This is a genomic window from Clostridium saudiense (genome assembly GCF_000577815.1).
Lineage (GTDB): Bacteria > Bacillota > Clostridia > Clostridiales > Clostridiaceae > Clostridium > Clostridium saudiense.
The window spans coordinates 173,015-217,818 of record NZ_CBYM010000002.1 but is presented as its reverse complement, the minus strand read 5'-3'; the positions used below and the strand labels follow the sequence as shown (position 1 = coordinate 217,818).

The 44,804-nt window shown below is 28.3% G+C and carries 35 protein-coding genes; 33 read left to right on the top strand and 2 right to left on the bottom strand.

Annotated features, from left to right (window positions below; genetic code table 11):
- Positions 1 to 45: 45 nt before the first annotated feature.
- From TY07_RS02305 to TY07_RS02235, 15 genes are all read left to right on the top strand, one after another.
- Positions 46 to 621 carry a TetR/AcrR family transcriptional regulator gene (locus TY07_RS02305; RefSeq protein ID WP_042394681.1) on the top strand — a complete coding sequence of 192 codons (576 nt, stop codon included), beginning with the start codon at positions 46 to 48 and terminating at the stop codon, positions 619 to 621.
- Between the two features lie 188 nt (positions 622 to 809).
- Positions 810 to 2,579: an oleate hydratase gene (locus tag TY07_RS02300; RefSeq protein ID WP_042394677.1), complete on the top strand. Its 1,770-nt coding sequence runs from the start codon at positions 810 to 812 to the stop codon at positions 2,577 to 2,579.
- 221 nt (positions 2,580 to 2,800) lie between these two features.
- Positions 2,801 to 5,272 (top strand): DUF7948 domain-containing protein, encoded by a 2,472-nt coding sequence (locus TY07_RS02295; RefSeq protein WP_042394675.1) that lies wholly within the window; start codon positions 2,801 to 2,803, stop codon positions 5,270 to 5,272.
- 212 nt (positions 5,273 to 5,484) lie between these two features.
- Positions 5,485 to 6,201 carry a YczE/YyaS/YitT family protein gene (locus TY07_RS02290; protein ID WP_042394671.1) on the top strand — a complete coding sequence of 239 codons (717 nt, stop codon included), beginning with the start codon at positions 5,485 to 5,487 and terminating at the stop codon, positions 6,199 to 6,201.
- Between the two features lie 158 nt (positions 6,202 to 6,359).
- Positions 6,360 to 7,004 carry a YczE/YyaS/YitT family protein gene (locus tag TY07_RS02285; protein ID WP_042394668.1) on the top strand — a complete coding sequence of 215 codons (645 nt, stop codon included), beginning with the start codon at positions 6,360 to 6,362 and terminating at the stop codon, positions 7,002 to 7,004.
- Positions 7,005 to 7,255: 251 nt separating this feature from the next.
- Entirely contained in the window at positions 7,256 to 8,092 is an 837-nt protein-coding gene (gene licT / locus TY07_RS02280; protein ID WP_042394664.1) for a BglG family transcription antiterminator LicT, read from the top strand.
- A gap of 370 nt (positions 8,093 to 8,462) precedes the next feature.
- Positions 8,463 to 10,325 (top strand): beta-glucoside-specific PTS transporter subunit IIABC, encoded by a 1,863-nt coding sequence (locus TY07_RS02275; protein WP_042394661.1) that lies wholly within the window; start codon positions 8,463 to 8,465, stop codon positions 10,323 to 10,325.
- A gap of 22 nt (positions 10,326 to 10,347) precedes the next feature.
- Positions 10,348 to 11,787, top strand: coding sequence for a 6-phospho-beta-glucosidase (locus TY07_RS02270; RefSeq protein WP_042394658.1), 1,440 nt, complete (start codon positions 10,348 to 10,350; stop codon positions 11,785 to 11,787).
- 155 nt (positions 11,788 to 11,942) lie between these two features.
- Positions 11,943 to 12,803, top strand: coding sequence for a Cof-type HAD-IIB family hydrolase (locus TY07_RS02265; RefSeq protein ID WP_042394657.1), 861 nt, complete (start codon positions 11,943 to 11,945; stop codon positions 12,801 to 12,803).
- Positions 12,804 to 13,612: 809 nt separating this feature from the next.
- The gene (gene glmS / locus TY07_RS02260; RefSeq protein WP_042394654.1) at positions 13,613 to 15,439 is read left to right on the top strand and encodes a glutamine--fructose-6-phosphate transaminase (isomerizing); all 1,827 of its coding nucleotides are present in this window, start codon (positions 13,613 to 13,615) and stop codon (positions 15,437 to 15,439) included.
- A 107-nt stretch (positions 15,440 to 15,546) separates the two neighbouring features.
- The gene (locus tag TY07_RS02255) at positions 15,547 to 16,896 is read left to right on the top strand and encodes a glucose-6-phosphate isomerase (RefSeq protein ID WP_042394651.1); all 1,350 of its coding nucleotides are present in this window, start codon (positions 15,547 to 15,549) and stop codon (positions 16,894 to 16,896) included.
- 122 nt (positions 16,897 to 17,018) lie between these two features.
- Entirely contained in the window at positions 17,019 to 17,180 is a 162-nt protein-coding gene (locus tag TY07_RS18800) for a DUF4176 domain-containing protein (protein ID WP_078061270.1), read from the top strand.
- On the top strand, positions 17,135 to 17,695 hold the full coding sequence (locus TY07_RS02245) for a mannitol dehydrogenase family protein (RefSeq protein ID WP_078061269.1): 561 nt from the start codon (positions 17,135 to 17,137) through the stop codon (positions 17,693 to 17,695). Before TY07_RS18800 ends, TY07_RS02245 begins: the two co-directional genes overlap by 46 nt.
- A 214-nt stretch (positions 17,696 to 17,909) precedes the next feature.
- A complete protein-coding gene (locus TY07_RS02240; protein ID WP_311776462.1) occupies positions 17,910 to 19,727 on the top strand; it encodes a PTS mannitol transporter subunit IICBA in 1,818 nt (605 codons plus the stop codon).
- A gap of 103 nt (positions 19,728 to 19,830) precedes the next feature.
- Positions 19,831 to 21,270, top strand: coding sequence for a glycoside hydrolase family 1 protein (locus TY07_RS02235; protein WP_042394645.1), 1,440 nt, complete (start codon positions 19,831 to 19,833; stop codon positions 21,268 to 21,270).
- Between the two features lie 241 nt (positions 21,271 to 21,511).
- Here TY07_RS02235 and zupT read toward each other — a convergent pair whose 3' ends face one another.
- Entirely contained in the window at positions 21,512 to 22,291 is a 780-nt protein-coding gene (zupT, locus tag TY07_RS02230; RefSeq protein ID WP_042394642.1) for a zinc transporter ZupT, read from the bottom strand.
- 119 nt (positions 22,292 to 22,410) lie between these two features.
- Here zupT and TY07_RS02225 point away from each other — a divergent pair, with 119 nt between their 5' ends.
- The 12 genes from TY07_RS02225 to TY07_RS02170 all read left to right on the top strand — a co-directional run bounded on the left by TY07_RS02225 (position 22,411) and on the right by TY07_RS02170 (position 36,196).
- Complete coding sequence (locus TY07_RS02225; protein WP_042394638.1) at positions 22,411 to 23,094, top strand: DUF554 domain-containing protein; 684 nt, start codon at positions 22,411 to 22,413, stop codon at positions 23,092 to 23,094.
- Positions 23,095 to 23,151: 57 nt separating this feature from the next.
- Entirely contained in the window at positions 23,152 to 23,859 is a 708-nt protein-coding gene (locus tag TY07_RS02220; RefSeq protein ID WP_042394635.1) for a LiaF transmembrane domain-containing protein, read from the top strand.
- A gap of 190 nt (positions 23,860 to 24,049) precedes the next feature.
- Positions 24,050 to 25,384, top strand: a complete 1,335-nt coding sequence (locus tag TY07_RS02215) for a CoA-disulfide reductase (RefSeq protein ID WP_042394632.1) — start codon at positions 24,050 to 24,052, stop codon at positions 25,382 to 25,384.
- Positions 25,385 to 25,686: 302 nt separating this feature from the next.
- Entirely contained in the window at positions 25,687 to 27,189 is a 1,503-nt protein-coding gene (locus TY07_RS02210) for a DUF1846 domain-containing protein (protein WP_042394629.1), read from the top strand.
- A gap of 191 nt (positions 27,190 to 27,380) precedes the next feature.
- Positions 27,381 to 28,535 (top strand): LysM peptidoglycan-binding domain-containing protein, encoded by a 1,155-nt coding sequence (locus tag TY07_RS02205; RefSeq protein WP_042394626.1) that lies wholly within the window; start codon positions 27,381 to 27,383, stop codon positions 28,533 to 28,535.
- A gap of 301 nt (positions 28,536 to 28,836) precedes the next feature.
- A complete protein-coding gene (locus tag TY07_RS02200; RefSeq protein ID WP_042394749.1) occupies positions 28,837 to 30,498 on the top strand; it encodes a ribonuclease J in 1,662 nt (553 codons plus the stop codon).
- A gap of 96 nt (positions 30,499 to 30,594) precedes the next feature.
- Positions 30,595 to 31,416: a hypothetical protein gene (locus TY07_RS02195; protein WP_042394624.1), complete on the top strand. Its 822-nt coding sequence runs from the start codon at positions 30,595 to 30,597 to the stop codon at positions 31,414 to 31,416.
- A 235-nt stretch (positions 31,417 to 31,651) separates the two neighbouring features.
- Positions 31,652 to 32,329 (top strand): nitrite/sulfite reductase domain-containing protein, encoded by a 678-nt coding sequence (locus TY07_RS02190; protein WP_042394622.1) that lies wholly within the window; start codon positions 31,652 to 31,654, stop codon positions 32,327 to 32,329.
- A gap of 252 nt (positions 32,330 to 32,581) precedes the next feature.
- Positions 32,582 to 34,021, top strand: a complete 1,440-nt coding sequence (locus tag TY07_RS02185) for a DEAD/DEAH box helicase (protein WP_042394619.1) — start codon at positions 32,582 to 32,584, stop codon at positions 34,019 to 34,021.
- Positions 34,022 to 34,237: 216 nt separating this feature from the next.
- Positions 34,238 to 34,627, top strand: a complete 390-nt coding sequence (locus TY07_RS02180; RefSeq protein ID WP_042394616.1) for a GH36 C-terminal domain-containing protein — start codon at positions 34,238 to 34,240, stop codon at positions 34,625 to 34,627.
- Between the two features lie 122 nt (positions 34,628 to 34,749).
- Positions 34,750 to 35,436 carry a YjjG family noncanonical pyrimidine nucleotidase gene (locus tag TY07_RS02175; RefSeq protein ID WP_042394613.1) on the top strand — a complete coding sequence of 229 codons (687 nt, stop codon included), beginning with the start codon at positions 34,750 to 34,752 and terminating at the stop codon, positions 35,434 to 35,436.
- Between the two features lie 22 nt (positions 35,437 to 35,458).
- Positions 35,459 to 36,196 carry a GNAT family N-acetyltransferase gene (locus TY07_RS02170; protein ID WP_042394610.1) on the top strand — a complete coding sequence of 246 codons (738 nt, stop codon included), beginning with the start codon at positions 35,459 to 35,461 and terminating at the stop codon, positions 36,194 to 36,196.
- 101 nt (positions 36,197 to 36,297) lie between these two features.
- On the opposite strand, the gene TY07_RS02165 is transcribed toward TY07_RS02170, so the two are convergent.
- Positions 36,298 to 36,969, bottom strand: coding sequence for a helix-turn-helix transcriptional regulator (locus TY07_RS02165; RefSeq protein ID WP_042394607.1), 672 nt, complete (start codon positions 36,967 to 36,969; stop codon positions 36,298 to 36,300).
- A gap of 129 nt (positions 36,970 to 37,098) precedes the next feature.
- Between TY07_RS02165 and TY07_RS02160 the strand changes: the two genes are divergently transcribed.
- From TY07_RS02160 to TY07_RS02135, 6 genes are all read left to right on the top strand, one after another.
- Complete coding sequence (locus tag TY07_RS02160; protein ID WP_042394604.1) at positions 37,099 to 38,823, top strand: glycoside hydrolase family 13 protein; 1,725 nt, start codon at positions 37,099 to 37,101, stop codon at positions 38,821 to 38,823.
- A 196-nt stretch (positions 38,824 to 39,019) separates the two neighbouring features.
- Positions 39,020 to 40,240, top strand: a complete 1,221-nt coding sequence (locus TY07_RS02155) for an ROK family transcriptional regulator (protein ID WP_042394601.1) — start codon at positions 39,020 to 39,022, stop codon at positions 40,238 to 40,240.
- Between the two features lie 72 nt (positions 40,241 to 40,312).
- Positions 40,313 to 41,836, top strand: coding sequence for a UDP-glucose--hexose-1-phosphate uridylyltransferase (galT, locus tag TY07_RS02150; RefSeq protein WP_042394599.1), 1,524 nt, complete (start codon positions 40,313 to 40,315; stop codon positions 41,834 to 41,836).
- A gap of 62 nt (positions 41,837 to 41,898) precedes the next feature.
- Complete coding sequence (locus TY07_RS02145) at positions 41,899 to 43,065, top strand: galactokinase (protein WP_074431743.1); 1,167 nt, start codon at positions 41,899 to 41,901, stop codon at positions 43,063 to 43,065.
- A 250-nt stretch (positions 43,066 to 43,315) separates the two neighbouring features.
- On the top strand, positions 43,316 to 44,173 hold the full coding sequence (locus TY07_RS02140; RefSeq protein WP_172676129.1) for an SAM hydrolase/SAM-dependent halogenase family protein: 858 nt from the start codon (positions 43,316 to 43,318) through the stop codon (positions 44,171 to 44,173).
- 42 nt (positions 44,174 to 44,215) lie between these two features.
- Positions 44,216 to 44,767, top strand: coding sequence for an ECF-type riboflavin transporter substrate-binding protein (locus TY07_RS02135; protein ID WP_042394595.1), 552 nt, complete (start codon positions 44,216 to 44,218; stop codon positions 44,765 to 44,767).
- Positions 44,768 to 44,804 lie beyond the last annotated feature (37 nt).

Genomic DNA, 44,804 nt, shown 5'->3' with positions numbered 1-44,804 from the left:
TAAATAAAAGAGTGTACAAGAGAGATATATAAGGGGTGAAGTTATATGGCACAAACAACTAAAAAGGCATTTGCTACATCTTTAAAAAAATTATTATCACAAAAGCCATTAGATAAGATTAAAATTACGGATATAACAGAGGATTGTGAAGTAAATCGTCAAACGTTTTATTATCACTTTAAGGATATATATGATTTATTAGAATGGGTTTATACAAATGAAGCAACAAGGGCTTTAGGAGATAAAAAGACATATGATACATGGCAAGAAGGGTTTTATGAAATATTTGAATATATTTTAGAAAATAAAACTTTTGTTTTAAATACTTATAATTCTGTAAGTAGAGAATATTTAGAAAGATATTTATATAATGAAACATATTATTTGCTTTTGGGTGTAGTTGAAGAAAAATCAAAGGACATGTCTGTTAGAGAGAAAGATAAGTCATTTATTGCAGATTTCTATAAATTTGCTTTTGTTGGATTAGTAATTGATTGGATAAGAAAAGGCATGATGGAAGAACCAAAAGATATTATTAAGAGATTAAATACATTAATTTCAGGAAATATTGAAACCGCATTACAAAGATATAGAAATGATAAACATAATAAATTAGAATAATAAAATTTGGACAAACTTAAAGGTTTGTCTTATTTTTTTACAATTTTAAAGGTTTGTTTAAAAATAGGACATAGGCATAATTTTGTCTATAGAAGATGTTATTAGAAAGTAATACTATAAGCATATAAGATAAATCTACGAAATTTAATAAAAAATAAATTGTTTTTATATAAGAGGGAGGAATTTATATGTATTATAGTAATGGTAATTATGAGGCATTTGCTCGCCCAGAAAAACCAGCAAATGTAGATAGAAAATCAGCTTATTTAGTAGGGGCAGGACTTGCATCTTTAGCAGCAGCATGTTTTTTAGTTCGTGATGGACAAATGAGGGGTGAGCATATTCACATATTAGAAGAAATGAATATTGCAGGTGGAGCTTGTGATGGAATTAATGATCCAACAAAAGGTTTTGTAATTCGTGGTGGACGTGAAATGGAAAACCATTTTGAATGTTTATGGGATTTATTTAGATCAATTCCATCATTAGAAACAGAAGGTGTATCTGTATTAGATGAATATTATTGGTTAAATAAAAAAGATCCTAATTATTCTTTAATGAGAGCTACAGTAAATAGAGGTGAAGATGCACATACAGATGGTAAATTTGGTTTATCAGATAAAGCATCTATGGAAATAATAAAATTATTCTTTACTAAGGATGAAGATTTATATGATAAAACAATAGATGATGTATTTACAGAAGAGTTTTATAAATCAAACTTTTGGTTATATTGGAGGACTATGTTTGCATTTGAAGAATGGCATAGTGCATTAGAAATGAAACTTTATATTCAAAGATTTATCCATCATATTGGTGGCCTTCCAGATTTCTCAGCATTAAAGTTTACTAAGTATAATCAATATGAATCTTTAATATTACCAATGGTTAAATATTTAGAGTCACATGGGGTTAACTTCCAATACAATACACAAGTTACTAATGTAATATTTGAAAAAGAAGGTAAGAAAAAAGTAGCAAAACAAATTATTTGTATTCATGATGGAAAAGAAGAAAAAATAGACTTAGTAGAAGATGACTTAGTATTTGTTACAAATGGTAGTTGTACAGAAAATGCTACATTAGGTGATCATGATACTGCACCGGTTTTAAATACTGAAGAAGGTGGTTGCTGGAGATTATGGAGAAACATCGCAGCTCAAGATCAGGACTTTGGACATCCAGATAAGTTTTGTACAAATATTAAAGCTACAAACTGGGAATCAGCTACAGTTACAACTTTAGATGATAGAATACCACCATATATTGAAAAAGTATGTAAGCGTGATCCATTTAGCGGAAAGGTAGTTACAGGAGGAATAATAACAGCAAAAGATTCTTCATGGTTAATGAGCTATACATTAAATCGTCAGCCACATTTTAAAACACAACCTGGAGATCAATTAGTTGTGTGGGTTTATGGATTATTTACAGATGTTCCTGGTGACTTTATTAAAAAGCCTATGAAGGAATGTACAGGATATGAAATTACTCAAGAATGGTTATATCATTTAGGTGTTCCAGTAGATGAAATTCCAGAAATGGCTAGAAATTCTGCAAGAGCTATACCTTGTATGATGCCATATATAACAGCTTTCTTTATGCCAAGAACAGCTGGTGATAGACCCAAAGTTGTACCAGAGGGATGTGTTAACTTTGCATTTTTAGGTCAATTTGCAGATACAGTTCGTGATACAGTATTTACAACTGAATATTCTGTAAGAACAGCTATGGAAGCAGTATATACATTATTAAATATTGATCGTGGAGTTCCAGAAGTATTTAATTCTTGTTATGATATTAGAGTATTACTAGATTCAACTTCTAAAATGATGGATGGTAAGAAGATTACAGATATAAAACTTCCATTAAAAGCTAAGATGGTTGAAAAGAAAGTATTTAAAGAAATTCAAGGAACTGTAATTGAAGAGTTGCTAGAAAGGTATAAATTAATATAAAAAAATATTAATTATTATTAAGTAAATATATAGGTTTAACTTACTATAGAAAATTGTAATTAGAGTTATTTATTGATAAAGAAAAGAGATTATCATAATTGATAGTCTCTTTTTATGCATTTAAATCAAGTTATATATAAATAGAAATGTAGTGATAATTAAAAATTAAGGTACATAAGTTAATATATAGTAGAAATAATGTTATAAAAGGAGGAGAGATTATGAGCAATGTTAAGATAGCAAATGTATTAAATAATTTACCGTTGATATTTGAAAGAAATATAGGTCAATATGATAATAAGGTACAATTTGTATTAAACAAAAAAGAATGTACAACCTTTTTTACTGATAAGGAGATAGTATTAGCATTTAGAAGTAATGAAAAAATACAAGAGTTGAAAGAGTTAGATAGTAGTAACTTATATAATACATCACTAAGAAAAATGGAAGAGTATCAAATTAATGTTTTGAGAGTTTGTTTTAAAAGTTCAAATAAGATTCCTCAAATAATAGGTAAAAATGAATTTAATTGTACATTAAATTATTTTAAGGGAGAAGATATTTCAAATTGGAAATGTTCTATACCATTATATGAAAAGCTATTATACAAAGAAATATATAATGGAATAGATATATTATATTATGAACGTGAAGGGGTTATTAAATGGGACTTTATAGTTGAACCTAATAAAAATATAAACAACATATTATTAAATTTAAATGGAGCAAATAACATAGAGTTAGATGATAATGGAGATATAAATGTTAATATAAAAGAAAGAATATTAAAAATATCAAAACCTGAAGCTTATCAAAATAATAATGATGAAAAAATAGAAAGTAGCTTTGGAATAGATGAGGACGGTAATATAAAATTTAATATAAGTAATTATAATGAAGAAGATAGTTTAACAATTACCATGTCAGTATCATTTGATAATTTTAATTCTACTTGTGTAGTTGATAGAGCAAATTCAATAGCTGTAGATGAAAAGAACTGTGTATATATTACAGGAGAAGTAGGCTTTCAAAACTTTCCAGACAAGAAGATTTATAAAAATGTTTTAAGTGGAAAGGATTATGGTGCTTTTTTGGTAAAGATAGATACTACTAAAAAGGGACAGTCGGCACTAAAGTATGCAGCTTATATTGGTGGGGAAGGCATTGATGAGGCTGTTGAAATAGCTGTGGATAATGAAAAAAATGCATATATAGTAGGAGCAACTAATTCAATATATGAATTTCCAGTAACAGAAAAATCATATGCATATAGTTATCCAGGAGGAAGTAAAACAGGTTTTTTAATTAAAATAGACACTAAAAAGGTTGGATTAAGTAGCTTAGTTTATGGAACATATTTAGGTGGGAATTCGTATGATTATGCTTATTCGGTGGCAATAGATAAGGAAAAGAATGTATATGTAGTGGGATTAACTAATTCAAATTTTGGATTTCCTATAAGTGAAAGTGCTTATGAAAAAAATAATGATGATGCTGTTGATGTTGGATTTTTATTAAAACTAGATATAAATAAAGAAAGAAAAGATGCATTGTTATATGGAACATATTTTGGTGGAAATGACTCAACTAGTTTTTCAGCATTAGCAGTAGATGACAATGGTTATGTATATGTTACAGGTGTTACTCAATCAAAGGATTTTCCTGTAACACAAAATGCTTATGAAACTAAATTTGAAGGAGGATTAAGTAGTGCTTTTATATCTAAATTTAATTTGAATAAAACAGGAAAAGAGAGCTTAATATATTCCTCATTTTTATGTGGAGATGGGGAAGAAGCTGGATATGGAATTGCAGTTGATTCAAGAGAATGTGCTTATATAACAGGAGTAACAAATTCTTTGAATAATTTTCCTATAACCCAAAATGCATTTCAAAATAGTATATCTAACATAGAGGGTTCGGGGTTTCTTATTAAGATAAATACACAATTATCAGGAGAAAAAGGACTAGCCTATGGAAGTTATATAGATGGAAATGGAAGTGATGTATGTTCAGATATAAAAATTGATTATAATAATTATGTATATATATGTGGGTTTACAACATCAACTGATTTTCCAGTGAATAGTTATGAAAATGGTTGGGTAAAAAATGGATATAATTCTTTTTTATTAAAATTAGATCTAAACAAAGAAAGAAGAAAAGCTTTATTACTTGGAACATTCTTAAGAAAAAATATAAATGATTTTGCATTAGGGCTTGCATTAGATAATGAATTAAACACATATATTACTGGATATGCTCATTCAATTTCTGAAGATAGAAGTAAAGAAAAAGAAGGCTATTATGAAGAGAGTTCAATATCTATAATGAAAGTAAGCACTAGAATATGCAATTTAAGTATAGAAAAATCACAATATAATATTGATGTTGAACCCGGAGGAAAAACTCAATATGAAATAAATATTATAAATAATGGTCCAGATGTAGCAACGGATATTAGAATTACTGATGTTTTAGGAAGAGGAATAACAGTAAAAGAAATAAGTGTATCAAAAGGATCAATTCATCAACTAGGAAAGGAAATAATATGGAAAGTTAGCGAGCTAAATATTGGTGAGAGCGCTAAAGCAACTATTAAGATCAGAGTTTTAATAAATAGTGAAATATCAGAAAAAGAAACTTTTATTAATGTAAATGACAATATATATTGCTCAAAGAGTAGTATATAAAAAGTGTCCTTAGTTATCTATAAATAGTATTACGATTATCTTATTTGTTTAGATAATTAGTCAATAAGATAGTCGTAATAATATAATTGATATTTTTTTGACAATACATATAATTTCTTATAAAATGGAGTATGTGCACTTAAATTACATAAATATTAAATAGTCACAGCATTTAGTCGAAGAAAAAAACATAATAGTAAAGGGTGAAAAAATTGAAAAAAGCAATTAATTTGATTAAAAGATTAGTAATGTTTTTTGTTGGAATGAGTATAATTCAATTTGGTGTAGCTTTATTTTTAAAGACAAGCATTGGATCAGATTCATTTACTGTTTTTACAGAAGGATTGGCAACGGTTCTAAATAAAACTGGATTAAAAGATTTATCAATAGTTCATATGATTACAGGAAGAGCTGAAGTTACTCCAGGTGTAGCAAATATGATAATACTAATAGTATTATTTATTGGAATACTGATAGTTGATAGAAAACGTATAAAGATAGGAACATTAATATGTGTTATTGGGGTAGGACCAATAATTGATTTAGGTGTAAAAGCAGTATCATATTTTCCTATAGAATCTGCAAATATATTTGTAAAGATGTTATTAGTATTAGGTGGATGCTTTATAATTGCAGTAGGATTTTCAATAATGTCTGAAAGTGATATAGGAGTAGCACCAAATGATATTGTTCCATTTATAATTAAAGACAAGCTAAACTGTCAATATAGATGGGTTAGAATAGCATTTGATGCAACTTTTTTAATTGTTGGATTTATTCTTGGTGGAAAGGTTGGAATCGGTACTATTATAGCAATGTTGGCGATAGGACCATTCATTCAATTCTGCTTACCTTATGGTAAAAAGTTTGTTGGAATTGTTCTTAACGGTAAAGAAAAATCAAATAATGAATCAACTGTTATTGCATAATTAAGTTGACAATTTTATGTGTAAATGATAATAAATAGATAGTAGTAATATAAGAAAATATTGGTACTATCTATTTATTTTTTTATGATCATATCTATAGGAGAATTTATAATGAGAAATTTTTTAATAAAGTAAATATAAATTTTTGGGGGATATAGATGAAGAATGCAAACAGAATAGCTATTTATATTTGTGGTATATTTTTATTGGCTTTAGGTGGAGTATTAGCAATAAAATCTAATTTAGGAGCATCACCTGTAAGTTCATTACCGCTAAGTATAAGTAAGGTTACTAGTATTAGCTTAGGGAGAGCGGCAGCAATATTATTCATTATTTATGTAGGAATACAAATACTAATATTAAGAAGGGATTTTAAAATAGTTCAATTATTACAAATAATATTTGCTATATTATTTGGTCAAATAATGAATTTTTTTAATGCAATTATTAATATAAATGTTGATAGTTTTTATATTAGAATAGTAATTTGTATATTAAGCTTTTTTATCACAGCTTTTGGTGTTACATTTACTATTACAGCAAATATTGTACCAGTAGCTCCAGATGGATTAGCACAAGTTATAAGTAAAAAGGCAAAAATAGAATTTGGAAAGGCAAAAATATACTTTGATTGTGTTGTAGTAGCACTATCAGTAGGAATATTACTTATAAACAATAAAGGATTAGATGGATTAGGTATTGGAACTGTTTTATCGGCGTTATTAGTAGGAAGAATAGTATCTTATATAAATAAAAATTTAAAGCATAAAATTGAAAATATATGCTTTGTAGAAGCTGCATAAAATTTAAATAAATATATTGACAATGTTTACATTAGTTGATAAAATTAAGACAAGTTAATAGTGGAATCCATTTTGGGATTGTTACTGAGTAAGCAGGCAAAACCTAAATTGATACCAAATATATGTATATTAATTATTTTTATATGATAATTATATGCATTATTTGATATTGATTTAGGTTTTTTTGTATAACTTTAATTAAGTTTAATATCTTAAATTAGTAAATATAAAAATGAGGGGATTATACTGATATGATCATAAATAAAGTATTAAATAACAATGTTGTGACAATTATAAGTGAAAATAGTGAAGAAGCAGTTGTTATGGGAAGGGGTATAGCTTTCCAAAAGAAAAAAGGCGATGAGATTGATGAGAGTAAAATAGAAAAAATATTCGTCTTAGAAAATAAAAGTATAAATGAAAAGTTGCTTACTTTAGTGAATGATATTCCAGCAAAGTATTTAGAAGTTGCAGAAAATATAATAAAATATGCAGAAAATAAGTTGGGTACAAAGTTAAATGAAAATATTTATTTAACACTTACAGATCATATTAGTTTTGCAATTAGTAGAGCAGAAAAAAACTTAGAAATAAAAAATGCAATGCTTTGGGATATTAAGAGACTTCATAAAGTTGAATTTGAAATTGGAATCCATGCATTAAAGATTATTGAGGAGAATTTAAATTTTGAGTTACCAGAAGATGAAGCAGCATCAATAGCAATGCATATTTTAAATGGTGAACTTGATCAAGAAATGCCAGAAATAGTAGATATGATTAAATTAATTGAAGAAATATTAAAGATGGTAAAGTATCATTTTAATATTGAATTTGATGAAGAGTCGATTAATTATTATAGATTTATTACTCATTTAAAATTCTTTACTCAAAGACTATCTAGTGGAAGATATTATGAAGATAATGATAATGACTTATTTGACATGATAAAACTTAAGTATCCAAATTCTTATGAGTGTGTAAAAAGAATTGAGGGATTTGTAAAGCAAAAATATGGTACTCAATTAACTAAAGAAGAAATGCTATATTTAATAATACATACAGCTAGAGTAGTACATGAAAATTGTTAAAATTAAATATAACTTTAATACTTTCCATTAGGATTGTTACTGATTCGATCAGGCAAAACCTAAATTAATAATTAAAATTAAGCAGTAGATATGATAATTCATTAGAATGATTTATTAAAGTATTTATCATTTTATTTGAAGTATAATGCTAGAAGTAAGTATATCTGTAGTTTTAATTTTAAAAGTTAGTTTAGGTTTTTTTATATAATTTTTATTAACTGATAAGTAAATTGTGGAGGTGATGATCAGGAAAATTAATATAACCTTAGAAGTTTCATAGGATTGTTACTAGGTTAGGCTAGGCAAAACCTTAATTCTTCAAAATTTTAAATTTGAGAAAATTAAAATATTGAAAGCGAGGAATTAAGCTATGAATTATGAAAATTTAGCAAAACAAATATTAAAAAATGTCGGTGGACAAGAAAATGTATCAAATTTAACACATTGTGCAACAAGATTAAGATTTAATCTTAAAGATTTATCAAAAGCCAATACAGAAGCAATAAAGAAAACAAAAGGTGTTATGGGTGTTGTAGATAAAGGAGCCCAATATCAAATAATTATAGGTAGTGATGTTGCTAATGTATATAAGGAGTTATTAAAGATTGGTAATTTCCAAAGTTCTAGTTCTAAAAATGATGGTGAGAAGAAAGGATTGGATAAGATATTTGATATAATTGCAGGTACTTTTACTCCAATATTACCACCACTTACGGCAGCAGGAATGTTAAAGGCTGTTTTAGTATTATTAACTACTTTTGGATTAATGTCTAAAGAAAGTCAAACTTACTATATATTAAGCTTTATGGCAGATGCAATATTCTTCTTATTCCCAGTAGCACTTGGATATACTGCGGCAGTTAAATTTAAGTGTAATCCATTTATGGGTATGTTGATGGGAGGAATAATGATTCATCCGAACTGGACAGCTTTAGTAAATGCAAAAGAAGCTGTAACTTTATTTGGATTACCTGTTAAGTTAGTAAGTTATACATCTTCAGTTATTCCGATTATACTAGTTGTTTGGGTAATGTCATATGTTGAAAATTTTGCAGATAAAATATCACCAAAACCAATTAAATTTTTCTCAAAACCTTTAATTACTATATTGGTTATGGGGCCATTAGCTTTAATAGCTTTAGGGCCTATAGGATCAGTTTTAGGCGAAGGTTTAGCTGATATTGTAACAGCTATAAATAATGTTGCACCTTGGTCAATACCAATGATAATTGGTGGAGTATCTCCATTGCTTGTTTTAGTTGGTATGCATTATGCATTTTTCCCATTATCATTTAATGATTTAGCATTAAAGGGATCAGAAAATGTTTTAGGACCAGGTATGCTTGTATCTAATATAGCTCAAGGTGGCGCAGTTTTATGTGTTTCTTTAAAAACTAAAAATAGAGATTTAAAACAATTAGCAGGATCAGCAGGACTTACTGCATTGCTTGGAATTACAGAGCCAGCGATGTATGGTGTTACAATGAAGCTTAAAAAACCTCTTATAGCTGTTTGTTCAGGAGGAGCTTTAGCTGGATTATATATTGGACTTATGGGAGTTGTTCGTTATTCATCAGGAGCACCAGGATTAGCATCTATTGCTATATTTATAGGGGAAAATCCAATGAATATTGTTCATGCATTAATTGGTTGCGCTATAGCATTTGTATCTGCATTTGCTTTAACTTGGATAATTGGATTTGAAGATCCTGCAAATGAAGATGATCAAATAGAAGATGAATCTTTAGAAGAAGTTGCAGTAGATAAAGCACCATTAATGAATAAAATTACTATTGCTAGCCCATTAAAAGGAAATATAGTTCCTTTAAATGAAGTTAAGGATGAAACATTTGCATCAGAAATGATGGGGAAAGGTATTGCTATTAATCCAACAGAAGGAAAGGTAGTATCACCAATAAACGGTACAGTTCAAATGATATTTAAAACAAAGCATGCAATTGGATTAAAATCAGAAGATGGAGCTGAAATTTTAATTCATATTGGTATGGATACAGTTCAATTAGATGGTAAGCATTTTACTGCACATGTTAAAGATGGAGATAAGGTTAAAGTTGGAGATACTTTAGTTGAATTTGATATGAATGCTATAAAAAATGAAGGTTATGAATTAATTACACCTGTTATTATCACAAATACTATGGAATATTTAGAAATAGTACCAAAGGACATTAAATCAGTTAATACAGGAGAAACATTGATTACAATACTTTAGTAAATAAAAGGGGAGGATAGTTATGAATAATAATTTTAATAAATTTCCAAAAGATTTTCTGTGGGGAGGAGCTTTAGCTGCAAACCAATGTGAAGGTGGATACAAAGAAGGCGGAAAAGGATTAACAACTGTTGATCTTTGTCCAGCTGGAGAAAATAGAAGAAAAGTTATGGAAGGTAAAATTGATATTTTAAGACCTATTGAAGGAGAGTATTATCCATCACATGAGTCTATAGATTTTTATCATAGATTTAGAGAGGATATAGCATTATTTGCAGAGATGGGATTTAAATGTTTAAGAATATCAATTGCTTGGTCAAGAATATTCCCTCAAGGAGATGAAGAAACTCCAAATGAAGATGGATTAAAATTCTATGATGAAATGTTTGATGAAATGATTAAACATGGAATAGAACCAGTAGTTACAATATGCCATTTTGATACTCCAATTGGAATTATCGAAAAGTTTGGTGGATGGAAAAATCGTAAATTTGTAGATTTCTATTTAAATTATTGTAAGGCTATCTTCACAAGATATAAGGATAAAGTTAAGTATTGGATGACATTTAATGAAATTAATATGATATTACACCTACCATTTATGGGTGCTGGTGTTAGATTTGAAGAAGGGGATAATGAACTTCAAATTAAGTATCAATCAGCTCATCATGAACTTATAGCAAGTGCATTAGCAACTAAAATGGCACATGAAATAATTCCAGGATCTATGGTAGGATGTATGATTGCTGCTGGAGCAACTTATGCATATAGTTGCAATCCAGAAGATGTCCAAAAAGCTATGGATAAAGAAAGAGAAAATTTATTCTTTATAGATGTTCAATCAAGAGGAGAATACCCTGGTTATGCAAAGAGATTCTTAAGAGAAAATGGAATTGAGCTTGTATTTGGTGAAAATGATGATGAGATATTAAAGAATAATACTGTAGATTTTATTGGATTTAGTTATTATTCAAGCAGATGTGCAAGTGTTGATCCAGAAATAGTTAATGGAAAAACTTCAGGAAATGCCTTTAAAACTGTTAGAAATCCATATTTAAAGGCATCAGAATGGGGATGGCAAATAGATCCCCTTGGATTAAGAATAACAGCAAATCAACTATATGATAGATATCAAAAGCCATTATTCATAGTTGAAAATGGATTAGGTGCTGTAGATATTCCAGAAGAAGATGGAACTATAAATGATGATTATAGAATTGAGTATTTAAGTGAACATGTTAAAGCAATGAAAGAAGCAATTGAAGATGGAGTTGATTTAATAGGATATACTCCATGGGGATGTATAGATTTAGTATCAGCATCAACTGGAGAAATGAAAAAGAGATATGGATTTATTTATGTCGATAAAGATAATGAAGGAAATGGTACTTTAAATAGAAGTAAAAAGAAGAGTTTCTATTGGTATAAAAAAGTTATAGCAACTAATGGTGAAGAACTTTAATAATTAGGGAAATGGACTACATTTTATTTATAATATGTAGTCCGTTTTTTATACCACTTATAAATTTAACTTTATTATTTATATTTTATATAATAAAGTTTGGTATAATAAATAGTATAAAATAACATTAAAGATAAGGAGTAGGAGAATAAGATATGATAAAATTAATTGCAAGTGATATGGATGGGACTTTACTAAATGATGATCATATGATATCTGAAGAAAACTTAAAGGCTATAAGAAAAGCTCAAGAAATGGGAAGACACTTTACAATTGTAACAGGAAGAGATTATGGTGCTGTTAAGTCATATTTAGAAGAATGTAATTTAAAATGCGAATGTATTTTAAGTAATGGAGCAGAGTACAGAGACGTAAATGGAAATGTTATTGAAAGTGTTTATATGAATAAAGATAGCGTAAAAATAGTATTTGATATATTAAATGATGCTGGATTATGTATTCAATTAATGACTAATAAGGGATCTTATGTAACTAATAAAGAAAGTGATAAAAAAGCTATTATTGATAGATTTAAATTGTTTAACCCTAAGATGAATGAAGAAGAAGTAATAGAATTCGTTGAAAAGTTCCATACTGAAAGAGGAATGAAATATATAGATGATGTTTATGAAATTTTAGAAAGTAATGTAGAGGTATTAAAAATAGTTACTTTTGATAATGATGAGAAATTAATAGCAAATTTAAAAGAAAAATTAAAGAAAAGCACAAGTGATTTAGCAGTAGCATCAACTTTCTCTAATGATATTGAAATAAGTGATATTGAGGCCCAAAAAGGATTAATATTAGCTAAGACAATTAAAAAAATGGGAATAGATAAGAGTGAAGTAATAGTTCTTGGCGACAGCTTTAATGATTATTCAATGTTTACTGAATTTGAAAATTCTTATGCTATGGAAAATGCAATTCCAGAGATTAAGGAGATAGCTAAATATATTACTGATAGTAATAATAATGATGGAGTAGCTAAGGCAATTTATAAGTCTTTAGAAGTATAATTTAAAAAAGCAACCATTTTACAAATAAAAGTGTAAAATGGTTGTTTTTTGTTTTATGCTAAATTAGTACTTTAAATTTATGACTTATACAATTTTTTTCATATGATTGATGGATAAGTTTAAGAAGAATTGTTTTGAAACTTATCATTGTTTTTTTATATTTAATTTTGTCACTAACTCTTTAGTGACATTTATGTAATATCTATTAATTGAAGGAATAATTTTACTGGTATAAAATTAATCTTGGTTATATTTATAAAAATTAAAATTAAAATTTTAATTTTATTTGTTATACATTATACGACTAAGGACTATTACTGCTATTATAAAAATTTTATCTTTAATGATTTATAAATATAACTTAGTACTTCAAAAAAAGGAGGAATTAGTAAGAAGTTTAATTTTAAATATAAAGCGCCAGAACTCTTATGAGTTGACGAGGATGGGGAGTATCGAATTCTTCGGCGGGTGCCCCACGGTATCGCACTACCGTTAGCGACTAGTAAAACTATGAAGCGATTTGTAGGACAGGTCTAGTCTGGTGTTAAAACCTTGATTGTATTTTTTTAATGTCACAGCATTTGTATGTAGTTTTACAATGTTTGAATTAAATTATTACAATAAATTTTTTATGATGGATAGCTGTTACAACACTACTACCTCTTTAGGTAGTAGATAACAAAAGACACGCCCTTAGACTAAGGGTACTTGGGGTATAACCAATTCTAACCTAAAGGTTGAATTAAAGTTGCATCTTAAACTAATAATTCGGTTTATAAAAAAATAAAAGTAAGGAAGGAAGAAAATATATGTGCGGAATAGTTGGTTATGTAGGAAAGAAGAAAGCAAGTGATTTCTTAATAGAAGGATTATCAAAATTAGAATATAGAGGATATGATTCAGCTGGAATAGCAGTTATTAATAATGGTAAAGTTGAAATAAGAAAGCATAAAGGTCGTTTATCAAATCTTGTTGAAGAATTATCAAATAACTCAGCAGAAGGAACAATAGGAATTGGACATACAAGATGGGCAACTCATGGAGAGCCTTCAGATGTAAATTCACATCCACATCAAACATCAAAAGGTGATATTACTGTAGTTCATAATGGAATTATTGAAAATTATAGTGAGCTTACCCAATGGTTAAAAAGCGAAGGGTATGAATTTAAATCTGCAACAGATACAGAGGTAATACCAAACTTAATTCATTATTATTATAATGGCAATCTTTTTGAAGCAGTAGTAAAGGCTACTGAAAAATTAGAAGGTAGTTATGCTTTAGGAGTAGTTTCTGGACAAGAACCAGATAAGATAGTTGCTGTTAGAAAAGATAGTCCATTAATAGTTGGAATAGGACAAGGTGAAACATTTATAGCATCTGATATACCAGCAGTATTAAATTATACTAGAGATATTTATCTTTTAGAGGATAATGAATTTGTTGTATTAACAAATGAAGGTGTTGAAGTATTTGAAGCAAATGGAGATAAAATAAACAAAGAAATATATAAAGTAACATGGAATGAGGATGCAGCAGAAAAAGGTGGTTATGATTCTTTCATGTTAAAAGAAATTCATGAGCAACCAAAAGCAATTAAAGATACAATGGCAGGAAGAGTAGCTTTAAATGAAAAAGTTAATTTAGGTGATTTTAAGCTTACATCAGAAGAATTAGAAAATATGGATAGAATATATATTGTTGCATGTGGAACTGCATATAATGCAGGTCTAATGGGAAAGGTAGCTATTGAAGATTTAGCAAGAATACCTGTTGAAGTAGCAATTGCATCTGAGTTTAGATATAGAAACCCAATAGTAACTAATAAGACACTTATAGTTACATTAAGTCAGTCAGGAGAAACAGCTGATACATTAGCAGTTCTTAGAGATGCAAAGAAAATAGGAGCTAAAACATTAGCTATAACTAATGTTGTTGGAAGTAGTATTTCTAGAGAAGCAGATAGTGTAATATACACTATGGCTGGACCAGAAATTGCAGTAGCATCAACTAAAGCTTATACAACTCAAGCTGTTGTAATGAACCTATTAGGAATGTATTTAGCAGATTTAAAAGGATTATTAAAATCTGAAGAAGAAGCTGAGATTAAAAATGCATTATTAGAGTTACCAAGTAAGGTAGAAGAAGTGTTAAATCAGAAAGCTCAAATTGCTAAGATTGCTAAACTTATATCTCAAGAAAAAGATTTGTTCTATTTAGGAAGAGATGTTGATTATGCATTAGCAATAGAAGGAGCTCTTAAGATAAAAGAGATAGCTTATATTCATTCAGAAGCATATGCTGGTGGAGAGCTTAAGCATGGAACTATAGCATTAATAGAACCAGGAACAAAAATAATAGCATTATTAACTCAAAGTAATTTAAAGGATAAAATGATTAGTAATATCAGAGAAGTTAAATCTAGAGGAGCTGAAATTATTGGTATAGCATATGAAAATCAAGAAGTAGATTTATCTGTTTTTGATGAAATTATAAGAATACCACAAATTTCAACTAGAATAGCACCTATATTAGGGGCTGTTGTATTACAGTTATTAGCATACTATGTAGCAACTGAAAGAGGTTGTGATATAGACAAGCCAAGAAATCTTGCAAAGTCAGTAACTGTTGAGTAGTAAATAAAATTTAAAAGTAAATGAATGGATTATATCGAATTGTAATGTAAATTGATTTTGATATAGTCCATTTTATTAAAAATAAATTATTATGGGAGAGTGTGAGTATGAGAAGTTTATCGTTAGATGTGTCAAAATTAGAAGGATTTATTAATGAAAATGAAATTGGATATATGAAAGCAATGGTTAATAGTGCACATGAAGTTATTCATAATGGAACAGGTGCAGGAAATGACTTTTTAGGGTGGTTGGACTTACCTAAAAATTATGATAGAGAAGAATTTGAAAGAATAAAGGTTGCAGCAGAGAAAATAAGAAGTAATTCAGATGTATTGATAGTAATTGGAATTGGCGGTTCATATTTAGGATCAAGAGCAGCTATTGAAATGCTAACTAGTAATTTTAATAATATGTTGCCTAAGTCAAAAAGGAAAGCTCCAAAAGTATTTTTTGTAGGAAATAATATAAGCTCTACTTATATATCAGAATTATTTGAGGTTATTGATGGTATAGATATTTCAGTAAATGTAATATCTAAGTCAGGAACAACAACAGAACCAGCTATAGCTTTTAGATTATTTAAGAAGTATATGGAAGAGAAATATGGAGCTGATGAAGCTAGAGAAAGAATATTTGTAACAACAGATAGAGAAAGAGGAGCATTAAAGGGATTATCAAATGAAATGGGATATGAAACATTTGTTATACCTGATAATGTAGGTGGTAGATTTACTGTATTAACAGCAGTTGGATTATTACCGATTTCAGTGGCTGGTATTAACATTGATGAAATTATGAAAGGTGCAGCAGATGCAAGAGAAAAATATTCTAGCAGTTCATTAGAAGAAAATGATTGTTATAAATATGCAGCATTAAGAAATATTTTATATAATAAAGGAAAATCAATTGAGGTTTTAGTTAATTACGAACCATCATTACATTATTTTAATGAATGGTGGAAGCAATTATATGGAGAGTCAGAAGGAAAAGATAAAAAGGGAATTTTCCCAGCTGCAGTTGACTTTTCAACAGATTTACATTCAATGGGACAATTTATTCAAGATGGTAGTAGAATAATGTTTGAAACAGTTCTTAATGTTGAAAAGGTCAATAAAAATATAGTTATTGGTGAAATGGAAGGTAATGTTGATGGATTAAACTTTTTAAAAGGGAAAACTATCGACTATGTGAATAAAAAGGCATTCGACGGAACTGTATTAGCACATAATGATGGGGGAGTGCCTAATATTATTATAAATATACCTGAATTAACTCCATATTATTTTGGGCAATTAGTTTATTTCTTTGAAAAATCATGTGGAATCAGCGGATATTTATTGGGAATAAATCCGTTCAATCAACCAGGAGTAGAAGAGTATAAAAAGAATATGTTTGCACTTTTAGGTAAACCAGGATATGAAGAACTTAAAGAACAATTAGAAAGTAGATTAAGATAAAACTTTATTATTAGATATAAAAGCTATAGATATTTATTAAATAGCTATTATAATTTAATAGAAATATGTATAATCTATAATGATGATATATAAGAAGTATTATATTATAGGGGGTACATAAATTGGAGAATAATAAACAAGAACTTTTAGCACTAGGATCTATTGTAGTTTTAAAAGGTGGGTATAAAAAGCTAATGATAGTGGGCAGAATGCAGTTACAGGGTGAGGAAGAAAAACTTTGGGATTATCTTGGGGTTTTATATCCAGAAGGCTATTTACATTAAATACTGGACATGCAATAACTGCTTATTTTGGATACTTAAAAGGATATGAAACAATAGAAGAAAGTATTAAAGATGAAGTTATTTACGATTTTGTTAAAAAGGCAATGATTGAAAGTGGAAAAGGATTAATTGCTAAATATAATTTTGATGAAGAAGCTCATTATAAATATATAAATAAAATAATAGATAGATTTAAGAATCCATATTTAAAAGATGATGTGGCAAGGGTTGGAAGAGAACCTTTAAGAAAACTAAATGAAAATGATAGATTAATAAAACCATTAATTACAGCAAGAGGCTTTAATATTAATACAGATAACTTATTATTAGGCGTAGGGGCAGCACTTCATTATGATAATAAAGAAGATGCTCAAAGTGTACAATTACAAAGTTTAATTAATGAAAAAGGTATTAAAGAATCTTTAGCTGAAATATCAAAAATATCAGGTGATACTGATGTATTAGATAAGGTAGAAAAATATTATGATGAAGTTAAGAAATTAATAGGCGCATAATATTTCTATATAAATATTTAAAACTCAAAATTTAATCTCTAAAAGTCTAACACCAAAAGTAAAATTCAAAATGCTTTTGGTGTTATTCTTTATATAATATTTTGAAGTGAATACAATTTTGAATAATAGTTATAAAATAATTGATATAAAAGAAATATAAGGATAAAATTAGCATATGGAATATAAAAGGAAACTAGAGAGGAGAAAAAAGGTAGTGATTAAAGAAAAAGTACAGAGCTTTGGAAATTTTATAAGTAGTATGATTATACCCAATATAGGTGCATTTATAGCATGGGGATTCATAACTGCTATATTTACTCCTACAGGATGGTTTCCAAATGAAAAGATAACATTACTAGTAGAACCCTTAACACAATATTTATTACCATTATTAGTAGGCATTACGGGAGGTAAAGTTACTGGGGGACCAAGGGGGGGAGTTGTTGCAGCAATATCAACAATTGGTGTAATAGCTAGTACTAGTATACCAATGGTTTTAGGAGCAATGGTAATGGGACCTTTATCGGGATACATAATAAAGAAATTTGACAAAATAATAAAAGATAAAGTTCCAGCTGGATTTGAGATGTTAGTAAATAATTTTTCACTTGCTATTATAGGAATGATATTAGCTATAGTAGGATTGTTTGTAATTGGACCAAGTATGACTATCATTGTAGGAGTAATGAATATAGGGGTATCTTTTATTGTTAAAAATGGATTATTACCGTTATTGGCAGTATTTATAGAACCAATAAAAGTACTATTTTTAAATAATGCAATAAATCATGGAATAATAGATGTAATAGCACTAGATCAAGTTAATGAATATGGAAAATCAATATTGTATTTATTAGAAGCAAATCCTGGTCCAGGATTAGGTGTAATATTATCTTACTTTATATATAGTAAAGGAACCATGAAACAGTCAGCTCCTAGTGCTGCTATAATTCAGTTTTTTGGAGGGATACACGAAATATATTTTCCATACATATTAATAAATCCATCATTGTTATTAGCAGCAATTATAGGAAGTATTGTTTCTATAATAACTTTTTTAACTTTTAATTCTGGATTAATAGCAACAGCATCTCCGGGAAGTATTTTTTCTATAATGATGCTATCTCATAAAAGTGATATTTTAACAAATTTATTAGGAGTTTGTGTTGGAGCTATAGTTTCATTTTTTATATCTGCGTTTTTATTAAAAAGAAAATATAGAGAAAAAGATGATAAAAATACTAATAGGGAAAATGTGCAGGAATTAGACTTGGATATTAAAGATATAAAGAAAATAGTGTTTGCATGTGATGTAGGAATGGGGTCAAGCGCTATGGGAGCAACAAATTTTAGAAATAGAATAAAAGATTTTAATTTAGATATAGAAGTAGTTAATTCATCTGTAGCTAATATACCTGATGATGCTGATATAATAATAACTCATAAAGGGCTATTGGATAGTATAAAAAAAGAGATTAATAAGGATAAAATTATTTTTATAGAAAACTTTTTAGAAGATGATAATTTAGAAGTTTTATATGAGAAGTTAAGTAAAAAGAATGAGGGCAATGAAATTAATGCTGTAGAAGATCTACTTGAAGTTGAAAATAATACATTATTAAATGAAGGGAATATTTTGTTAGGCTTAGAAAGCGAATCTAAGGAAGAAGCTATAATAAGAGCTGGTGAACTTTTATTTAATAATGGTTATACAAAATATGAATATATAGATTCTATGTTAGAAAGGGAAAATATAATATCTACATATATTGGCCTTGGAATTGCTATACCTCATGGTACGGAAAGTGGAAAGAGTGAAGTTGAAAAGGCAGGAATTATAGTTTTACAATATCCTAAAGGAATAAAATTTGGTACTCAAACAGCATATCTATTAATTGCTGTTGCGGCTAAGCATGATGAACATTTAGAAATAATATCAAGTATAGCAAAATCACTAGAAGATATTGAGTTAATAGAAAAAATAAAAACAACTACAAATCCAAAAGATATATTAAAAGCATTTAATCTCTAATTAGTAATATAAAAAGAGTGAAAATATTAATATAGAAATTAAATTAATGATTTGTTAGAATTAACTATAATTACAATTTTTTTAGAAATAGAGGGTGAGAAAAATGGGAAACTTTAAAATGCCTAAAGGGTTTTTATGGGGAAGTGCATCTGCTGCATATCAAGTAGAAGGTGCTTATTTAGAAGATGGCAAAGGACTTACAAATTGGGATAAATTTGTTAGAATTGAAGGTAAAACTTTTAAACATACTACAGGAGATGTGGCAGTAGATCATTATCATAGATTTAAAGAAGATATTAAGTTAATGGCAGAAATGGGACTTAAGACTTATCGTTTTTCAATTGCATGGGCAAGAATAATTCCGGATGGAAATGGAGAAGTAAATGAAAAAGGATTAAAGTTTTATGAAGAACTAATTGAGGAATGCTTAAAATATAATATTGAGCCAATGGTTACAATATTCCACTGGGATTTACCACAAGCATTAGTAGATCAATATAATGGATTTGAGGATAGAAAAATAGTAGATGATTTTGTTAGATATGCAAAAATATTATTCGAACGTTTTGGTTCAAAGGTTAAGTATTGGATTACATTAAATGAACAAAATATATTTACTTCTTTAGGATGGCTTACAGCAATGCATCCGCCAGGAAAATTTGATGATGTAAAAACTTTTTATCAAGTTAATCATCACGCATTTATGGCACATGCAAAAACAGTATTGGAATTTAAGAAACTAGTTCCAAATGGGAAAATAGGTGCAAGTTTTGCATATAGCCCAAGCTATGCTATTGATTGTAATCCAATTAATGCAATGTCAAAAATGGATTATGATGATATGAAGAATTTTTGGTGGATGGATATGTATGCTTATGGACATTACCCTAAATCAACATTTATTTACTTAAAAAATAGGAATATGGAACCGAAATTTGAAGCTGGGGATGAAGAAATATTAAAAGAAGCAGCATCAAAAATTGATTTTATGGGTGTAAATTATTATCAAACATCTGTATGTGAATATAATCCAATTGATGGAGTAACTCCTTATGGAACATTTAACACTACTGGTGTTAAAGGATCTGGACAAGTTACAGGACAACCAGGATTATTTAAGAATCCATCTAATCCATATTTAAAAACAACAGATTGGGATTGGACTATTGATCCAATGGGCTTAAGATATGCTTTAAGAGAAATTACAAGCAGATATAATTTACCAATAATAATATCTGAAAATGGATTAGGTGCTTTTGATAAAAAGGAAGAAGATAATTCAATTCATGATCCATATAGAATAGCCTTCTTAAAGGCACATATTGAAGAAATGAAAATTGCGATTGAAGAAGGTTGTGAAGTAATTGCTTATTGCACTTGGTCATTTACTGATTTGTTAAGTTGGTTAAATGGTTATCAAAAGAGATATGGATTTGTATATGTAGATAGAGAAGAGGAAGAAGGTTCTTCGATGAATCGTTATAAAAAAGATAGTTATTACTGGTATAAGAAAGTAATAGAAACAAATGGTGATGAAGTATAAAGTTATAAAATAATTATGCCATTCAAATTAATCTAAGATTTAGGTTAATTTGAATGGCAATTTTTTAGGGAATTGTAATATTATTTATGAAATTATATGCAATTTCAATTAAAGTATATCCAATTCCAACTAGTGCAATTGTGGCTAATAAAATCATATAATCCTCCTAAAAACAATCTTATATTATTATAATTATAAAAGATGAAAAAATATACATTTATTTAAATAGTGTATATTAAACTTAAACGAAAATATGGGTTAAAGGCATTACACAAAAGCCTAGAAAAATTGATATTAATGCAATTTTAGAATAACCATACTTTTGGGAGGAGGGAATAAGCTCTGCAAAAGAGATATATAACATTATTCCACAAACAACAGCAAAGATGATTCCTAAAATAAGATCATTAATAAATGGTTTTAAACATATGAATGCAATTAAAGCTCCAAATGGCTCTGCCATACCAGAAATAAAAGAGTACTTAAGAGCCTTGGCTCTACTTTTGCTTGCAAAATAAATTGGCATGGCAATTGCGATACCTTCAGGTATGTTATGGAGTGCAATTGCAAGTGTTACAGTGATTCCAAGTGTAGTATCTTGATAACCAGAAACGAAAGTTGCTATACCTTCAGGAAAGTTATGTATCATCAAAGCGATAGTTGATACTAAGCCAACTCGGAAAATATCAAAGTTATTATCATATTGAGCAATTTTGTTGCTGTTACCTTCTGGAATTAAAAGGTCTATTAAATAGGCCATTATAGCACCAATCAACATGAATAAAATAGACCATAGTACTCCAGGTGTATTTCCATGATATTTAGATATAGCGGTTTGGGCAGTAGGAAATAAATCAGTAAATGATACGGCAATCATTACACCGGCAGAAAAGCCAAGAGCAAATGTTAAAAATTTTTCATTTCTTGACTTAGTAAAAAATATGATGATAGCTCCTAAAACAGTAGATAATCCTGCTATAGTAGAAAGAAGCAAGGGAAATAATGAGTTGTTATCAAACATTTCACACCTCTCAAATTATTGTTACATAATTATTTTATGAGAGAGAGTATATAAAAAGAATATAAAAAATTACAAAATATTGGTATAATTATATGAAGTAAACTAATAAGGGGGTAAATATGTTAGGAACTATAGTAAATTCAATAGCAGTAATGGTTGGTTGCTTAGTTGGTCTTTTGCTAAAGGGAAGATTAACAGAAAAAATAAGTACAACAATAATGAATGGATTAGCATTATGTGTACTATACATAGGGATATCAGGAGCTTTAAAAGGAGAAGATACTTTAATAATGATTATATCAATAGCTATAGGGGCTTTAATTGGAGAAGTTATAGATATTGATAAATGGTTAAATAAACTGGGAGATTACTTAGAAAGTAAATTTAAAAGTAAAAAAGGTAATAATATATCATTAGCGGAAGGATTTGTAACATCAAGTCTTTTATTTTGTGTTGGAGCTATGGCCATAGTTGGGGCATTAGAAAGTGGACTTAAGGGTAACCATGATACTTTATTTACTAAATCAATTTTAGATGGAATATCATCTATTATCTTTACATCATCTTTGGGAATAGGTGTAATATTCTCTGCAGTAACTGTATTTATATATCAAGGGGCAATAACGTTAGGAGCAGGAATTTTATCTGGAGTTTTAAGTACTACAGTAATTACAAATATGAGTGCAATTGGTGGATTATTAATTGTAGGACTTGGATTTAACATGCTAGGAGTAACTAAAATAAAGGTAGCAAATTTACTACCGGCTATATTCTTGCCAATACTTTTTCAAATATTTATTTAGATTGTATTATAATATATGCTATTATATAGGTGGGAGTAAAATATTGGGAGGTAAATGATGAAAAAAGATTATTCAGCGCTTATTTGGGGATTATTATTTGTAGCGGTTGGTATTATATTTGGTGGAAATGCACTTGATATCTGGGATATAGATATATTTTTCCCGGGTTGGTGGACTTTATTTTTAATTATACCTGGATTAATATCTATGGTTAGATATGGATTTAATTGGGGATCAGGGGTACTAATTATAGTAGGAATTATATTACTTTTTGATAGTTTAGATATTATAAGTGGAAGAGTTATGTGGAAATTAGTTTTTCCATTAATATTAGTAGCTATAGGTATTTCTATACTAGCAACATTTTTTAGATCAGGGAAAAAAAGAGGAATTGAATCAGATGAAGATATTAAGAGTAAATCTTATATGTATGATTCAACTCAATATCCAAGATATACTGCAATTTTAGGTGGAGGAGATTATAAGAATACATCTGAAGATTTAAAGGGAATTGTTGCAGAAGCAATACTTGGTGGCTTAGGTATAGATTTAAGAGAAGCTAAAATAACAGAAGATATAGTATTAGAGCTTACTGCAGTTTTAGGCGGTATAGATATATTTTTACCTGATAATGTTAGAGTGGAAATAATTTCAGGGACACCTATACTTGGTGGATTTGAGCATAAAATAAATAGAAATGCTTTATCAGGACCAAAAGTAAGGATTAAGTATACTGCAGTTTTAGGTGGAATTGAAGTTAAGTAAAACTAAAAAATAATTAAATTATTACAAATAAAAGTAATGGTTCTAAATTTAGGACTATTATTTTTTTTTATTTCATTTATAATGATAATAAATATTACTTAATATGTGGTTTATTTTGATATTAACATAAGATAAAGAGTAAACTATAAATAATTAAGATTTTAATTGTAATAAGAGGATGGTGTTTTAGATGAAGGTTGTAATCATCGGTGGTATAGCAGCAGGAATGAGTGCTGCAGCTAAATTTAAAAGACTTTCACCAAATGATGATGTAGTAGTTTATGAAAAGGGAGACATAGTATCTTTTGGAGCATGTGGGCTTCCATATTATGTTGGAGGATTCTTTGAAGATTCAAATGAAATGATAGCAAGAACTCCAGAAGCATTTAGACAATCAGGTGTAGAAATACATACAAAGCATGAAGTAACAAATGTAGATTTCGCTAATAAAAAGTTAACAATAAAGAAACTTGATAGTAATGAAATAATAGAAGAAAGCTATGATAAGTTAATGATTGCAAGTGGTGCAAGAGCAATTATACCACCAATAAAAAATGTTAACTTAGAAAATGTAGTTACATTAAAATCAATGGATGATGGTAATAAATTAAGAGAATTAATGGCAAATGAAGAATATAAAAAAGTTGCTATCATAGGTGCTGGTTTTATTGGACTTGAAGCTGTTGAAGCTGCAAAGCATAGAGGTAAAGAAGTTACTGTTATTCAACTTCAAGACAGAGTTCTTCAAGAAGTATTTGATAAAGATATAACTGATCTTTTAGAAGAAGAGTTAAGAGAGAGTGGAGTTAATCTTTTATTATCAGAAACTGTAACTGAGCTTATTGGTGATGGAAGAGTTTCTAAGGTTAAAACTGATAAAAGAGAAATAGAAGCAGATATAGTTATACTTGCTACAGGTGTAAGACCAAATACTGACTTCTTAAATCCAGATGAAATAAAAATGATTAGAAATGGTGCAATCGTAGTTGATAAATATGGAAGAACATCAGTAGAAGATGTATATTCTGCAGGAGATTGTGCAACTATAAACAGTTTAATTACTGATAAAGAAGTATATGTACCTCTTGCAACAGGAGCTAATAAGCTTGGAAGAATAGTTGGTGAAAATTTAGCAGGTCAAAATAACTCATTCCAAGGATCACTAGCATCTAGCTGTATAAAGGTTATGAATATGGAAGCAGCAAGAACTGGACTTTCAGAAAAAGAAGTTTTAGATTTAGGGTTTAATTATAAAACTAAATTTATAACAGATATGAATCAAACTAGTTACTATCCAGGTAGAGAAAGAATTTATGTTAAGTTAATATATGATGCACATACTAAAGTAATTTTAGGTGGTCAAGTAGCAGGATATAAAGATGCAGTTCAAAGATGTAATGTATTAGCTGCTTGTATTTATGCAAAGATGACAACAGATCAATTAGGAATGTTAGATCTTTGCTATTCACCACCATTTGCAAGAACATGGGATGTTTTAAATGTTGCAGGTAACGTAAGTAAATAAAGTTGTACCTAAGTGGGAGATAAAAATGACAAGTTAAAGACTTGTCATTTTTTGTGTAATTAGCTATAAATCAATGTCAGATTAGAGTATTTCACAACTAGCGAATTATAAAAAAAATTTATAATAAAAAATTCGTATTTTATGATTTACTTTATCAAGAATTTGTGTAATAATATTATAGATTTTGTGCCTAAATAATAATAAAAACAAAATTTTATTATTAATAGTTACAGCTAGTATGAGTGGTTTCATAATAGAAACAATTCATACTAAAAAAAAACTATAAAATTAGGAGTGGACATATGAAAATAGGATTTGATCATGAAAAATATTTAGAAGAGCAATCTAAGTACATATTAGAAAGAGTTAATAACTACGATAAGCTATACTTAGAGTTTGGTGGAAAACTTTTATTTGATTTACATGCAAAAAGAGTTTTACCTGGATTTGATGAAAATGCAAAAATTAAATTATTACATAAATTAAGAGAAAATGTAGAAGTAGTTATTTGTGTTTATGCAGGAGATATAGAAAGAAATAAAATAAGAGGCGATTTCGGAATTACTTATGACATGGATGTTTTAAGATTAATTGACGATTTAAGAAGCTATGATCTAGAAGTAAATTCAGTTGTAATAACTAGATATAATGATCAACCTTCAACTACTGTTTTCATTAACAAATTAGAAAGACGTGGAATAAAAGTTTATAAGCATAGAGCTACTAAAGGGTATCCAACAGATGTTGATACTATAGTTAGTGAAGAAGGATATGGTAAGAACCCTTATATAGAAACTAGTAAGCCAATAGTGGTTGTTACTGCACCAGGGCCAGGAAGTGGAAAGCTTGCTACATGTTTAAGCCAATTATATCATGAAAATAAAAGAGGAAATGTTGCTGGATATTCTAAGTTTGAAACATTCCCAGTATGGAATGTTCCATTAAAGCATCCATTAAATATAGCTTATGAAGCTGCAACAGTTGACTTAAAGGATGTTAACATGATAGATTACTTCCATTTAGAAGCTTATGGAGAAACTGCAGTTAACTATAACAGAGATTTAGAAACATTCCCTGTACTTAAGAGAATTATTGAAAAGATAACAGGAAAAGAATCAGTTTATAAATCACCAACTGATATGGGAGTTAATAGAGTTGGTTTTGGTATAGTTGATGATGAAGTTGTTAAAGAGGCTTCAAGACAAGAAATAATAAGAAGATATTTTAAGACTGGTTGTGAATATAAAAAAGGTTATGTTGATAAGGAAACATTTGAACATGCAAAGCTTATAATGGAACAAGTTAACCTAAAAGAAGAAGATAGAAATGTTGTTCTTCCAGCAAGAGAACGTGCTATTAAATTAAAAGAATTAAATAGTGATATCTGTACAGCAGTTGCTATTGAGTTAGAAGATGGAACTATTCTTACAGGTAAGGGGTCAGAATTATTAGATGCTTCTGCAGCAGCCTTATTAAATTCAATAAAATATTTAGCTAATATTGCTGATGATATGCACTTAATTTCACCAGTTATTTTAGAACCAATTTTAGATTTAAAATCTAAAACATTAGGAAATAAAAAAGTATCATTAAATTGTGAAGAAGTATTAATTGCTTTAAGTATTTCAGCTGCAACTAATCCTACAGCTCAAGTAGCAATGGAAAAGTTAGCTATGCTTAAAAATTGTCAAGCTCATTCAACAACAATATTACCAACTAGTGATGAGCAAACATTTAGAAAACTTGGAATTGATGTAACATGTGATGCAGAATATGCGTCAGAAAGTCTTTTCTATAATAATTAATAAGTATATTCAATAATATTATATAAGGAGTTAACTATATTTTAAAAAATATAGTTAACTCTTTTTTGTTTGAAAAGTAAGCCTTGGTATAACTCCAAAAAATTAAAAGTTAATAATTTATAATCACTAATTTTATATGTCGGAATATTATAAAATTAAGGATAAATTATATAACTAAGGAGGAGCTTAATATGGCAAATTACACAGGAATAGATATAAGCAATTGGCAAGGTAGTATAGATTTTTCACAAGTAAAAAATAGCGGAACACAAATAGTATATATATTAGCATCTCAAGGGAATTATTTTATAGATTCTTATTTACAAGAATTTTATAATGGTGCGATTAGCAATGGATTATTAGTTGGATTTTATCATTTCTTTGATCCAGCAGTTTCAGTAGATGCTCAAGCACAATATTTTACAAATGCTATAAAGGGACTAACTAGTAACTGTAAGCTTGTTTTAGACTTAGAGAAGGCAGGAAACTATGGAGCTAGCGAATTATCAGAATTAGCTGTTGAATTTTTAGAAAAGGTAAAAGCGCTTACAAACACAGAAGTAGCTATATATACTTATGTGAGCTTTGCTAATAATAATATAGTGTCCGGATATGGATTAGAGAATTATCCTTTATGGATAGCAGAATATGGTGTGAATTCTCCACAAGGTAATCCTATATGGGGAAATAGTCATGCTGGATGGCAATATTCAGATACTGGTAGTGTAGCCGGTGTTAGTGGAAATGTAGATATGGATGTATTTACTGAAGAAATGTTATTAGAAGAAAGTAGTAGGATTGTAGGGGATAGTAGCAGTACTAATAATAATTCTAATTCTAATTCAAATAGTAGTTATATTTATTATACAGTACAATCAGGAAATACATTAAGTGGAATAGCAGAGGAATATGGAACAACAGTAAATACTTTAGTAGCTTTAAATGGAATATCAAATCCAAATTTAATATATGTAGGGCAAGTACTAAAAATTCCAGCAACAGGATCAGGAGCAAGTGTATCAACATCATCTACAATAAACTATACAGTACAAGCAGGAGACACATTAAGTGGGATAGCAGAAGAGTATGGAACAACAGTGAATACTTTAGTAGCCTTAAATGGAATATCAAATCCAAATTTAATATATGTAGGACAAGTACTCAAGATTCCAGTATCAGGATCTGAATCAACATCAAATTCTACAGTTACAACCTATACAGTACAATCAGGAGATACTCTAAGTGGAATAGCATTGAAATTTGGAACAACAGTTAATCATTTAGTAGCTATAAATGGAATATCAAATCCAAACTTAATATATGTAGGACAAGTATTAAAAATATAACAATTAAGAGATAAGGTTTTTAAATTTTAGGATAAAGTGAATGGTTAGTATATATTGCTTATAACTATTCACTTTTAATTTTAGATTAATAGAAATTTTTAAGCGTAATTTAAGATTTGGTAGTAGAAGATACATTAATGAATACTAAATAATATGGCAAAAGTACTAAATGGCGATGAGAGTTATATTGACTAACTCTTTGCTAAAATATTATTTGTTAATAAAACGAAGAATAACTAATAAATTGGCAAGGAATAATAAATATAAGGAAATTAATAAAGTAGCGAAAGGAACTGTTTTAATGAGGGAAGAAAAAGTAAAAATAATTCCCCTTGGTGGACTAGGGGAAATAGGTAAAAATATTACAGTTTTTGAATGTGATGATGAAATTATTGTTGTTGATTGTGGAATAGCATTTCCAGATGAAGAGATGTACGGGGTAGATTTAATAATACCAGATATATCGTATTTGAAGAATAATGTTAAAAAGATAAAAGGTATATTCTTAACACATGGACATGAGGACCATATAGGGTCATTACCATATGTACTAAAAGAAGTGAATGTACCCATATATGGAACTAAATTGACTATAGGTATAGTAAAGACAAAGTTAGAAGAACATAATTTACTATCAGAAGTTAAATTACATAATGTTGAAGCTGGAGATATAATTAAATTTGATAAGTTTAAGGTTGAATTTATAAGAAACACCCATAGTATAGCTGACTCTTGTAGCTTAGCTATATTTACTCCAGTTGGTACAATATTACATACAGGGGACTTTAAAATAGATTATACACCAATCGATGGAGAAACAATGGATTTGCAAAGGATATCTAATTTAGGTAAAGAAGGAGTAACTTTACTTATGGCAGATAGTACTAATGTTGAAAGAAAGGGACATTCTTTATCAGAGAAAAGTATAGGGCACACATTAGATAGAATTATTAGTAAAGCTAGAGGAAGAGTTATTGTAGCAACTTTTGCATCTAATATACATAGAATGCAACAAATTGTTGATGCTTCTATTAAAAATAAAAGAAAGGTTGTTTTTAATGGAAGAAGTATGGAGAATATATCAAAAGTTGCAATGGAACTAGGATATCTGCATATACCTGAGAATAGTGTATTAAGTATTGATGATTTAAAAGATTACGATAATAGTAAAATCACATTAATTACAACTGGAAGTCAAGGAGAACCAATGGCATCTTTAGCAAGAATAGCATTTTCTAATCATAGGAAAATAGCTATAGAGCATGAAGATACTTTTATAATTTCTGCTTCTCCAATCCCTGGAAATGATAAACTTATTTCTAGGGTTATAAATGAGTTGTTTAGAAAAGGTGCAGATGTTATATACGAAGATTTAGCAGATGTGCATGTATCAGGTCATGCATATCAAGAGGAGTTGAAGCTAATACATACTTTAGTTAATCCTAAATATTTTATGCCTGTTCATGGTGAATATAGACATTTAAAACATCATGGTGATTTGGCAGAAAATTTAGGTATGGATAAAAATAATATATTTATTTTAGAAACTGGAAATGTACTAGAACTAACTAAAAATGGTTGTAAAAAAGAAGGTAAAGTAAGAACTGGAGCTGTATTTGTTGATGGATTGGGTGTTGGAGACGTTGGGAATATAGTATTAAGGGATAGAAGGCACTTAGCACAAGATGGAATGTTAACTATAGTTGTTGCAATTGAAAGAGAGACATTAAGTATAGTATCAGGACCAGATGTTATTACAAGAGGATTTGTATATGTTAAGGAATCAGAGGAGTTAATCAATAAAGTTAAAGAAATATCAGTAATTGAAGTAGAAAAGTGTTTAGAGATTGGTGTTATTGAATGGTATGTATTAAAAAGTAATGTGAAAAAAGCAGTAGAAAATTATATTTACGAAAAAACAAAAAGAAGACCAACTATAATTCCAATTATAATGGAGACATAAATATAATTTTTAAAATTATATTTACATATTTGATAAAGCAAACAAAAGTATGTATAATTATTATGTAAACATTTAAAGTGGGGAAGGGTAATAAATATGAATATAGGAACAGTTAAAAAATATCAAGAGTTAATGCAAGAATTTTCAAAAACTCCAAGAGAAGATGTTATGAGATTTAAAAAGAAATATGAAGAAGTTTTAAGTGAATTCTTAAAGTTAGAAGAAGTTTATACTATAGCTTCAAAAAAATCTTCGTTAGAAGATATTAAAAATAATGTAGCTAAGCCATTATGTGCGTTAAATCATAAAAAAATGCCAGGAATGTGGTTTTTTTCTGAAAGAGAATTTGCACAAGACTTTGTAAAGCATTTTGGCTTAATAAAAGATGGAGTTGAATATATAAGAACATTAAAAGGTGAAGAAATTATAGAAGCAATTAAGTATGGAGTATTTAATGGTATTTATCAGTTTTCTATAGATGAAGGTAAATGTACCATGGTTATGGTTCCATATGATTTATTAAATGCTTATTTCAATAGCAAAGGTGAAGAGAACTTTTTAGAAAAAAATCAATATGAATTAATGATTCTATTTACTATGATGAAGTTCCATGGAAAGCTTGTATATGCAATTGAAAGTGATGATTTAGGTAAAGATGGAAAAAGTAAATTAGCTTGCGATAGAAAAGGTGTACTTAATTTATTTGAAAAGAAAGATGATGCCGATATACATAAATATGATATTGGATATGGTAGAAAAGAATCAAAGGGATTAAATATAATTGAATTAAGAAATTCAATTAATGAAATTTCAGAAGAAGTAGAAGTAGTAAAGATTGAAATTAAAGAAAATGTATTTGAAATAAGTAGTAAAAAGTTAGCTTATATATTAAATGAAATGACTAAAATTAATCAATAAATTATATAAAAAAATAACTGAATTTAAGATAATATTGAATAGTAATATACATGTAAATGATATTATGAATATTAGATATAGCTAGGATAAATACACCTTGTGGCTAATTTAGTGAGTTTCCATTATTGTTAGTATAGATAGCTTTTTACTTTTTAATTAAAATTATATATAATATTTAAATGAAAGTTATTATATTAAAAATTTTACTTTTATAAGATTGAAAGGAGATTTATCTATGAAAGATTTATTAGATAAAGGAGCTGTAGTACAAAGGGATATGGAAACATATGCAATAGCGCCACATTTAACAGGAGGTTTAATTACTCCAAAGCAATTAAGAGATATAGCTGATGTTGCAGAAAGATATAATGCTTCTGCTGTAAAAGTTACTGGAGCTCAAAGAATTGCTATAGTTGGAATAAAGGAAGAAGATATAGATAAGGCATGGGCTGATTTAGGAATGAAACCTGGAGCTGCTATAGGGTTATGCGTTAGAAGCGTAAAGATATGCCCAGGAACTACTTTCTGTAAGAGAGGATTACAAGATTCAGTTGCAATAGGATCTAAATTAGATGGTGCATTCCATGGAAGAAATCTTCCTAATAAGTTAAAAATAGGTGTAAGTGGATGTCCAAATAGTTGTGCTGATAGCCATACAAGAGATATTGGTTTAATTGGAGGACCTAAAGGATGGATTCTTTACCTTGGAGGAAGAGGTGGAGTTATTCCTAGATTAGGTGATAGAATAGCTATGAATATTCCAGATGAAAAAATCTTTGATGTAGTTGAAAAAGTAATAGATATTTATGCTGAACATGGTCAAGGAAGAGAAAGATTAGGAAATTATATAGATAGAATTGGCTTAGAAGAATTTAAAAAGCAATTAAATATTGAAGAGTTTTTAAATGCATAATTTAAGATAATAGAGGCAAATATTAAAGTATGATTAACATAATCAGCTTTAATATTTGCTTTTTTATTATTTAAACTAGTTATATAGAAAAATTTAAATAATATTTAAAAGTAGTACAAAATATATAGTGTTTAAGAGAAATTCTTTTATTATAAAAAGGTATTTCGAGAGTTAAAGTTATTTACTTAACATAAATATAGGGTATACTAATTAAATGAAATAATAAATTTTTATAAAGATGAGGGAAGCAGATTGAATAATACATTTAGTAAATATAATTTATGCAATGAAATAATGAAAGCATTAGATGGTATAGGATATAAAAATCCATCAGATGTACAGGATAAAGTAATTCCAGAAGTGCTTAAGGGAAATGATATCATAGTTAAATCTCAAACAGGGAGCGGAAAGACAGCTGCATTTGCAATACCTTTAAGTGAAAAGGTAGTTTGGGAAGAAAATAAACCACAAGCTTTAATATTAACTCCAACAAGAGAACTTGCAATTCAAGTAAAAGAAGAAATTAAAAATATAGGAAGATTTAAAAGATTAAAAGCTGTTGCTGTATTTGGAAAACAACCTTTTTCAGAACAAGCTAGAGAATTAAAGCAAAAATCACACTTTGTTGTTGGAACTCCAGGAAGAGTATTTGATCATATTGATAGAGGAACATTAGATACTTCAGAGATTAAATATTTAGTAATTGATGAAGCAGATGAAATGTTAAACATGGGATTTATAGATCAAGTAAGAGATATTATTAATACCTTAAACAAAAATAGACAAACAATGCTGTTTTCAGCAACTATTCCCGAGGAAATAATATCATTATGTAATATGTATATGAAGAATCCTATTAATATTGAAATAAAATCACAAAAGCTAATAACTGATAATATTAAACATGAACTATATAGATTTGAAGAGTTTTATAAATTGGATAACTTAAGTAAGCTTTTGATAAGTGAAGCTCCTGAAACTGCAGTTATTTTCTGTAAAACTAAAGAGAATGTTGATAAGGTTTTTGAAAATTTAAATAAGAAGGGTTATTCAGTTAATAAAATTCATGGCGGTATGCTTCAAAAAGATAGACTTGATGTTATGGATAAATTTAAAAGAGGGAATTTTAGAGTTTTAGTAGCTACGGATGTTGCTGCAAGAGGAATTGATGTTGAAGGAATTACTCATGTTATAAACTATGATTTGCCTGTTGAAAAAGAAGCTTATGTACATAGAATAGGAAGAACAGGAAGAGCTGGAGCTAGTGGGAAAGCTATATCTTTTGTTAATCAATATGAAGATGGATTACTTGATATGATTCAAGAATACATAGGTTTTAAAATTCCAGTAAGTAGTGAACTTCCAGAAGTAAATTCTGAAAAAAGAAATGAGTCTATTAAGTTATTAAAGTCTAAGCCAAAAATGAAAAGAGAAAAAGATAAAGTAATTAATAAGAATATTACTAAAATATATTTCAATGGTGGTAAAAAGAAAAAATTAAGACCAGGAGATTTTGTAGGTGCTATTTCAAGAATAGAAGGAATTACTGCCGAAGATATAGGAATAATAGATGTTCAAGATACTGTATCTTATGTTGATATTTTAAATGGAAAAGGAAACAAGGTTATAGAAGCACTTAAAAATTCAACAATAAAAGGTAAAAAGCTTAAGGTAGAAAAGGCAAGAAAGTAATAAAGTATTAAGGGTTGTATCAAAATTGATACAACCTTTTTGTTAAAAGTAGATATAATTAATATAAAAAATGAACATTTATTAAGAAAATTAAACAATTTTTATTTAAACTATTGATATTAAGGTAAAAATAGTATATTCTATTGGTAACGTTAACATTAAAAATTATCATATTTAATATATAGTTTAAAAATTATACAAGGGGGCAGATTAGTTATGGGAATAGCTGTTATAGAAAATAACAATAGATTTAATATAGTATGTAATAATATTAAAGATAGATCTTCAAAAAGTGAAATATGTAATAGTAAGGATGGAAAAAGATTTTATAAAATAAAAGGTTTTTCTAAGGATAAGGCTGTAGAATGTATAGAAATAATATCAAAAGATAGATTAGAAGTTGTTCTTACTTTTAAAGGAGTATCGTTAGAGGATACTAAAATGTTAAAGAGAATAAAGTTAAAAGGTTTAAAAGAGGATGCAATTTATAAGAACATAAGAACGAGGGAAGTATTTTCAGGTGGGGCATTAATGAATTTAGGAGTAAATATTAATACACTATGTGGAGATATTGAAGGTAGTGTTATTTATTTAAAGGCAATATAAAATATAATGAAGTGAAAATTTTTATAGGAAGCTTAAATTGGCTTCCTTTTTTGTTTTACAAAATATAATGTATAATTACTTTATAAGAGCAAATTAGAAATAGAATTTAGGAGTAAATTATTATGAACTACAAAGTAATATTATTTGATGCAGATGAAACTTTATTTGATTTTAAAAAAACAGAAAGAGAAGCTTTTAAAAATACTATGATGGAATTTGGATTTGATTATGATGAAAGGTATCATTTTAGTATATATAAAGAAATAAATACTGCTATTTGGAAAGAACTTGAGGAAGGCATAATTACTCAAGAAAAATTAAAAATAGAAAGGTTTAAAAGATTAAATGATAAGTTGAATGCGGGTTTTGATGAGGAAGAATTTTCAAAAGCTTACATGATTAATTTAGGTAATGGATCCTTTTTACTAGATGGAGCAATTGAACTTATAGAAGATTTAAGTAGTAAGTATATTCTTTCTATTGTAACTAATGGTCTTACCATTGTACAAGAAAGAAGAGTTAAAAATTCGGTTATCGCAAAATACTTTAAAGATATAGTAATTTCAGAGGAGGTGGGAATTTCAAAGCCAAATCCTGAAATTTTTGAATATGCTTTAAGTAATATTGAAGGTGTAAATAAAAATGAGATTCTTATGATTGGAGATAGCTTGAGCTCTGATATAAGAGGTGGTATTAATTATGGTATTGATACTTGTTGGTTTAATATACACAAGGAAAAAAATAATAGTGGTTTAAGCCCTACTTATGAAGTGTCTAGCTATAAAGAATTAGCAGATTTATTATCATAAATAAATTGGAGGAAATAAAACCGTGAAGCAAGAAATATTGAAGAAGGTTAAGGAGCAGTTGGCCAAGGATTATAATTGTTCAGTTGAGGATTTTGATAATAGAAATAATTTAATAACAAATATTAAGTTAAATGAAGGTGCTAGAAGGTATACTGATGATAAAGAAATATTAAAAATACTTGTTTTTAATGGAAAGGCAATTTTATCTGCTGATGAATGTATTAAAGAATGGTGCAACGAAAAGTTTTCAAATGGAAATGGTGATTGGCTATTTTTATATTCCAATTTAAGAATCATAGACAAAAAGTTAAATGAATTTGGATATGAAATAGAAAATACCCATCATTATTATTTGCCATATGGTATAGATGATGATATAGTAAATGATTTAAAATGGTATAATCAAGATGAAATAAAGCAGTTTAATGATGATAATAGATTTGATGAAGCATTTGCATTTGATAATAATTTTCCAGATGTACTTGCTGTAGCTAAGATTGATGAGCGTGGAAATATATTGGGAATGGCTGGAGCTAGTAAAGATAGTGATGTAATGTGGCAAATTGGAATTAATGTTTTAGAAGGCGCTGAAGAGAAAGGTGTTGCTAAGACTGTAGTTAAAGCATTAAAAAATGAAATACTACGTAGAGGAAAGGTTCCTTTTTATGGTACAGTAGAATCACATATAATATCACAAAAGGTTGCATTGGCTTCAGGATTTTATCCAGCTTTTGCAGAAGTGAAGATAAGAAAAATATAATAGTTGTTAATAAAGAAAAAATAAATAGATTATCTCCAGAAATTAATATAACTTTCCTTAAGATACTCTATTTATTTTTTCGCCTTACCATGATGCAACCATTAAATATAGTGTGTATTTCTGAATTCTGATGGAGTAACGCCTTCAAAAGATTTAAATGTTCTAGAAAAATGGCTTTGATCATAAAAGCCAAGAGATATAGCAATATCAAGCATACTTTTATTAGTTGTAAGTAATAAAACCTTAGCTCTATCTATTTTAATTTTTTTAGAATATTTCATTAAAGAAATTCCCATATGCTTTTTAAAACAAGTAGAAGCATATTCAGGAGTTATTCCTAAATGTTCAGATATTTTATCGAGAGACATAAAACTTTCAATATTCATATGCAAATGTTGAAGAAGCTTGTTTACTATAAAGTTGTCCTTCACTTCAACATCACTAATTAAAAATTCAAGATATGCTTCAGCCATTTCAAGTTCAAGTTCTTGTAAGGCTTTTAAATCATTTAAAGTAGGTATTTTTTCATAATACTTATTGTATAAAGTATGTAAGTATTTCTTTGAAATACCATGTCTTATAATTTCCTTAGAAAATATAGCATTCCAAATATATAAATCTATTTTTTTATCCTCAATGTTTAAATCATCTTCTAATTCACCAATATGCTTTTGTTGAATTTTATAAAGTATAGCAGGCCTGTCACTAGTATCGATAAAAGATGAAAATTCATTACTAAATATATTTAAATCTGAAATAAAGCTTTCATACATAAAAAAATCCCCCATCTTAAAATAAAATATATTAAATATATAACTATTATATTATAAATATACAAATTAGCTCAACTTAAAAATTTATAATTATGTATATAGATATTATAAAATAGATGAGGTGGTTATATGAATAAGCATGCAGTTTTTCATGTTTTAGATACTCCTTATGCTTATGGTAAGGATAAAGATACATTAGTAGTTAGAGTAAGGGTAGCAAGAAACGATGTTAATGAATGTTATATCTATTATAAGGATAGGTATGATTGGGAAAATCCATATTTAAAAAAGAAAATGATAGTTGTTGCTGAAACTGAGTTGTTTACGTATTATCAGGCAGAAATTTCAGTGTTTAGAAATAGATATAGATATTATTTTGAGTTTATAGATAATAATAATCAAAGGTTTGAATATAATGAACGAGGATTTGTTAATCGAGAGTTTAAATATAATGATATGAATTCATTCCAATTTCCATATATAGCAGAAGAGGATTTATATTATGAAGAAAAGTGGCTTCAAGAGTCAGTGGTATATCAAATTTTCCCAGATAGATTTTGCAATGGTGATAGCAATATAAATGTTGAAGGAACACTTCCATGGGGAAAGGGTAAGGTTCATAAAAGAAGTATGTATGGGGGTGATTTGAGAGGGATAATAGATAAATTGCCATATTTAAAAGATTTGGGGATAAATTTAATTTACTTAACGCCTATTTTTAAATCAACAACTAATCATAAATATAATACAAAAGATTACTTTGATATAGATCCTCAATTTGGTACTTTAAGTGAAGCAAGAGAATTGGTTGAAAAGGCACATAGTAATGGAATAAGGATAGTATTTGATGCTGTTTTTAACCATTCAGGATCAGATTTTTTCGCATTTGAAGATGTGATTAAAAATCAACAAGAATCAAAATATAAGGATTGGTATTTTATTGATTCATGGCCAGTTAGTAAGTCAAAGAATAAGTATTATACATTTGCAAACGGTTGTGATAATATGCCGAAATTAAATACAAATAATGAAGAGGTTAAAGAGTATTTACTTAAGGTTGGAGAGTATTGGATTAAAGAAATTGGAATAGATGGTTGGAGACTTGATGTTTGTGATGAAGTTGGGCATGAATTTTGGAGAGCTTTTAGGAAGGTAGTTAAGAAAGCTAATAAAAATGCTGTTATTATTGGTGAAATAATGCACGAAGCAAATTCTTTCTTAAAAGGGGACCAATTAGATGGAATTATGAACTATCCATTTAAAAATGCAATTATAGATTTCTTTGGTAAAAACATTATTACAGCAAGAGAGTTTTTAGATATAATGGCTGAAAATAGGGTTTTATATATGGATAGTATAACTAAGCAAATGTGGAATTTGGTTGGAAGTCATGATACTAAAAGAATTTATGATGAATGTGAAGGTAATATAGATAGAATTAAATTAGCAATTGCATATCAATTTTTATATTTAGGTGTTCCATATATTTATTATGGAGATGAAGTTGGTTTAGATGGAGGAGATGACCCTCAAAACAGAAAATGTATGATTTGGGATGAAGAAAAGCAAAATAAAGAGTTGCTTAATTTCTACAAAAAAATGATTAAAATTAGAGCTTCAAATAAGGCGCTTGTTCATGGTGATTTTGAAGAAGTGTATTGTGATGAAAACTTATTAGCGTTTAAAAGGGTACTAAATGATGAAAAGTTAATAGTTATATTTAACAATAGTGATGAAGATGCTATTATAGAATTAAATTTAAAATGTAGTGCTAAAGAGCTAATTACAGGTAATATCCAAGAATTAAAGAAAATAAATTTAGATAAAAGATCATTTAAAGTTTTTAAATACTAAAAGTAAATTAATGACATTAATAAGCTTCGGTGTAGAATTGATAAAATTAATTTTACATCGAAGTAATTTAATCATAATTATATTGACAAACTGTAAAAATATGATAATATAAAATTAAGAAAACAATTTCATGAGTCCTAAAAAGGGAAAAATTTTTTAAGGACTTTATTAAAATAATTAATAAAGAAGTGATGTAATGAATAAGGTAGTAAGAGGTAGCTTTGAACTTATGAAGCAATTAAATGTTTCAGCGGTACTTAAGGTTATTAGAGATAATGGAAGTTTATCACGTGCTGATGTTGCAAAGATAACAGGATTAACGCCGGCAAGTGTGACTAATATTACTAAAATGCTTATAGAAGATGAATATTTAGTTGAATGTAAAGTAGGACAGTCAAGTGGAGGAAGGCCACCAATAATGTTAGAATTAAATCCAAATGCCAGATGTGTAATAGGAATAAGTATTGGCGTAGGGATGATAGATGTTGTCATAACAAATCTTTCGGCAGAAATTATATTAAAAAAATCTATTGAAATTAATGAAGAAAGATATGATTATGATTTTGTTTTTAAAGAGTTAGTTAAATTAATTAATGAAGTTATAGAATGTAGTAAAATTGAAAAAGAAAAAATATTAGGGGCAGGGGTAGCGTTACATGGAATAGTAAATGCTAGAACAGGAATGTCTATATACTCACCTTACTATGGCTGGAAGGAAATAAATATTAAAGAAGCATTAGAAAATGAATTAAACTTAGGTGTTTATGTTGATAATGATGTTAGAGCAATGGCTTTAGGAGAAAGTTGGTTTGGAATTACTAAGGATATATCAAATTTTGTAACATTGAATATTTCAAATGGTATAGGTGCTGGAATTATTATAAATAATAAACCTTATTATGGGGTTGATTTTAGTGCAGGAGAAATAGGTCATATAGTTGTTGAAGGTGATGGAGATAAATGTAATTGTGGCAATTATGGATGCCTTGAGACAGTTGCATCTAATAATAATATTACTAAAAAAGCTATTAAACTTATTAAGCAAGGTACAAATAGTGTTTTAAAAGAGTTAAAGGCTGATATTAATCAATTAACAATAGAAGATATTTCTGAAGCAGCTAAGTTAGAAGATGAGTTAGCAATATCTATAATAAAGGAAGCAGCAAGATATATAGGAATAGCAATTACAAATTTAATAAATATATTAAATCCTACATCAATAGTAGTTGTTGGTGAAATATTTGAAAATACATTCTATGCAATTGAGACATTAAATGAAATTGTCAAGAATAGAGGAATGAAGCTTTCAAGTGAAAATGTAAGGATAATTAAAAGTATGTTAGGAAGAGATGCAGCAGTAGTTGGTGCTACAACATTAGTAATACAAGAAATATTTAATGGGATGAGTATTAATTAAATATGAGATAGACAAATAACCAAAGTTTGTTAAATCAATTAAAAAATAAAAATAAAAGTGGATGGTGAGATTATGAATAAAATTGGGTATGAAATTGAGAGGCTTTTAAAATTTGCATTGAGTAAGGAAATGATTTCCAAGTGGGACATAATTGCAACAAGAAATGCATTAATTGATTTATTGAAAGTTGAGGAACCATTTGAAGGTGAAGTAGAAGAAGTAATTGAAGAGACACCTGTTAAGATATTAAATAATATTTTAGATTATGCAGTTGAGGCTGGATTAATAGAAGAAAATACAACAACACATAGAGATTTATTTGATGCTAAGATTATGGGCTTATTAATGCCAAGAGAAAGTGAAGTTGTTAAGAGTTTTTATGATAAGTATGAAAATGAATCTAAGGAAAAAGCAACAGATTGGTTTTATGATTTAAGCAAAGCATCAAATTATATTATGACAGAAAGAATAGCTAAAAATCTTTGGTGGCCTGCAAAAACAGAATATGGTGAGTTAGAAATAACGGTTAATTTATCTAAACCAGAAAAAGATCCTAAAGAAATTGCAAAAGCTAAGCTAATGAAACAATCAACATATCCAAAATGTCTTCTTTGTAAAGAAAATGTAGGGTATGCAGGTAGATTAAATCATCCAGCAAGACAAAATCATAGAATTATACCTATGATTTTAGATAATAGAGAGTGGTTTATGCAATACTCACCATATGTTTACTATAATGAGCATTGTATTGTATTTAGTGGTGAACATGAGCCAATGAAATTAACAAGAGGTTCAATTGAAAGGCTTGTTGAATTTACAGAAGTTTTACCACATTATTTTATAGGTTCAAATGCGGATTTACCAATAGTAGGTGGTTCAATATTAACACATGATCATTACCAAGGTGGAAGACATGAATTCCCAATGGAAAAGGCTAAAGTAGAAAAATACTATGAAAGTAGTAAATATAGAAATCTTGAAATTGGAAGTGTTAAATGGCCAATGTCTGTAGTTAGAATTAAGGGAAATAATAAGAATGAAGTTATAGATGCAGCAATGGATATATTTGAAGCATGGAAAATGTATTCTGATGAAGAAAATGATATATTAGCATTTTCAGGAGATATACCTCATAATACAGTAACACCAATAGCAAGAAGAAAAGGTGATGCTTTTGAGTTAGATATAGTATTAAGAAATAATAGAACTTCTGCAGAACATCCAGATGGAATATTCCATCCACATAAGGAACTTCATCATATAAAGAAAGAAAATATAGGATTAATTGAAGTTATGGGATTAGCTGTTTTACCAGGACGATTAGAGAAGGAATTAGATATTATAGCTAATATACTATGTGGTGAATTAGATTATAACAGAGAAGAAGCAGAAAGAAATAATGAAATTAATAAGCATATTCCATGGATAGAAAAAATGTTAAGAGAAAATTCATCATTAAATTATATTGAGGCAAAGGAATTGCTTAAAAAGGAAGTTGGATTTATATTCTCAAAAGTACTTGAAGATGCTGGTGTATTTAAGAGAAATAAAAAAGGACAGGCTGGACTAGATAAATTCTTAAACCAAGTACTTTAGATAGTGATAAGTTTGTTATTTAATTTTATAAATAGATTGTTATAAGAGAGGTTGAATAGAGAATGAATAGAGAAGAAATGTTACAGTTATTTAAAAATGAATATGGTGTAGATGATAGAGAGATAAAAACTTTCTTATCGCCAGGAAGAGTTAATTTAATTGGAGAACATATAGATTATAATGGTGGATTTGTATTTCCAGGAGCACTTACTGTTGGTATTTATGCTGCATTAGCATTAAGAGATGATAGTAAAATAAGAATGAGATCAAAAAATGTTGCTGGTGAAGTTATTATAGATTTAGATAATGAATTAGTATATAAGAAGGAAGATGATTGGGGTAATTACCCGAAGGGAGTTATCAAAGAACTTAAGGATTTAGGGCATAAGGTACCAGGAATGGATATTGTGCTATTTAGTAATATTCCAGATGGTGCTGGACTTTCATCTTCAGCTGCGCTTGAAGTTTTAATGGCATATATTATTCTTTATTTAGAAAATCCAGAAAAAATTGATAGAGTTGAAGTAGCTAAGCTTTGTCAAAAGGTAGAGAATGAATTTGTAGGTGTTAATTGTGGAATAATGGATCAATTTGCAGTAGCTGTAGGAAAGAAGGATCATGCAATATTATTAGATTGCGCTTCTCTTTATTATGAATATGCTCCATTAAATTTAGGTGAATATAGCTTAGTAATAATGAGTACTAACAAGAGGAGAGAACTTGCAGATTCAAAGTACAATGAAAGAAGAGCCGAATGTGAAAAGGCGCTTGCTATTATAAATAGTAATAAAGAAAGAAAATTAGAAAATCTATGCCAAGCAACTTTAGATGATATAGAAAAATTCATCACTGATGAAACTATAAAAAGAAGAGCCGTACATGTTGTTAGTGAAAATGAAAGAGTTAAAATGAGTATGGAAATGCTTAAGAATAATGATATCTTAGGCTTTGGAGAACTTTTAACAGCTTCACATATGTCTCTTGAAAAAGATTATGAAGTTACAGGGATTCATCTTGATACTTTAGTTCATGAAGCTTTAAAGATTGAAGGCTGTATTGGCGCTAGAATGACAGGTGCTGGATTTGGAGGATGTGCAATAGCTTTGGTTGATAATGCTAAAGTAATTGAATTCAAAGAAAAAGTATCTGTAGCATATGAAGAGGTTACAAAAATTAAACCATCATTCTATACAAGTAATATAGGTGAAGGAACTCATGTGCTTAATTAGCAAAACATATAAAATTATTGGAAACCTAAAAAGGTTTCCTTTTTTCTTGTAAAGAATAGTATTCAATTACAAATAGATAAATTTATTGACTACTAACTAATAAAAAAGTATAATTAGAAAGCATTGTCTAGAAAAAGAAAAAGATTAATGTTCGTTAAAATGCGAATAAAAAATAAGTTGATTAAAATATGATTCGTGTTTATACTAAAGGTATAATAAAATTCGACATAATTTTCAGGAGGCTTATATTATGAAAAATGCTTTAGTATTTCAATCAGATTTTGGTATAGCGGATGGAGCTGTTAGTGCTATGTATGGAGTTGCATACTCTGTAGATAAAACATTACAATTATTTGATTTAACTCATGAAATACCACAATACAATATCTGGGAGGCGTCATATAGACTAATACAAACTGTAGTTTATTGGCCAGAAGGAAGTGTATTTGTTTCTGTAGTAGATCCAGGAGTAGGTTCTAATAGAAAAAGTATTGGGGTTAAGACTGCAAAAGGGCAATACATAATAACACCGGACAATGGAACATTAACTCATATTAAACGTATGTGTGGAATTGTAGAAGCAAGAGAAATAGATGAAACTATAAATAGATTACCTAATTCAGGAGCATCATATACATTCCATGGAAGAGATATATATGCTTATACAGGTGCTAGACTTGCTGCTGGAGTTATAGATTTTGAACAAGTTGGACCAGAAATTCCAGTTGAAGATATAGTTGAATTACCAGTAGTTGAATCAACAAAGAATAATGATATGGTAACTGGAACAATTGATGTTTTAGATGTTAGATTCGGAAGTCTTTGGACAAACATCGGAAGAGAGTTATTTACTAGTTTAGGTATCAAGTATGGCGATAGAGTAGAAGTTGCAATAAAGAATGATACAAGAGAAGTTTACAGAAATATAATGGTATATGCAAAATCATTTGCAGACGTTCATGTTGGGGAGACTTTAGTATATGTTAATTCATTAGATAACTTAGCAGTTGCTATAAATCAAGGTTCTTTCTCAAAAGCATATAACATACAAACAGGAACTAATTGGATAATTTCTATTAGAAAGGCTCCAAGAGTAGTTTATGAATAAAATTTAAAGTATCATATAGTATATTGAGAAGGAGGAAATAATATGGGTAACAAATTATCAATTAAAACAATTGTGGCAATTGGTATTGGTGCTGCAGTATTTATGATATTAGGTCGTTTTGGGTCTATTCCATCTGGAATACCAAATACTAATATTGAAACATGCTATGCATTTTTAGCATTAATGGCAGTTTTATATGGACCAATTGCAGGGGTTGCTATTGGGTTCATAGGACATGCATTAAAAGACTTAGTTTTCTATGGTTCACCATGGTTTAGCTGGGTTATTGCTTCAGCTTCAATAGGACTTATAATTGGGTTAGCATGGAAAAGATTAAAGGTTAATGAAGGTGAATTTGGTAAAAAACAAATGATATTATTTAATATTTACCAAGTTGTGGCTAATGCAATAGCATGGCTTTTAATTGCACCAACATTAGATATACTTATATATGCTGAACCAGCTAAGAAAGTTTATTTACAAGGTGCTGTAGCAGGGGCTTCAAATGCGATTACAGTTGGAATATTAGGTACTATATTATTATATACTTATTCTAAGACTAGAGTTAAAAAGGGAAGCTTAGATAGAGAATAATATCTATTAAAATACCGGAGACTTTATGTCTCTGGTA

Excerpts from the sequence above, each read along its gene's own strand:
- TY07_RS02305 (WP_042394681.1), top strand. The coding sequence starts at position 46 with ATGGCACAAACAACTAAAAAGGCATTTGCTACATCTTTAAAAAAATTA.
- TY07_RS02140 (WP_172676129.1), top strand. The coding sequence starts at position 43,316 with ATGAAAAATGCTTTAGTATTTCAATCAGATTTTGGTATAGCGGATGGA.
- TY07_RS02145 (WP_074431743.1), top strand. The coding sequence starts at position 41,899 with ATGAATAGAGAAGAAATGTTACAGTTATTTAAAAATGAATATGGTGTA.
- TY07_RS02180 (WP_042394616.1), top strand. The coding sequence starts at position 34,238 with ATGGGAATAGCTGTTATAGAAAATAACAATAGATTTAATATAGTATGT.
- TY07_RS02195 (WP_042394624.1), top strand. The coding sequence starts at position 30,595 with ATGAATATAGGAACAGTTAAAAAATATCAAGAGTTAATGCAAGAATTT.
- galT (WP_042394599.1), top strand. The coding sequence starts at position 40,313 with ATGAATAAAATTGGGTATGAAATTGAGAGGCTTTTAAAATTTGCATTG.
- TY07_RS02270 (WP_042394658.1), top strand. The coding sequence starts at position 10,348 with ATGAATAATAATTTTAATAAATTTCCAAAAGATTTTCTGTGGGGAGGA.
- TY07_RS02210 (WP_042394629.1), top strand. The coding sequence starts at position 25,687 with ATGAAAATAGGATTTGATCATGAAAAATATTTAGAAGAGCAATCTAAG.
- TY07_RS02190 (WP_042394622.1), top strand. The coding sequence starts at position 31,652 with ATGAAAGATTTATTAGATAAAGGAGCTGTAGTACAAAGGGATATGGAA.
- TY07_RS02205 (WP_042394626.1), top strand. The coding sequence starts at position 27,381 with ATGGCAAATTACACAGGAATAGATATAAGCAATTGGCAAGGTAGTATA.
- TY07_RS02220 (WP_042394635.1), top strand. The coding sequence starts at position 23,152 with ATGAAAAAAGATTATTCAGCGCTTATTTGGGGATTATTATTTGTAGCG.
- TY07_RS02285 (WP_042394668.1), top strand. The coding sequence starts at position 6,360 with ATGAAGAATGCAAACAGAATAGCTATTTATATTTGTGGTATATTTTTA.
- glmS (WP_042394654.1), top strand. The coding sequence starts at position 13,613 with ATGTGCGGAATAGTTGGTTATGTAGGAAAGAAGAAAGCAAGTGATTTC.
- TY07_RS02255 (WP_042394651.1), top strand. The coding sequence starts at position 15,547 with ATGAGAAGTTTATCGTTAGATGTGTCAAAATTAGAAGGATTTATTAAT.
- TY07_RS02135 (WP_042394595.1), top strand. The coding sequence starts at position 44,216 with ATGGGTAACAAATTATCAATTAAAACAATTGTGGCAATTGGTATTGGT.
- TY07_RS02235 (WP_042394645.1), top strand. The coding sequence starts at position 19,831 with ATGGGAAACTTTAAAATGCCTAAAGGGTTTTTATGGGGAAGTGCATCT.
- licT (WP_042394664.1), top strand. The coding sequence starts at position 7,256 with ATGATCATAAATAAAGTATTAAATAACAATGTTGTGACAATTATAAGT.
- TY07_RS02155 (WP_042394601.1), top strand. The coding sequence starts at position 39,020 with ATGAATAAGGTAGTAAGAGGTAGCTTTGAACTTATGAAGCAATTAAAT.
- TY07_RS02160 (WP_042394604.1), top strand. The coding sequence starts at position 37,099 with ATGAATAAGCATGCAGTTTTTCATGTTTTAGATACTCCTTATGCTTAT.
- TY07_RS02275 (WP_042394661.1), top strand. The coding sequence starts at position 8,463 with ATGAATTATGAAAATTTAGCAAAACAAATATTAAAAAATGTCGGTGGA.
- TY07_RS02200 (WP_042394749.1), top strand. The coding sequence starts at position 28,837 with ATGAGGGAAGAAAAAGTAAAAATAATTCCCCTTGGTGGACTAGGGGAA.
- TY07_RS02225 (WP_042394638.1), top strand. The coding sequence starts at position 22,411 with ATGTTAGGAACTATAGTAAATTCAATAGCAGTAATGGTTGGTTGCTTA.
- zupT (WP_042394642.1), bottom strand. The coding sequence starts at position 22,291 with ATGTTTGATAACAACTCATTATTTCCCTTGCTTCTTTCTACTATAGCA.
- TY07_RS02165 (WP_042394607.1), bottom strand. The coding sequence starts at position 36,969 with ATGTATGAAAGCTTTATTTCAGATTTAAATATATTTAGTAATGAATTT.
- TY07_RS02215 (WP_042394632.1), top strand. The coding sequence starts at position 24,050 with ATGAAGGTTGTAATCATCGGTGGTATAGCAGCAGGAATGAGTGCTGCA.
- TY07_RS02295 (WP_042394675.1), top strand. The coding sequence starts at position 2,801 with ATGAGCAATGTTAAGATAGCAAATGTATTAAATAATTTACCGTTGATA.
- TY07_RS02300 (WP_042394677.1), top strand. The coding sequence starts at position 810 with ATGTATTATAGTAATGGTAATTATGAGGCATTTGCTCGCCCAGAAAAA.
- TY07_RS02265 (WP_042394657.1), top strand. The coding sequence starts at position 11,943 with ATGATAAAATTAATTGCAAGTGATATGGATGGGACTTTACTAAATGAT.
- TY07_RS02175 (WP_042394613.1), top strand. The coding sequence starts at position 34,750 with ATGAACTACAAAGTAATATTATTTGATGCAGATGAAACTTTATTTGAT.